This window comes from Symbiopectobacterium purcellii, from assembly GCF_052050035.1.
Classification (GTDB): domain Bacteria; phylum Pseudomonadota; class Gammaproteobacteria; order Enterobacterales; family Enterobacteriaceae; genus Symbiopectobacterium; species Symbiopectobacterium purcellii_A.
This window is the reverse complement of record NZ_CP189880.1, coordinates 1-56,883: the sequence shown is the minus strand read 5'-3', so window position 1 is coordinate 56,883 and position 56,883 is coordinate 1. Positions and strand designations below refer to the sequence as shown.

At 47.1% G+C, this 56,883-nt stretch carries 52 protein-coding genes and 17 pseudogenes (1 of these 69 only partly in view); 52 read left to right on the top strand and 17 right to left on the bottom strand.

Annotation, left to right across the window (positions count from 1 at the left end; all coding sequences use genetic code 11):
• Positions 1-737: the 3' portion of an IS3 family transposase gene (locus ACQGXV_RS00345; RefSeq protein WP_440862590.1), read on the top strand. 49 nt of this gene lie to the left of the window's left edge; 737 of the gene's 786 nt are visible here — the last part of the coding sequence; its start codon lies off the left edge, out of view; the stop codon is at positions 735-737.
• 1 nt (position 738) lies between these two features.
• Here the strand turns inward: ACQGXV_RS00345 and ACQGXV_RS00340 are convergent.
• Positions 739-1,877 (bottom strand): IS3 family transposase gene (locus ACQGXV_RS00340; RefSeq protein WP_440862589.1). Its coding sequence is split into 2 segments (ribosomal slippage): positions 739-1,640 and positions 1,640-1,877, totalling 1,140 coding nucleotides; the frame shifts between segments, so codons are not numbered across the junction.
• Positions 1,878-1,911: 34 nt separating this feature from the next.
• Here ACQGXV_RS00340 and ACQGXV_RS00335 point away from each other — a divergent pair.
• From ACQGXV_RS00335 to ACQGXV_RS00315, 5 genes and pseudogenes are all read left to right on the top strand, one after another.
• Positions 1,912-2,028 (top strand): IS3 family transposase, encoded by a 117-nt coding sequence (locus ACQGXV_RS00335; protein WP_440862603.1) that lies wholly within the window; start codon positions 1,912-1,914, stop codon positions 2,026-2,028.
• 5 nt (positions 2,029-2,033) lie between these two features.
• Positions 2,034-3,113: a hypothetical protein gene (locus tag ACQGXV_RS00330; protein WP_440862588.1), complete on the top strand. Its 1,080-nt coding sequence runs from the start codon at positions 2,034-2,036 to the stop codon at positions 3,111-3,113.
• A pseudogene (locus tag ACQGXV_RS00325) lies at positions 3,055-4,088 on the top strand (IS30 family transposase). Before ACQGXV_RS00330 ends, ACQGXV_RS00325 begins: the two are co-directional and overlap by 59 nt.
• An 86-nt stretch (positions 4,089-4,174) precedes the next feature.
• A pseudogene (locus ACQGXV_RS00320) lies at positions 4,175-4,531 on the top strand (transposase); the annotation flags it as partial.
• Positions 4,532-4,567: 36 nt separating this feature from the next.
• Positions 4,568-4,774 (top strand): annotated as a pseudogene (locus tag ACQGXV_RS00315) (transposase); the annotation flags it as partial.
• A 37-nt stretch (positions 4,775-4,811) separates the two neighbouring features.
• On the opposite strand, the pseudogene ACQGXV_RS00310 reads toward ACQGXV_RS00315, so the two are convergent.
• A pseudogene (locus ACQGXV_RS00310) lies at positions 4,812-5,033 on the bottom strand (transposase); the annotation flags it as partial.
• A 56-nt stretch (positions 5,034-5,089) separates the two neighbouring features.
• Between ACQGXV_RS00310 and ACQGXV_RS00305 the strand changes: the two are divergent.
• From ACQGXV_RS00305 to ACQGXV_RS00250, 12 genes and pseudogenes are all read left to right on the top strand, one after another.
• Positions 5,090-6,166 (top strand): annotated as a pseudogene (locus tag ACQGXV_RS00305) (IS256 family transposase); the annotation flags it as partial.
• Positions 6,167-6,748: 582 nt separating this feature from the next.
• Positions 6,749-8,053 carry a pyridoxal-dependent decarboxylase gene (locus ACQGXV_RS00300; RefSeq protein ID WP_440862587.1) on the top strand — a complete coding sequence of 435 codons (1,305 nt, stop codon included), beginning with the start codon at positions 6,749-6,751 and terminating at the stop codon, positions 8,051-8,053.
• A 54-nt stretch (positions 8,054-8,107) separates the two neighbouring features.
• The gene (locus tag ACQGXV_RS00295) at positions 8,108-8,704 is read left to right on the top strand and encodes a GNAT family N-acetyltransferase (protein ID WP_440862586.1); all 597 of its coding nucleotides are present in this window, start codon (positions 8,108-8,110) and stop codon (positions 8,702-8,704) included.
• A gap of 122 nt (positions 8,705-8,826) precedes the next feature.
• Complete coding sequence (locus ACQGXV_RS00290; RefSeq protein WP_440862585.1) at positions 8,827-9,228, top strand: transposase; 402 nt, start codon at positions 8,827-8,829, stop codon at positions 9,226-9,228.
• A 28-nt stretch (positions 9,229-9,256) separates the two neighbouring features.
• Positions 9,257-9,622, top strand: a complete 366-nt coding sequence (locus tag ACQGXV_RS00285) for an IS630 transposase-related protein (protein WP_440862584.1) — start codon at positions 9,257-9,259, stop codon at positions 9,620-9,622.
• Positions 9,546-10,079 (top strand): IS630 family transposase, encoded by a 534-nt coding sequence (locus ACQGXV_RS00280; protein WP_440862602.1) that lies wholly within the window; start codon positions 9,546-9,548, stop codon positions 10,077-10,079. The genes ACQGXV_RS00285 and ACQGXV_RS00280 overlap by 77 nt, the downstream gene beginning before the upstream one ends.
• 23 nt (positions 10,080-10,102) lie before the next feature.
• Positions 10,103-10,372 (top strand): annotated as a pseudogene (locus ACQGXV_RS00275) (IS30 family transposase); the annotation flags it as partial.
• A gap of 120 nt (positions 10,373-10,492) precedes the next feature.
• Positions 10,493-10,864, top strand: coding sequence for a coiled-coil domain-containing protein (locus tag ACQGXV_RS00270; protein ID WP_440862583.1), 372 nt, complete (start codon positions 10,493-10,495; stop codon positions 10,862-10,864).
• 31 nt (positions 10,865-10,895) lie between these two features.
• Positions 10,896-11,645 carry a DUF481 domain-containing protein gene (locus ACQGXV_RS00265; RefSeq protein WP_440862582.1) on the top strand — a complete coding sequence of 250 codons (750 nt, stop codon included), beginning with the start codon at positions 10,896-10,898 and terminating at the stop codon, positions 11,643-11,645.
• A gap of 180 nt (positions 11,646-11,825) precedes the next feature.
• Positions 11,826-12,053 carry an HU family DNA-binding protein gene (locus ACQGXV_RS00260; protein WP_440862601.1) on the top strand — a complete coding sequence of 76 codons (228 nt, stop codon included), beginning with the start codon at positions 11,826-11,828 and terminating at the stop codon, positions 12,051-12,053.
• A gap of 133 nt (positions 12,054-12,186) precedes the next feature.
• Positions 12,187-12,708 carry a 3'-5' exonuclease gene (locus tag ACQGXV_RS00255; protein ID WP_440862581.1) on the top strand — a complete coding sequence of 174 codons (522 nt, stop codon included), beginning with the start codon at positions 12,187-12,189 and terminating at the stop codon, positions 12,706-12,708.
• 28 nt (positions 12,709-12,736) lie between these two features.
• Positions 12,737-13,414: pseudogene (locus tag ACQGXV_RS00250) on the top strand (IS630 family transposase); the annotation flags it as partial.
• A 38-nt stretch (positions 13,415-13,452) separates the two neighbouring features.
• On the opposite strand, the gene ACQGXV_RS00245 reads toward ACQGXV_RS00250, so the two are convergent.
• Positions 13,453-13,647 (bottom strand): transposase, encoded by a 195-nt coding sequence (locus tag ACQGXV_RS00245; protein ID WP_440862580.1) that lies wholly within the window; start codon positions 13,645-13,647, stop codon positions 13,453-13,455.
• A gap of 201 nt (positions 13,648-13,848) precedes the next feature.
• Positions 13,849-14,472 (bottom strand): IS630 transposase-related protein, encoded by a 624-nt coding sequence (locus ACQGXV_RS00240; protein WP_440862579.1) that lies wholly within the window; start codon positions 14,470-14,472, stop codon positions 13,849-13,851.
• A 36-nt stretch (positions 14,473-14,508) separates the two neighbouring features.
• Between ACQGXV_RS00240 and ACQGXV_RS00235 the strand changes: the two genes are divergently transcribed.
• The 3 genes and pseudogenes from ACQGXV_RS00235 to ACQGXV_RS00225 form a co-directional block, all read left to right on the top strand.
• The gene (locus ACQGXV_RS00235; RefSeq protein ID WP_440862578.1) at positions 14,509-14,655 is read left to right on the top strand and encodes a transposase; all 147 of its coding nucleotides are present in this window, start codon (positions 14,509-14,511) and stop codon (positions 14,653-14,655) included.
• A gap of 57 nt (positions 14,656-14,712) precedes the next feature.
• Positions 14,713-15,297, top strand: a complete 585-nt coding sequence (locus ACQGXV_RS00230; RefSeq protein WP_440862577.1) for an IS30 family transposase — start codon at positions 14,713-14,715, stop codon at positions 15,295-15,297.
• A 165-nt stretch (positions 15,298-15,462) separates the two neighbouring features.
• Positions 15,463-15,885 (top strand): annotated as a pseudogene (locus ACQGXV_RS00225) (IS30 family transposase); the annotation flags it as partial.
• A 636-nt stretch (positions 15,886-16,521) separates the two neighbouring features.
• Here the strand turns inward: ACQGXV_RS00225 and ACQGXV_RS00220 are convergent.
• Positions 16,522-17,088, bottom strand: coding sequence for a recombinase family protein (locus ACQGXV_RS00220; RefSeq protein WP_440862576.1), 567 nt, complete (start codon positions 17,086-17,088; stop codon positions 16,522-16,524).
• 1,155 nt (positions 17,089-18,243) lie between these two features.
• On the opposite strand from ACQGXV_RS00220, the gene ACQGXV_RS00215 reads away from it, so the two are divergent.
• Positions 18,244-19,188 carry a replication initiator protein A gene (locus ACQGXV_RS00215; RefSeq protein ID WP_440862575.1) on the top strand — a complete coding sequence of 315 codons (945 nt, stop codon included), beginning with the start codon at positions 18,244-18,246 and terminating at the stop codon, positions 19,186-19,188.
• 56 nt (positions 19,189-19,244) lie between these two features.
• Here ACQGXV_RS00215 and ACQGXV_RS00210 read toward each other — a convergent pair whose 3' ends face one another.
• A complete protein-coding gene (locus ACQGXV_RS00210) occupies positions 19,245-20,456 on the bottom strand; it encodes an IS256 family transposase (RefSeq protein WP_440862551.1) in 1,212 nt (403 codons plus the stop codon).
• Positions 20,457-20,528: 72 nt separating this feature from the next.
• On the opposite strand from ACQGXV_RS00210, the gene ACQGXV_RS00205 reads away from it, so the two are divergent.
• From ACQGXV_RS00205 to pilM, 9 genes and pseudogenes are all read left to right on the top strand, one after another.
• Positions 20,529-21,443 (top strand): Rpn family recombination-promoting nuclease/putative transposase, encoded by a 915-nt coding sequence (locus tag ACQGXV_RS00205; protein WP_440862574.1) that lies wholly within the window; start codon positions 20,529-20,531, stop codon positions 21,441-21,443.
• 3 nt (positions 21,444-21,446) lie between these two features.
• Positions 21,447-21,959, top strand: coding sequence for a DNA-3-methyladenine glycosylase (locus ACQGXV_RS00200; protein ID WP_440862573.1), 513 nt, complete (start codon positions 21,447-21,449; stop codon positions 21,957-21,959).
• 494 nt (positions 21,960-22,453) lie between these two features.
• Positions 22,454-23,074 carry a helix-turn-helix transcriptional regulator gene (locus ACQGXV_RS00195; RefSeq protein WP_440862572.1) on the top strand — a complete coding sequence of 207 codons (621 nt, stop codon included), beginning with the start codon at positions 22,454-22,456 and terminating at the stop codon, positions 23,072-23,074.
• A gap of 60 nt (positions 23,075-23,134) precedes the next feature.
• Complete coding sequence (locus ACQGXV_RS00190) at positions 23,135-23,398, top strand: helix-turn-helix domain-containing protein (protein ID WP_440862571.1); 264 nt, start codon at positions 23,135-23,137, stop codon at positions 23,396-23,398.
• Between the two features lie 95 nt (positions 23,399-23,493).
• Positions 23,494-24,066: pseudogene (locus ACQGXV_RS00185) on the top strand (IS256 family transposase); the annotation flags it as partial.
• A gap of 198 nt (positions 24,067-24,264) precedes the next feature.
• A pseudogene (locus ACQGXV_RS00180) lies at positions 24,265-24,903 on the top strand (IS256 family transposase); the annotation flags it as partial.
• Positions 24,904-25,157: 254 nt separating this feature from the next.
• Positions 25,158-25,601: pseudogene (locus ACQGXV_RS00175) on the top strand (ATPase, T2SS/T4P/T4SS family); the annotation flags it as partial.
• Positions 25,598-26,560 (top strand): TcpQ domain-containing protein, encoded by a 963-nt coding sequence (locus ACQGXV_RS00170; RefSeq protein WP_440862570.1) that lies wholly within the window; start codon positions 25,598-25,600, stop codon positions 26,558-26,560. The pseudogene ACQGXV_RS00175 and the gene ACQGXV_RS00170, both read left to right, overlap by 4 nt.
• Positions 26,560-27,006 (top strand): type IV pilus biogenesis protein PilM, encoded by a 447-nt coding sequence (gene pilM / locus ACQGXV_RS00165; protein WP_440862569.1) that lies wholly within the window; start codon positions 26,560-26,562, stop codon positions 27,004-27,006. Before ACQGXV_RS00170 ends, pilM begins: the two co-directional genes overlap by 1 nt.
• 33 nt (positions 27,007-27,039) lie before the next feature.
• Here pilM and ACQGXV_RS00160 read toward each other — a convergent pair whose 3' ends face one another.
• The gene (locus ACQGXV_RS00160) at positions 27,040-28,002 is read right to left on the bottom strand and encodes a hypothetical protein (protein WP_440862568.1); all 963 of its coding nucleotides are present in this window, start codon (positions 28,000-28,002) and stop codon (positions 27,040-27,042) included.
• Between the two features lie 202 nt (positions 28,003-28,204).
• Between ACQGXV_RS00160 and ACQGXV_RS00155 the strand changes: the two genes are divergently transcribed.
• The 4 genes and pseudogenes from ACQGXV_RS00155 to ACQGXV_RS00140 all read left to right on the top strand — a co-directional run bounded on the left by ACQGXV_RS00155 (position 28,205) and on the right by ACQGXV_RS00140 (position 33,099).
• On the top strand, positions 28,205-29,842 hold the full coding sequence (locus ACQGXV_RS00155; protein ID WP_440862567.1) for a PilN family type IVB pilus formation outer membrane protein: 1,638 nt from the start codon (positions 28,205-28,207) through the stop codon (positions 29,840-29,842).
• Positions 29,842-31,137: a type 4b pilus protein PilO2 gene (gene pilO2 / locus ACQGXV_RS00150; RefSeq protein ID WP_440862566.1), complete on the top strand. Its 1,296-nt coding sequence runs from the start codon at positions 29,842-29,844 to the stop codon at positions 31,135-31,137. Before ACQGXV_RS00155 ends, pilO2 begins: the two co-directional genes overlap by 1 nt.
• Positions 31,124-31,567 carry a type IV pilus biogenesis protein PilP gene (pilP, locus tag ACQGXV_RS00145; protein ID WP_440862565.1) on the top strand — a complete coding sequence of 148 codons (444 nt, stop codon included), beginning with the start codon at positions 31,124-31,126 and terminating at the stop codon, positions 31,565-31,567. Before pilO2 ends, pilP begins: the two co-directional genes overlap by 14 nt.
• Before the next feature lie 17 nt (positions 31,568-31,584).
• A pseudogene (locus tag ACQGXV_RS00140) lies at positions 31,585-33,099 on the top strand (GspE/PulE family protein).
• A gap of 28 nt (positions 33,100-33,127) precedes the next feature.
• Here ACQGXV_RS00140 and ACQGXV_RS00135 read toward each other — a convergent pair.
• Entirely contained in the window at positions 33,128-33,622 is a 495-nt protein-coding gene (locus tag ACQGXV_RS00135) for an Hsp20 family protein (RefSeq protein WP_440862564.1), read from the bottom strand.
• 95 nt (positions 33,623-33,717) lie between these two features.
• On the opposite strand from ACQGXV_RS00135, the gene ACQGXV_RS00130 reads away from it, so the two are divergent.
• The 6 genes from ACQGXV_RS00130 to pilV (ACQGXV_RS00105) all read left to right on the top strand — a co-directional run bounded on the left by ACQGXV_RS00130 (position 33,718) and on the right by pilV (ACQGXV_RS00105) (position 39,255).
• The gene (locus tag ACQGXV_RS00130; RefSeq protein WP_440862563.1) at positions 33,718-34,833 is read left to right on the top strand and encodes a type II secretion system F family protein; all 1,116 of its coding nucleotides are present in this window, start codon (positions 33,718-33,720) and stop codon (positions 34,831-34,833) included.
• A gap of 48 nt (positions 34,834-34,881) precedes the next feature.
• A complete protein-coding gene (locus ACQGXV_RS00125) occupies positions 34,882-35,460 on the top strand; it encodes a type 4 pilus major pilin (RefSeq protein ID WP_440862562.1) in 579 nt (192 codons plus the stop codon).
• Positions 35,461-35,544: 84 nt separating this feature from the next.
• Positions 35,545-36,015 (top strand): lytic transglycosylase domain-containing protein, encoded by a 471-nt coding sequence (locus ACQGXV_RS00120; RefSeq protein ID WP_440862600.1) that lies wholly within the window; start codon positions 35,545-35,547, stop codon positions 36,013-36,015.
• Entirely contained in the window at positions 36,012-36,692 is a 681-nt protein-coding gene (locus ACQGXV_RS00115) for a prepilin peptidase (RefSeq protein WP_440862561.1), read from the top strand. Before ACQGXV_RS00120 ends, ACQGXV_RS00115 begins: the two co-directional genes overlap by 4 nt.
• A complete protein-coding gene (gene pilV, locus ACQGXV_RS00110; RefSeq protein WP_440862560.1) occupies positions 36,689-37,972 on the top strand; it encodes a shufflon system plasmid conjugative transfer pilus tip adhesin PilV in 1,284 nt (427 codons plus the stop codon). The genes ACQGXV_RS00115 and pilV (ACQGXV_RS00110) overlap by 4 nt, the downstream gene beginning before the upstream one ends.
• Before the next feature lie 68 nt (positions 37,973-38,040).
• Positions 38,041-39,255 (top strand): shufflon system plasmid conjugative transfer pilus tip adhesin PilV, encoded by a 1,215-nt coding sequence (gene pilV, locus ACQGXV_RS00105; protein ID WP_440862559.1) that lies wholly within the window; start codon positions 38,041-38,043, stop codon positions 39,253-39,255.
• Positions 39,256-39,281: 26 nt separating this feature from the next.
• Here the strand turns inward: pilV (ACQGXV_RS00105) and ACQGXV_RS00100 are convergent, their stop codons facing one another.
• Positions 39,282-39,806, bottom strand: a complete 525-nt coding sequence (locus ACQGXV_RS00100) for a lipocalin family protein (RefSeq protein ID WP_440862558.1) — start codon at positions 39,804-39,806, stop codon at positions 39,282-39,284.
• 73 nt (positions 39,807-39,879) lie between these two features.
• Here ACQGXV_RS00100 and ACQGXV_RS00095 point away from each other — a divergent pair, with 73 nt between their 5' ends.
• Positions 39,880-40,191, top strand: coding sequence for a TrbM/KikA/MpfK family conjugal transfer protein (locus ACQGXV_RS00095; RefSeq protein ID WP_440862557.1), 312 nt, complete (start codon positions 39,880-39,882; stop codon positions 40,189-40,191).
• Positions 40,192-40,244: 53 nt separating this feature from the next.
• On the opposite strand, the gene ACQGXV_RS00090 is transcribed toward ACQGXV_RS00095, so the two are convergent.
• Entirely contained in the window at positions 40,245-41,219 is a 975-nt protein-coding gene (locus ACQGXV_RS00090) for an IS30 family transposase (protein ID WP_440862556.1), read from the bottom strand.
• Positions 41,220-41,308: 89 nt separating this feature from the next.
• Between ACQGXV_RS00090 and ACQGXV_RS00085 the strand changes: the two are divergent.
• The 3 genes and pseudogenes from ACQGXV_RS00085 to ACQGXV_RS00075 form a co-directional block, all read left to right on the top strand.
• Positions 41,309-41,512, top strand: a pseudogene (locus tag ACQGXV_RS00085) (H-NS family nucleoid-associated regulatory protein); the annotation flags it as partial.
• 37 nt (positions 41,513-41,549) lie between these two features.
• Positions 41,550-41,984 carry a regulatory protein RecX gene (locus ACQGXV_RS00080; RefSeq protein ID WP_440862555.1) on the top strand — a complete coding sequence of 145 codons (435 nt, stop codon included), beginning with the start codon at positions 41,550-41,552 and terminating at the stop codon, positions 41,982-41,984.
• A gap of 721 nt (positions 41,985-42,705) precedes the next feature.
• A complete protein-coding gene (locus ACQGXV_RS00075) occupies positions 42,706-43,917 on the top strand; it encodes an IS256 family transposase (protein WP_440862551.1) in 1,212 nt (403 codons plus the stop codon).
• A 147-nt stretch (positions 43,918-44,064) separates the two neighbouring features.
• On the opposite strand, the pseudogene ACQGXV_RS00070 reads toward ACQGXV_RS00075, so the two are convergent.
• Positions 44,065-44,382, bottom strand: a pseudogene (locus tag ACQGXV_RS00070) (IS1 family transposase); the annotation flags it as partial.
• A gap of 120 nt (positions 44,383-44,502) precedes the next feature.
• A pseudogene (locus ACQGXV_RS00065) lies at positions 44,503-45,363 on the bottom strand (PD-(D/E)XK nuclease-like domain-containing protein); the annotation flags it as partial.
• 1,325 nt (positions 45,364-46,688) lie between these two features.
• On the opposite strand from ACQGXV_RS00065, the gene ACQGXV_RS00060 reads away from it, so the two are divergent.
• From ACQGXV_RS00060 to ACQGXV_RS00045, 4 genes and pseudogenes are all read left to right on the top strand, one after another.
• Positions 46,689-46,886 (top strand): helix-turn-helix domain-containing protein, encoded by a 198-nt coding sequence (locus ACQGXV_RS00060; RefSeq protein WP_440862554.1) that lies wholly within the window; start codon positions 46,689-46,691, stop codon positions 46,884-46,886.
• Positions 46,887-47,229: 343 nt separating this feature from the next.
• Entirely contained in the window at positions 47,230-48,219 is a 990-nt protein-coding gene (locus tag ACQGXV_RS00055; protein ID WP_440862553.1) for a replication initiation protein, read from the top strand.
• Positions 48,220-48,485: 266 nt separating this feature from the next.
• A protein-coding gene (locus ACQGXV_RS00050) for an IS1 family transposase (RefSeq protein ID WP_440862552.1) occupies positions 48,486-49,183 on the top strand; the annotation gives its coding sequence in 2 pieces (ribosomal slippage) (positions 48,486-48,738 and positions 48,738-49,183; 699 coding nt in all).
• Between the two features lie 134 nt (positions 49,184-49,317).
• A pseudogene (locus ACQGXV_RS00045) lies at positions 49,318-49,996 on the top strand (IS6 family transposase).
• 27 nt (positions 49,997-50,023) lie between these two features.
• Here the strand turns inward: ACQGXV_RS00045 and ACQGXV_RS00040 are convergent.
• The 5 genes from ACQGXV_RS00040 to dinQ form a co-directional block, all read right to left on the bottom strand.
• Positions 50,024-51,235 carry an IS256 family transposase gene (locus ACQGXV_RS00040; RefSeq protein ID WP_440862551.1) on the bottom strand — a complete coding sequence of 404 codons (1,212 nt, stop codon included), beginning with the start codon at positions 51,233-51,235 and terminating at the stop codon, positions 50,024-50,026.
• Positions 51,236-51,737: 502 nt separating this feature from the next.
• Complete coding sequence (locus ACQGXV_RS00035; RefSeq protein WP_440862550.1) at positions 51,738-52,661, bottom strand: IS5 family transposase; 924 nt, start codon at positions 52,659-52,661, stop codon at positions 51,738-51,740.
• Positions 52,662-53,210: 549 nt separating this feature from the next.
• Entirely contained in the window at positions 53,211-53,495 is a 285-nt protein-coding gene (locus tag ACQGXV_RS00030) for a CopG family transcriptional regulator (protein WP_440862549.1), read from the bottom strand.
• Positions 53,496-53,583: 88 nt separating this feature from the next.
• Positions 53,584-54,246: a division plane positioning ATPase MipZ gene (locus ACQGXV_RS00025; protein ID WP_440862599.1), complete on the bottom strand. Its 663-nt coding sequence runs from the start codon at positions 54,244-54,246 to the stop codon at positions 53,584-53,586.
• A gap of 619 nt (positions 54,247-54,865) precedes the next feature.
• A complete protein-coding gene (gene dinQ, locus ACQGXV_RS00020; RefSeq protein WP_440862548.1) occupies positions 54,866-55,126 on the bottom strand; it encodes a damage-inducible type I toxin DinQ in 261 nt (86 codons plus the stop codon).
• Here dinQ and ACQGXV_RS00015 point away from each other — a divergent pair.
• The 3 genes and pseudogenes from ACQGXV_RS00015 (at position 55,125) to ACQGXV_RS00005 (ending at position 56,099) form a co-directional block, all read left to right on the top strand.
• Positions 55,125-55,391, top strand: coding sequence for a helix-turn-helix domain-containing protein (locus ACQGXV_RS00015; RefSeq protein ID WP_440862547.1), 267 nt, complete (start codon positions 55,125-55,127; stop codon positions 55,389-55,391). The two genes, dinQ and ACQGXV_RS00015, sit on opposite strands and share 2 nt — an antisense overlap.
• 15 nt (positions 55,392-55,406) lie before the next feature.
• Positions 55,407-55,913, top strand: a pseudogene (locus ACQGXV_RS00010) (IS30 family transposase); the annotation flags it as partial.
• A 9-nt stretch (positions 55,914-55,922) separates the two neighbouring features.
• Complete coding sequence (locus tag ACQGXV_RS00005) at positions 55,923-56,099, top strand: hypothetical protein (protein WP_440862546.1); 177 nt, start codon at positions 55,923-55,925, stop codon at positions 56,097-56,099.
• Positions 56,100-56,883 lie beyond the last annotated feature (784 nt).

Genomic DNA, 56,883 nt, shown 5'->3' with positions numbered 1-56,883 from the left:
CACTCTGTCGGGTCATGCGTGTGACGGCCTCTGCCTGGTATGCATGGCGAAAAAAGCTCGCCGAACCGCTGCAAAAAGACGTGGAGGTCCGGGTCAGGTTAAAGGCGCTGTTCGCCGCCAGCAGGCAGGGAGCAGGAAGCCGGACGCTGGTCAAAAGGCTTCGTGGAGAAGGCATCATAATCAGCCGCTGGCGGGTGAGGAAACTCATGCAGGAAGAGGGGCTGGTCTGCCGACAGCGCCGGACTTATAAGGTCACGACAAAACCCCGCCCGGGTGCAGAGGTGGCCCCAAACCTGCTGAACCAGAATTTTAACCCGCCGGGGCCAAATCAGGTGTGGGCGAGTGACATCACGTATCTGAAGACCGGTGAAGGCTGGCTGTATCTGGCGGCTATTATGGATTTGTACTCCCGGCAGATAGTGGGCTGGCAGGTGGACAGACGGATGACCTCATCGCTGGTCTGCGGGGCCCTGATGCAGGCATATAACCTGCGAACTCCCCCGCCGGGCCTGGTGGTGCATACGGACAGGGGGGCGCAGTACACGGGACAACGCTTTCAGGCGCTGCTGAGCAGCTACAGGCTGAGGAGCAGTATGGGAGACGTGGGTGCCTGCTGGGATAATGCGATGATGGAGCGCTTCTGGGGCAGTCTGAAACATGAATGGTTGCTGCTGGTACCCCAGCCAACACGGGCTTACATGGAGCAGGATGTGGCGACGTATGCACTGGTCAAGTAAATCAGGACACTTTTTTCTCAGCCATTTGTTCATAACGCACCGGAGACAGATCCCCGTTAGCCGCATGATGCCTGTGTAGGTTGTAGTAGCGGATATACGTCGCCACATCCTGCTCCATGTAAGCCCGTGTTGGCTGGGGTACCAGCAGCAACCATTCATGTTTCAGACTGCCCCAGAAGCGCTCCATCATCGCATTATCCCAGCAGGCACCCACGTCTCCCATACTGCTCCTCAGCCTGTAGCTGCTCAGCAGCGCCTGAAAGCGTTGTCCCGTGTACTGCGCCCCCCTGTCCGTATGCACCACCAGGCCCGGCGGGGGAGTTCGCAGGTTATATGCCTGCATCAGGGCCCCGCAGACCAGCGATGAGGTCATCCGTCTGTCCACCTGCCAGCCCACTATCTGCCGGGAGTACAAATCCATAATAGCCGCCAGATACAGCCAGCCTTCACCGGTCTTCAGATACGTGATGTCACTCGCCCACACCTGATTTGGCCCCGGCGGGTTAAAATTCTGGTTCAGCAGGTTTGGGGCCACCTCTGCACCCGGGCGGGGTTTTGTCGTGACCTTATAAGTCCGGCGCTGTCGGCAGACCAGCCCCTCTTCCTGCATGAGTTTCCTCACCCGCCAGCGGCTGATTATGATGCCTTCTCCACGAAGCCTTTTGACCAGCGTCCGGCTTCCTGCTCCCTGCCTGCTGGCGGCGAACAGCGCCTTTAACCTGACCCGGACCTCCACGTCTTTTTGCAGCGGTTCGGCGGGCTTTTTTCGCCATGCATACCAGGCAGAGGCCGTCACACGCATGACCCGACAGAGTGTACGAACGCTGAAGTCAGTGGCATTGTCGAGAATGAACCGGTCTCTCACGACATATGTTTCGCGAAGAAGGCACTCGCCTTTTTTAGTATCTCCTTCTCTGTACGTAACTCTTTGTTTTCCTTTTGTAACCGTTTTAACTCTGCACGTTCATCATCGCTGAGTACGCCGTTGCTCTGCTCGCGTGCCAGCGAGACCCATGTATGCAGGGTTTTGTTGCTTATGCCCAGCGATGCTGCTGCCCTGGCTATCGTATAGCCCTGCTCTGTTACCAGGGCAACGGCTTCCTTTTTAAACTCAGGGGTAAATTGTCGTTTATGGTTCACTAAACACCTCCGTTTTGGATGTAAGTTTAGTGTCCTGATTATTCAACCACTACAGTATATCCGCTACTACAACCTAGACAGGCATCATGCCGCTAACGGGGATCTGTCTCCGGTGCGTTATGAACAAATGGCTGAGAAAAAAGTGTCCTGATTTACTTGACCAGTGCACCTGTCAACCTCAGCCTGCCTGAGATTCAGGCGCTGGCAGTACAGCTGTACAATGGTGAATGGATTAGTAAAAGCGAAATTCATAATTCGCTAAATAGCGACAATAAAACTAACTTGTCAACAGAAGTTGTGTATAACCAGCCGCATATCCCGGTAGAAGTTGCGGAGGGTGAGACGGTTCAGGTAGTTAACGCAGAGGTCAATATTTCATCAATTACCGATGCCCGGTCACCTGAATTACCCACTAATGATCGGAGGGAATACCCGCACAATCAGGAGTCACTGGAACTTGAGATTGCCTGTGCCCTATGGCCAGGTGATGTTGATGCCTCAGCTGTACCCCGCGAGATACTGGAATGGGCGAAGAAAAAAATTAGCCGCCGTGAAGAAGACCTGATCGGTTGGGTGTGCGCTTTGCGGAAAGTCCCTGATATTTTTTCTTACAGCAGGGCATTCATTTTCGATGTGATACGTGAAGTCGATAACCGGGATATTTACCTCGATGCTGTGGCGATTGGAGCACACATCACCAGTTTTATCACTCAGTACCGAGCGTTGTACACCTCACGAACAGGCGATGATGCACAGGAAAATATTATCGTTAATACGCTAAATAGCGATTTAACACATGATAATACTGAGGATGAATTACCGGGTGCTAATAAGCTAAATAGCGAAATAACGCTGACAGAATCATCATCACGGTCGTTCCTGTCGGACTACCCTCCTGTTAATGGGGTAACTGAATTTGACGAGGATCGCCCCATAGCTAATGGTGCCGCCAATGCGGTAGATATGCTGAACAGCCAACTGTCTGCCATACCCAACGGCGGCAGTCTGGTGATCGTCGATTTGAGCAATGACCTTTACCACGCCTGTGACGGGTATTCGAGTACACAACTACGGATGGTGCAACTCGGGCCCCATTCCCACTCGAAACGCAACAAAGTGACCCACTGGCCAGAGTCGGATAAAATCACCGTTCTGGCCCTACTGGAGATCCCGTTGCATGCAGGGAAAACATCTGACTCACAAAGAACGGTTCTACATCGAAAAGCGGCGTGGTGATGGGGTTAACCAGGCCACCATCGCCCGGGAACTGGAGCTTCCTCGTTCTACCATCAGCAGGGAACTCAGACGCAATACCGACGCCGCTTTCAACGGGGTCTATTCCTGCAGAAGGGCCGAAACGTTGGCCAGAGGGCGGCGGCAGAAAACACGGCCGGACAGCGTGATTAACCAGCTTGAACCGCACATTCAGGACTTTATCAGAACGGCGCTGTCTACCCACACCTCACCTGAGGTCATCAGTGGGCGCCTGGTCCTGGAATTTGGCCTGTCCGTCAGCAAGAACTCGCTCTATCGCTATATCCAGCAGGAGCGCCGGGCCGGCGGTGAGCTGTATCAGCAGCTCCCTCATCGGGGTAAACGGTATAACTATCAGACCGATGAGAACAAACGCGGTCCTATTCCCAACCGTGTTGGCATTGAGCAGCGGCCGGCCGTTGCTGACCTCAAGCAGGAACCCGGGCATTTCGAGATTGACACCATCTTTGGCAAAGATCAGAAATCATTCCTGCTGACGGTGGTCGATAAAGCCGTCAAGCTGGTCATCATTCGCAAACTGCCCAACAAGCGAGCAGAGACAGTGGTAGCGGCCTTCAGGGACATCGTTGCCAATACCTTCTGCGAGTTTAAAACCCTGACTGCTGACAACGGTTCTGAATTTTCCCAGCACGGGGAAATTACAAAAGTCACGGGGGCACCGGTCTACTTTGCCCGGCCATATCATTCCTGGGAACGCGGGTTGAATGAGCATACCAACGGGCTGATATAGCCAAGCGACATTATTTTGATAACAGCCAGCTATGCTTCTTTGCCGCATATCAGGGCATAGGATGTAATCATTTTTAAGTCGGTTGGCTATATGTCACCCATCGCAAGGTTGCAGCACTCGAACACCTGCTCAATACGCGAGGCCGAAAATCGCTGGGTTATCGTTCTCCAAATGAGGTATTTTTAACGCACTTACAGGCGGCATAATGCCCTACCGTTTTGTTGCGTTTCGACTGGGAATGGGTCAGCAGCAACGGCTTTACGCTCTTTCCAGCCGACGTAGCGCAGCGAGTTCCGCAACGCTAGAGGGCGCTGAAGAGGCCCTGGATGCCTTCGCGGCCAAATGGGATGAACAGTTCCCGACGATCAGCCCGTCGTGGAGAAATAATTGGGAACGTCTCATCGTCATTTTTGACTTTCCGCCGGAGATCCGCAAGGTTATCTACACCACCAACGCGATAGAGTCGTTAAATGCTTCATTGCGCAAGATAACGAAAACGCGACGAATATTTCCAACGGATGACTCGGTGATAAAATTACTCTATCTAGCCTTGCATAATATCTCTGCTAAATGGACCTTGCCAATCAGAGACTGGAAACCTGCTATGAGCCAATTCATGTTGATGTATGGAGAACGAATCTCCGGTTAAGCAATGGAGTCATTTACACAAAATTCTTTACAGACTCACACCACCAACGCGATAGAGTCGTTAAATGCTTCATTGCGCAAGATAACGAAAACGCGACGAATATTTCCAACGGATGACTCGGTGCTAAAATTATTCTATCTAGCCTTGCATAATATCTCGGCTAAATGGACCCTACCAATCAGAGACTGGAAACCGGCTATGAGCCAATTCATGTTGATGTATGGAGATCGGATTTCCGGTTAAGCGATGGAGCCATTTACACGAAATTCTTTACAGACTCGCTACGTACGCTCTTGGATGTCTTGCCATTGCGGGAGTTGCCTGAATTATTACCAGCCGGGTCATGCTTAGCATACCCAAGGTGTATATCCATCTCAGCTTGAAGAACCCGTTCCGCCAGTCTTTTAGTCAGCTCCTTGAGTAGGCCTGATTCACCCAAAAGCTCCTGAGGGGAGTGGCAATCCTGAAGCAGTTGGTCAATAAGTTCGTTGCTGATAGGCATTTTTTGTCCTCTGAAGGTTTTCCTCAAAATGCCATTTACACAGATCTTTTTACACTCTCCACCTTGGGTATGCTAAGCATGACCCGGCTGGTAATAATTCAGGCAACTCCCGCAATGGCAAGACATCCAAGAGCGTACGTAGCCAAAATGGGGCGCTCGAGCTCGATATTCCGCGCGACCGCAACAGTACCTTCGAGCCGACACTGATCGGTAAGCACGAAAAGCAGCTTAACGGCTTCGATGACCGCATTATTTCTCTCTATTCCAGAGGGCTATCAACCCGTGATATTCAGGCACACTTTAAAGAAGTCTACGGGGTCGATGTTTCCGCTGGCTTCATTTCTCAAGTGACCAATGCCGTGATGGATGACGTTAAGCGCTGGCAGCAACGGCCGCTGGATGCGTTTTATCCCATTGTTTACCTTGACTGTATTGTGGTCAAAAGCCAGGACGGCGGAGCCGTGGCCAACAAGTCTGTTTACTTGGCTCTAGGCATCAACGGCCAGGGCGAAAAAGAGCTGCTGGGGCTATGGATAGCCAAAACCGAGGGGGCCAAGTTCTGGTTATCTGTAATGACAGAACTGAAAAATCGTGGGCTACAGGACATCTTCATCGCCTGCTGCGATGGCCTGAAGGGCTTTCCTGATGCCATTGAAGCTGTTTACCCGCATACGCGGGTACAGCTCTGCATCGTGCATCAGGTGCGGAACTCGCTGCGCTACGTCGGCTGGAAAGAGCGTAAACCCGTTGCTGCTGACCTCCGCACTATCTATAGTTCCGCAACGCTAGAGGGCGCTGAAGAGGCCCTGGATGCCTTCGCGGCCAAATGGGATGAGCAGTTCCCGACGATCAGCCCATCGTGGAGAAATAATTGGGAACGTCTCATCGTCATTTTTGATTTTCCGCCGCAGATCCGCAAGGTTATCTACACCACCAACGCGATAGAGTCGTTAAATGCTTCATTGCGCAAGATAACGAAAACGCGACGAATATTTCCAACGGATGACTCGGTGCTAAAATTATTCTATCTAGCCTTGCATAATATCTCGGCTAAATGGACCCTACCAATCAGAGACTGGAAACCGGCTATGAGCCAATTCATGTTGATGTATGGAGATCGGATTTCCGGTTAAGCGATGGAGCCATTTACACGAAATTCTTTACAGACTCAAGCCCTTAGTTTAAGCTATTTAGGGCTTTGTTGAATAATTTAACCGTTTGATTTACATCTTCTTTAGTTAGAATGCATTTACAGAGAATGTATTTTGTTAGAACGACAAATCAAATAGTTAGCACAATAAAAAGCATTCCGAGAGGAAAAATTAGTCGTTGAAATTTTATAATGCTTATATAAATCAGTATCTTAAATTATTCAACAAAGCCACTATTTAGTCAAATATCGTTTCATCCAGCAGTTATTTTTGGGGTTTGAGAGCAGGCTCAGCAGGGAAGATAAATACGATTCAAACATAAATCTTTTATTTGAAGTAATTAATTTATATGTCGTATACAATGTAAGTTGTTAAATAGTAAGATTTAACTCCACAATCGCTATTCACTCGGAATATAAAATATTTTTATTGAAATGGGTATAATTTATGAAAGGACTTCAGCTTTCTGACTTGTATAGTGTTCCGCCCTCACATCTTACAGACGATGTTAATTCCCGACTTGAAGAAATATACCTGAGAGTAAAGAGTCGGCAGGAATTCTCTTTGGGATATCCGCTTAATCAGAAATTCGATTATTCTGTGTTAACCCCTTTTTTAAATTTACACCTGAATAATGTCGGCGATCCTTATACTGCCCGCTCAATGCTGTTGCATACGCACGACCTGGAACAGGAAGTCCTCGGCTATTTTGCCAGACTCTGGCATGCCCGCCCCCGAACGTCACTCACACCAGACTCGTTCTGGGGCTATGTTCTAGGGATGGGGGCGACCGAAGGCAATATGTATGCGCTCTGGAGTGCGCGTGAATATTTCCGCACAGGGCCCGGAAAATCGGTAGAACAGCCAGTACTTTACTTCTCGCAGGAGGCTCATTATTCCATTGAAAAATGCGCAAAAATTACCGGGCTTGCGACTTTTCAGGAAATGGGTAACGAGTATTATCCTGGTCAGTGCCCGATTACATCAGATGGCCACTGGCCACAGGGTGTACCGGTGGATAAGCATGGCGCAGTCAATCCTGAAATGCTTTCTGCACTCGTCGGCTTCTTCACAGCAAAAGGGCATCCGTCAGTTATTGTACTCAATCTGGGAAGCACATTTCAGGGAGCATTTGATGACCCGCAGGCCGTTTGGCAAAGCTTATCCCGCGTTCCCCGGGGTGACAATTGCTGTCAGCAGGCAAATGAACTCAGTCGTCAGGACTGCTGGATACATATTGATGGCGCACTTGGGGCCGCTTATTTACCCTACCTGGAAATGGCTTGTGAAAAAGGACTCACCCGGGAAAAAGGGCCCTGCTTTGACTTTCGTCTGCCCTGGGTGAATTCTGTGGTGATGAGCACACATAAATGGTTTGGCGCGCCGTTTGCTTCAGGCATCTATATGAGCAAAGAAAAATACCGTATGAAACCCGCCACGCTGCCTGAATATATAGATTCTCCTGATACCACGTTAGGGGGAAGCCGCAACGGCATATCTGCCTTGTTGCTGTGGTACGCCATCACCGCCATCACTCCCGCCAAACAGGCGCAAACCGCCGCAGAATGTATGAAGCTGGCAGTGTATGCCTGTGAACAGCTGGCAACGGTTAGAGCTATCCACCCTGAGTTTCATATTGCAAAGGGGCCACAATCGCTGATGGTACTGTTTTCCCGCCCAAATAACCGTATATTTAACAGGTTTCAGCTCAGTGGCAGGGGTGAATTAGCGCATATTGTGGTTATGCCGCACGTTACACGCTCAGCGATCGATCATCTTGTCCATTCGTTACATGAATTGGATGCTTTTGACATAACTAAGTCAAAAGGTGATGTCCAAGCTGACCGAATCAGTCATAGTGACGAATAGCAGAACTGTTCCTGACCAATATGTAATAATTAATAAATTCAAAGGGAATTAAAAATGAAAATCAGGCATGCCGAAGATACCGATATGGACAACGTATGTGATGTTCTGGCATCCGAGTTTTTTAACGATCCGGTACTGAAATTTGCATTTGCTGGTCCCGATCCGCGTTCACGTCTGGAAACCATGCGGCGGTTTTTCCGTATTTATGTTAATCTTGCCAAAGATTACGGTGGAACGCTTATTGATGAAAATGATGCCGGTGTATTAGTCTATTTCCGTCCGGAGCTGGCGGATATGACCGATAAAGAAAACGAGGCCCTTGATGCTCAGCTTCGCCAGCAATGCGGCTCGGATTATCCAAGCGTAGCAGCGTTTATGAACGGACTTGACCATTATCATCCCGCTAACCCTCCCCATTACTATGTGTTCCTCGTTGCAGTACAGCATGCGCGACGCGGAACCTGCCTTGTCAACAGATTATTCAGTGAGCTGAATACCATTCTTGACAGGGATAAATACCCATGCTACGCCGAATGTACAAGGCTTAGCACGCGAACACTGGTCAGGCGATTTGGTTATCGCGATGCAGGGCAGCCGCTTTGCATTAAGGGCTTTCCGCCTCTATATCCAATCTGGCGTGAACCACAGTAAACAGCAGGTGATGGATATGGATAAAAAATAATAGCCCCATTCCCACTCGAAACGCAACAAAGTGACCCACTTGCCAGAGTCGGATAAAATCACCGTTCTGGCCATACTGGAGAGCCTGTTGCATGCAGGGAAAACATCTGACTCAGAAAGAACGGTTCTACATCGAAAAGCGGCGTGGTGAAGGTGTCAACCAAGCTACCATCGCCAGAGAGCTTGCTCTGCCTCGCTCGACCATCAGCAGGGAACTCAGACGCAATACCGACCCTACTTTCAATGGTGTCTACTGCTGTAGAAGGGCGGACACTCTGGCCCGGGAACGCCGTCATAAGCCTCTGCCAAACAATGCTTTTTACCCGTTGGAGCCACACATTCAGAACTTCATCAGGCAGGCGCTTTCCACTCACTCTTCACCTGAAATCATCAGTGGCCGTTTGCACCTGGAATTCGGTATATCTGTCAGCAAGAATACGCTATATCGCTATATCCTGCAGGAGAGACAGGCTGGCGGGGAGCTATATAGCTAAACGACTTAATTTTGATTACATTATTTAAATGAGCTATTCAATTGATTTTAGACGTAAAGTGATATCTACACGGAAAAACGAAGGGTTGAGTATCCGAGAAACAGCGAAGCAATTTCGGATTGGCCCTGCCTCTGTATCGCGTTGGATTAATCAAATAGAGTCAAAAGCATCGACCACGCGTCAGCGAAAGATCGATAAATCCGAGTTGATAAAAGATGTTGAACAATATCCAGATGCTTACCAAAAAGAACGTGCAGAGCGTTTTGGCGTTTGTCAGAAGGCCATTTGGCAAGCGCTTAAAAAGCTGGGATTGACCTATAAAAAAAACTCTACGTCATCCGAAAGCCGACGAAAACGCCCGGCAGGGATTTCAACAAAAAAAACAACAGTATGAAAAAGAAGGTAAACCTATTGTTTTTATTGATGAAAGTGGTTTTTCACACGATGCCCCACGGACTCACGGCTATTCCCCAAAAGGTCAACGGTGTTTTGGCCTGAAGAACTGGGGAGCTAGGGGAAGAACAAATGTTATCGGCGCTTTATTAGGCACAACGCTGTTTGCTATCGGATTATTTGATATCAATATTAACAGCGATGTTTTCTATGCCTGGGTCACACAAGTCCTTATCCCAGTACTCCCTAAAAACAGTGTAATCATGATGGAGAATGCCACTTTTCACAAAAAACATAATATTCAACAAGTCATCATCGATGCAGGGTATATGGTGGAGTATTTGCCTACATATTCGCCAGATCTTAACCCAATTGAGCATAAATGGGCACAAGCAAAAAGCAAAAAAAGAGAGATGGGTTGCGATACAGAGAGTTTGTTCTCAGTCCATATGGTGTAATCAAAATTAAGTCGCTTGGCTATAACGGCCCTGAATTCGCTCTGCACGAGCAAATTACTCAAATCACAGGGGCGCAGGTCTACTTTGCCCATCCTTATCATTCCTGGGAGAGGGGCTTGAATGAGCACACCAACGGGCTGATACGACGTTTTTACCCAAAGGGAACAGACTTCAGTCAGGTCAGTCATCGTAAGATTGCCGAACTCGAACACATACTCAATACAAGGGGCAGAAAATCGCTGGGCTATCGTTCCCCCAATGAGGTATTTTTAACGCACTTACTGGTGGCGTAAGCCTCTACCGTTTTGTTGCGTTTCGAGTGGGAATGGGGCTGAGTCTCTCAGGCAGCAAGGCGATCTTTGCCGACGGGGAAGAACTTCAGGTAAACTTACCCAAAACAGGAGAATCCGCCCATGGGCCAAGTCGCATTTGATACACAGGAGTTCGTCGAGACGCTAGAGAACGCCGGGTTGCCAAAAGAGCAGGCGCGGGCGATTTCTATCGCCGTTCGCAAGTCTCACGAGGTGGCGGATGTGGCAACCCGGCGTGACCTTGAGGATGCCAAAAAAGACATCGGGGTCAGATTCGATAAGGTTGACGCGCAAATTGCCGAAGTCCGCAAGGATTTATCGGCTGAGATGAACCTAAAATTCGAGAGAACAGACGCACAGGTCGCGCTACTACGTAAGGATATCGAAAGCCTCACCAACAGGCTCGTCATCAAAATGGCGAGTATCATGGTGGGGCTAATTGGTGTTGCCACTGCTATTATCAAACTCTTATGATTTTATATATCCATATGATTTGGAGATAATCATGGCGAAAAAACTGATTAAATCTTTGGCTTTTATGATTCCTTTAGCAAGTCTCTATTCCTTCGCGGATACAGATATTTTTACTGTGATGGATGACCCTGCTACAGCAAAGAGTGATTTTGAAGGTAATGTTTTGGCCGGATACAATGCTCAGAGTGGAAATACTCGTAAATCCAACCTGTCTAGCAGCACTACGCTAACGTGGTTTCAGAAAACTAACGCGTACAGCATTTGGGGAGAGGCTGACAATAGTTCAGCCGATGATCGTAGAAACTCAGAGAAATATCAAGCCGGTGCCAGATCAAGGAATAATCTAAATGATGATAATTATATTTTTACACAAGGTAATTGGTTAAGCGACAGATATAATGGTTACCATTCTCGCAATACGTTAACTGGAGGATATGGGCGTCAGGTTTTTAAAGGACCAATCCATAACTTGCGGCTGGAAGCTGGTCCCGGTGTTCGCCACGATGAGTATTACGGAGGCGGTAGGTCGACCAGTGCATTGGCTTACGGTGCCGCATTATATGCTTATCAGTTAACTGATAATACAAAATTTATTCAAGGGCTGTCGATATTAGCTACTGGTGACGCAACTATAAGTTCTGAAACAGGATTAAACGTTGATATGAACGACCATTTATCGTTGAAACTTGCATATAACGTTACATGGAATGAAAATCCGCCAAAAAGTGCCCCAAAAAATACTGATACAAAAACATCGTTATCTTTAGTGTATCGTATGTAGTTTGTGTGATGGATAGAAAGTAAACACCGTCCATACCGAGAAAAGGCTCGAAAACCTCGAGTCTACTTCAGGAAATTTACCTGCCTGAAGGAGTGCGATATCCGGGATATCCAATTTAAACTCCTACGAGGAACACTATGAAAAAAAGAACTTATCCGCTCCATCAGCGAGAATGCCGACATTTCCAAAACCAAGGCCGGACTCGTCATTGATGCCATCACCGATGCCGTGACGCAGGCACTGGTGGCGGGGAATGATGTCTCCCTCGTCGGATTCGGCACCTTTGAAGTCAAAAATCGCGCCGAGATAACAGGCCGCAATCCCAAAACCGGCGAGGCCATGACAATTCCGGCATCACGGGTTCCCGCATTCCGCGCTGGGAAAACCTTGAAAGAGGCCGTGAAGTAGAAAAACAGCGCGTTGCCGATGAGGGCGGGTAAATTTCTGGGGGCCGGAACGGTTGAATGTGAAGCTTGGCCTTACCACTGAATTTTAAAGTACCATGTAATCATGTAGCGGATGACCGTTAAATATGCATGTTATGCTTGATCTGGAGACAATGGCGACGAGCAGTCATGCCGCGATTGTTGCTATCGGTGCTGTGCTGTTTGAGCCTGATACCGTTATAATTTCCAGTAATTTCTACCGTATCGTTGATTTGGAAGATGCCGCTAAATTTGGTGAATTGGATGCTGGTACGGTGAAATGGTGGATTTTACAGTCCGAAGCAACACGACAGGTTTTCTCCTCCGATGAGCAGGTTGTATCACTCTCCCGTGCACTGGTCGATTTTTCTGAATGGCTGGAAGAACATCAGCAGCACGAACGGGACACTCCGCAGGTTTGGGGTAACGGCTCGGGATTCGACTGTGTGATACTGCGCAATGCTTTTGAGTCAACAGCCCTTCCGGTGCCGTGGAAATTCTGGCATGAGCGAGACGTTCGCACGGTAGTAGAACTTGGGCGCTCTATTCTGGGGTATGATCCGAAACGTAATATGCCATTTGACGGCGTGGTACATAATGCGCTGGCTGATGCTCAACATCAGGCGAAGTATAGCTAAACGACTTAATTTTGATTACATTATTTAAATGAGCTATTCAATTGATTTTAGACGTAAAGTGATATCTACACGGAAAAACGAAGGGTTGAGTATCCGAGAAACAGCGAAGCAATTTCGGATTGGCCCTGCCTCTGTATCGCGTTGGATTAATCAAATAGAGTCAAAAGCATCGACCACGCGTCAGCGAAAGATCGATAAATCCGAGTTGATAAAAGATGTTGAACAATATCCAGATGCTTACCAAAAAGAACGTGCAGAGCGTTTTGGCGTTTGTCAGAAGGCCATTTGGCAAGCGCTTAAAAAGCTGGGATTGACCTATAAAAAAACTCTACGTCATCCGAAAGCCGACGAAAACGCCCGGCAGGGATTTCAACAAAAAAAACAACAGTATGAAAAAGAAGGTAAACCTATTGTTTTTATTGATGAAAGTGGTTTTTCACACGATGCCCCACGGACTCACGGCTATTCCCCAAAAGGTCAACGGTGTTTTGGCCTGAAGAACTGGGGAGCTAGGGGAAGAACAAATGTTATCGGCGCTTTATTAGGCACAACGCTGTTTGCTATCGGATTATTTGATATCAATATTAACAGCGATGTTTTCTATGCCTGGGTCACACAAGTCCTTATCCCAGTACTCCCTAAAAACAGTGTAATCATGATGGACAATGCCACTTTTCACAAAAAACATAATATTCAACAAGTCATCATCGATGCAGGGTATATAGCCAAGCGACTTAATTTTGATTACACCATATGGACTGAGAACAAACTCTCTGTATCGCAACCCATCTCTCTTTTTTTGCTTTTTGCTTGTGCCCATTTATGCTCAATTGGGTTAAGATCTGGCGAATATGTAGGCAAATACTCCACCATATACCCTGCATCGATGATGACTTGTTGAATATTATGTTTTTTGTGAAAAGTGGCATTGTCCATCATGATTACACTGTTTTTAGGGAGTACTGGGGCTTTGTTGAATAATTTAACATGCTGATTTACATAATTATTATAACACTTCAACAACTAAGTTTTCCAGCCGTAATGCTTTTTATTGTGCTAACTACTTGATTTGTCGTTCTAACAAAATACAGTCTCTGTACATGCATTCTACCTAAAGAAGATGTAAATCAAACGGTTAAATTATTCAACAAAGCCGAGTACTGGGATAAGGACTTGTGTGACCCAGGCATAGAAAACATCGCTGTTAATATTGATATCAAATAATCCGATAGCAAACAGCGTTGTGCCTAATAAAGCGCCGATAACATTTGTTCTTCCCCTAGCTCCCCAGTTCTTCAGGCCAAAACACCGTTGACCTTTTGGGGAATAGCCGTGAGTCCGTGGGGCATCGTGTGAAAAACCACTTTCATCAATAAAAACAATAGGTTTACCTTCTTTTTCATACTGTTGTTTTTTTTGTTGAAATCCCTGCCGGGCGTTTTCGTCGGCTTTCGGATGACGTAGAGTTTTTTTATAGGTCAATCCCAGCTTTTTAAGCGCTTGCCAAATGGCCTTCTGACAAACGCCAAAACGCTCTGCACGTTCTTTTTGGTAAGCATCTGGATATTGTTCAACATCTTTTATCAACTCGGATTTATCGATCTTTCGCTGACGCGTGGTCGATGCTTTTGACTCTATTTGATTAATCCAACGCGATACAGAGGCAGGGCCAATCCGAAATTGCTTCGCTGTTTCTCGGATACTCAACCCTTCGTTTTTCCGTGTAGATATCACTTTACGTCTAAAATCAATTGAATAGCTCATTTAAATAATGTAATCAAAATTAAGTCGTTTAGCTATATGGTGGAGTATTTGCCTACATATTCGCCAGATCTTAACCCAATTGAGCATAAATGGGCACAAGCAAAAAGCAAAAAAAGAGAGATGGGTTGCGATACAGAGAGTTTGTTCTCAGGGCCCATTCCCACTCGAAACGCAACAAAGTGACCCACTTGCCAGAGTCGGATAAAATCACCGTTCTGGCCATACTGGAGAGCCTGTTGCATGCAGGGAAAACCTCTGACTCAGAAAGAACGGTTCTACATCGAAAAGCGGCGTGGTGAAGGTGTCAACCAAGCTACCATTGCCAGAGAGCTTGCTCTGCCTCGCTCGACCATCACCAGGGAACTCAGACGCAATACCGACCCTACTTTCAATGGTGTCTACTGCTGTAGAAGGGCGGACACTCTGGCCCGGGAACGCCGTCATAAGCCTCTGCCAAACAATGCTTTTTACCCGTTGGAGCCACACATTCAGAACTTCATCAGGCAGGCGCTTTCCACTCACTCTTCACCTGAAATTATCAGTGGCCGTTTGCACCTGGAATTCGGTATATCTGTCAGCAAGAATACGCTATATCGCTATATCCTGCAGGAGAGACAGGCTGGCGGGGAGCTATATCAGCAACTTCCTCATCGGGGAAAACGTTACAGGTACAATGTCGAAAACCTCAAATCAGGCCCTATTCCCAACCGTGTTGGTATTGAGTATCGCACAGCTCAAGCCGAGCTTAAACAGGAGCCTGGCCACTTCGAAATTGACACTATTTTTGGCAAAAACCAGAAGTCATTTTTGGGCTTTGTTGAATAATTTAACCGTTTGATTTACATCTTCTTTAGTTAGAATGCATTTACAGAGAATGTATTTTGTTAGAACGACAAATCAAATAGTTAGCACAATAAAAAGCATTCCGAGAGGAAAAATTAGTCGTTGAAATTTTATAATGCTTATATAAATCAGTATCTTAAATTATTCAACAAAGCCTCATTTTTGTTAACCATCGTAGACAACGCATTGAAAACCATCATCATTCGCAAACTGCCTAATAAGCGTGCGGAGACTGTGGTTGCTGCTTTCAGGGACATTGAAGCTAATACCTTTTGCAAGTTTAAGACCCTAACAGCTGATAACGGCCCTGAATTCGCCCTGCACGAGCAAATTACTCAAATCACAGGGGCGCAGGTCTACTTTGCCCGCCCTTATCATTCCTGGGAGAGGGGCTTGAATGAGCACACCAACGGGCTGATACGACGTTTTTACCCAAAGGGAACAGACTTCAGTCAGGTCAGTCATCGTAAGATTGCCGAACTCGAACACATACTCAATACAAGGGGCAGAAAATCGCTGGGCTATCGTTCCCCCAATGAGGTATTTTTAACGCACTTACTGGTGGCATAACCCTCTACCGTTTTGTTGCGTTTCGAGTGGGAATGGGGCGAGTGTTCTTTTCTGACTTGTTTAATACGGTCAGTTGGAAAATGTCGGTAGAAGCAGTGAGGGCTGAAACTCCGTTAAAAACCGGCTTAGCAGCGCGAAGGGCAGTCCGTCGGCATATGGAGCTTCAGAGTTCGCTACGCTCACGTCTCGGCGGATAACTGCTAGTGCACAATGGCTTTGTTGAATAATTTAACCGTTTGATTTACATCTTCTTTAGTTAGAATGCATTTACAGAGAATGTATTTTGTTAGAACGACAAATCAAATAGTTAGCACAATAAAAAGCATTCCGAGAGGAAAAATTAGTCGTTGAAATTTTATAATGCTTATATAAATCAGTATCTTAAATTATTCAACAAAGCCGTGCACAATGCAAGTTCAGTGAGCCGCCTTTCATGCCCTAACGGGCATCTCCGGCCTCCGCGCTTCGCTTTGCAAGGTCAACTACCTCTGAAATTGTTGATATCCCAATATCACTTCGAGATACCTCGCAGGAATCGATTTTAAGGCACCTGTGAGCCTCTCTACGGCGTTTTCTACTTTAAAGCCAGGACTTCTCTACCAAAAATCACTTCTACAGGCTTAACAGCGTAGAAAGTCAGTTATTGGTGATCTCGGTAATGTGTTTTTTCAATCTAAAATAAGTAGCCCTAGATATTCCTGTTTTTTCAGTTACTATCTTAAGTGTTTTTCCCTCGCGGATCATCGTCTGGGCAGAGGTAGTCCCCGAATGAGGTTTCCTGCCAAACTTAACCCCGCATTCCATTGCGGCTATTCTGCCATCATTGGTTCTCTCCAGAATACGTTCGCGCTCAGCTTCTGCTACCGCTGCTAGAATTTGAATAACCATCTTTCCAATCGTACCTTCTGTACTGAGGCTATTCTCTAGGAATCGGATGGCAATCCCCTTTTTGTAGCAACCGTCAACAATACCGATCATGTCAGCGGTGTTACGCCCTAGGCGATCCATTTTTGTGCAGATGATTACGTCGTCTTTCTCTGCCCTGGCCAGCAGCCGCTGTAACCCTTCCCGCTCATCAGTTGCTCCTGTCATCATGTCTGTAAAAATACGATCTTCGCGTACACCTGCATTTTTTAACTCCGTTACCTGATGCGTTAGCTTCTGATGACTGGTTGATACCCGTGCATAGCCCAGTAGTGCCATTTTTAGTCTCATAAATGGTTTTTGATACAGAATTGTATCATAATGCACTAAATACGATTTCTGATACCTATTTTGGCTTTGTTTTTTCGAGTATCAAATATTATAATATTTGATACTCTCATAAGAAAATGTGATTGATAGATCGATTATTTATGATTACGTGGCGCTGGGAATCTGAAAACCGGTGGTATGAGGCTGAGTTATTGTGTGATTTGTTTGGTGACTGGTTGCTTGTTCGGCGTTGGGGGGGGTTGTACAACGACAGGTAAGGTACAAAAACAGAGGTTGTTCCAGACCTTCTATCTGGGGTTGCCCTGCTGTTTGCCATCGATAAAGAGCGTAAAGCCAGAAGAGCACCCTATAAACGATTCTAAAAGCCTCTTTGCGCTGTTAAGCCTACCAATAGGGTTTTTCATACCTCTTTCATCAAAAATTGCCTTTAAGCTGCTACAGCGCGTTTGAAAACCAAAGAAAACCCTCTCCTTAAATCCCACCGCTCGCCGCAGTCTTTGGCTGAGGCGTACCACAGGAGCGGAGCGACGAGGAACGAACAGCCAAAGCGAGGAAGCGGAAGAGCACCAAATGCTGATTGAGCCACGTTCACACTGATGCTTGAGATGGGCACAGGGAATTTTATCAGGAAGGAGCAAAATCTGCCTTTTGGCGGGTTTGCCAGAACTGAAGTTATCCACAGGCTCAATGGGGTGAAACCCGGTTAAAAGATTAGTTATGTATAAGTTAAAAGAAGTTAAAGGAAAAAAAACGGACATAAAGATATAATAAATAAGACTTTTTTTACCTAGATATGTGTAAAACACGATAGTTTATGTGTAAAACACGATAGTTTATGTGTAAAACACGAATTATTTATGTGTAAAACACGAATGTAATTTAAGTTTTCCACAAATTAAAACTTGATTTATGTGTAAAACACGATATATTTATGTGTGTAACACGTTTTTTAAGCCTTCTTTCGTAACTTTAGCTTTAATGCGCATTAAAATTTTGCATTTTTGTCATGTGTAAAACACGAATTGGTTATGTGTAAAAGACGAATTAAAACTTATTAAGTTATTGAATTAACGAGTGTGATCAGTGGTGAAGCACTGATCACACTCTAACCAACAACCCTAGACACTAGATAGGATTGAGGCTATGACCGATCATACTGACAAAGTGAGAGCAAGCAAGTTGAAAACGTTACGTCCCCGTAAACATGAGCTGGAGTTTTTCATTGCTGATGAAGTAGAGCTTTCTAGCTTCCGAGATGAAATGGCGAGTATGGAACATCCATTTTTCGCTTTAAAAGGTGGAGATACTAATATCAGAGAGTATCAAAATGGAAATGTAAAGGTAACGGTCAGACCCGCAGTTGGTATAGGTCTAGCGACTATCTTTGATAAAGATGTATGGATTTATGCAATATCAAAATTACAAGAGTCGTTTAATAAAAATGAACCAATTAGCCGAAAAGTTTGTTTTACTCCATATGATTTTTTTGTCACAACAAATAGAAATAAAAGTGGTAGAGCATATCAAGAATTTGAGAAGTCTTTAGATAGGTTAAAAGGAACAACAATTAAGACAAATATTTTTTATTCAGAAGAAAAACAAGAAAGTATTGGGTTTGGTCTTATTGATAGCTGGCGAATCATTGAAGAAAAAAAAGGCAAGCTTGATATTGGTATGGTTGAGGTAACATTGCCAGAATGGTTGTATCAGGCATTGCATAAGAAAAAAATGCTGAAAATAAGCCCCGATTACTTTCGCATTAGAAAAGCGGTAGATCGACGTATATACGAAATTGTGCGTAAGCACTGTGGTAATCATGGCGAGTTTACGATTTCTCTTGAAAAACTGCATTTGAAAACAGGAAGTACAGCGAATAAGTCAGAGTTTAAGAGAATGTTAAAGAACTTAGCAAAAGTTAACGATCTACCTGATTATAAAATTCGTTATGATGTTGAGCGAGATGTGGTTGTTTTCAATAACCGAAAATTAACACACGAAGAAGAAGGAAAAGAGCAGCAAAGGGAAAAAGGTAAGCGGGAAATTTATAAGTTAAAAAATTCACTGGTAGAAAAAAGGGCTAGAAATTGAGTAAACTATCCCACCACGAGAGTCTGTAAAGAATTTTGTGTAAATGGCTCCATTGCTTAACCGGAGATTCGTTCTCCATACATCAACATGAATTGGCTCATAGCAGGTTTCCAGTCTCTGATTGGCAAGGTCCATTTAGCAGAGATATTATGCAAGGCTAGATAGAGTAATTTTATCACCGAGTCATCCGTTGGAAATATTCGTCGCGTTTTCGTTATCTTGCGCAATGAAGCATTTAACGACTCTATCGCGTTGGTGGTGTAGATAACCTTGCGGATCTCCGGCGGAAAGTCAAAAATGACGATGAGACGTTCCCAATTATTTCTCCACGACGGGCTGATCGTCGGGAACTGTTCATCCCATTTGGCCGCGAAGGCATCCAGGGCCTCTTCAGCGCCCTCTAGCGTTGCGGAACTATAGATGGTGCGCAGGTCAGCAGCAACGGCCTTACGCTCTTTCCAGCCGACGTAGCGCAGCGAGTTCCGCACCTGATGCACAATGCAGAGCTGTACCCGCGTATGCGGGTAAACAGCTTCAATGGCATCAGGAAAGCCTTTCAGGCCATCGCAGCAGGCGACGAAGATGTCCTTTAGCCCACGATTTTTCAGTTCTGTCATCACAGATAACCAGAACTTGGCCCCCTCAGTTTTGGCTATCCATAGCCCCAGCAGCTCTTTTTCGCCCTGGCCGTTGACGCCGAGGGCCAGATAAACAGACTTGTTGGCCACGGCTCCGCCGTCCTGGCTTTTGACAACAATACAGTCAAGGTAAACAATGGGATAAAGCGCATCCAGCGGCCGTTGCTGCCAGCGCTTAACTTCATCCATCACAGCATTGGTCACTTGAGAAATGAAGCCAGCGGAAACATCGACCCCGTAGACTTCTTTAAAGTGTGCCTGAATATCACGGGTTGATAACCCTCTGGAATAGAGAGAAATAATGCGGTCATCGAAGCCGTTAAGCTGTTTTTCGTGCTTACCGATCAGTGTCGGCTCGAAGGTACTGTTGCGGTCGCGCGGAATATCGAGCTCGATCTCCCCATTTTGGCTACGTACGCTCTTGGATGTCTTGCCATTGCGTGAGTTGCCTGAATGATTACCAGCCGGGTCATGCTTAGCATACCCAAGGTGCATCTCCATCTCAGCTTCAAGAACCCGTTCCGCCAGTCTTTTAGTCAGCACCTTGAGTAGGCCTGATTCACCCAGCAGATCCTGAGGGGAGTGACAATCTTGAAGCAGTTGGTCAATAAGTTCGTTGCTGATAGGCATTTTGTTATCCTTTGAAGGTTTTCCTCAAAATGCCATTTACACAGATTATTTTACAGTCTCCACCACGATGCTTTGTTTAAGATATTCCTTGGTGACATCAAGATTGCACAGGATTTTCTGCAAATTCATTTACCGGAAAAAATTCGCCAATTATGTGATTTTAGTACGTTGGCGATGAAATCCGGTAGTTTTATTGAGCCAGACCTTCGTAGCCAGTGCTCTGATATGCTCTATTCGGTGCAGACGACTACGGGAGTTGGGTATATCTATACTCTCATCGAGCACCAGAGCCGCCCGGAAAAGCTGATGGCGTTCAGGCTTCTAAGATATGCGGTTGCCGCCATGCAGCGCCATCTTGAGCAGAGTAACGACACCTTGCCGGTAGTGATACCACTGCTGTTTTATCAGGGTAAAATATCGCCTTATCCATACAGTACTCATTGGCTGGATTGTTTTGCTGATCCGGAACTGGCAACGTCTGTCTATACGCAGGCTTTTCCACTGGTTGATGTCACGACTATCCCCGATGAGGAGATTTTCACGCATCGGCACGTTGCCCTGATGGAGCTGGTGATGAAGCATATCCGTACCCGCGATATGCTAGAGTTAAGTCATGAGATAGCATCCTTGCTCAATCAGTGGGTATTGCAGCCTGAGTTATTTCGCGGATTAATATGTTATATTGTAGAACGAGGAAATACTTCTGATGCAAAGCAATTTTTGCATCAGATTGCGGAGAAAGCAACTGATTATCGGGAGGTGGTGATGACCATTGCAGAGCAGTTACGGCAAGAGGGCGAGAAACAAGGTATAGAAAAAGGCATTCATCTAGGCGAACAGCGGGGCATAGAAAAAGGCATTGAAAAAGGCCGCCATGAAGCCAAAATAGACATGGCAAGGCAGTTCCTGGCCAACGGCGTTGATCGGGCGATTGTCAAGATGTCTACTGGGCTGTCTGATGCTGAGATTAATGCACTGATGGATTAATCGATGTCGAGTAACATTATTTTAGCTCGCTCATTTTATGAGCGTGATACGCTTTGTGTGGCAAAAGATTTGCTGGGAAAAGTTTTAAAGTTTGCAGACTATCATGGGGTTATCAACGAAGTTGAAGCCTATATAGGGCAAGATGATCCGGCCTGCCATGCCGCGAGAGGCTGTACGCCACGAACAGCAATCATGTTTGGTGCTGCCGGGTTTTCCTATGTTTATCTTATCTACGGTATGTATCATTGCCTGAATATTGTGACTGAGCGTGAAGGTTTTCCTGCGGCGGTTTTAATTCGGGGAATCGATTTATACAAACCCACAGTTATTACTTTGGATGGGCCGGGTAAACTCTGCAAAAAATTAAATATAACGAAAAATAATAACCAGATTGATTTGACGCAATGTCATGATTTTTGTGTTTACGATTCGACGGCTAAACCAAAATATATGGCTACGCCAAGAATAGGCATAAAAATTGGTACTGACAAATTATGGCGTTTTAAGTCAATGTAAACACTGTTAAGTGTTACCAGCAATATGCACCCACATTCATTAAGATATCCTTGCCGCTTTTCTGCGCAGCCGCTATAATTGAGATATTAACCCACAATGGTTAATCGGGAGTCGAAACCCGTGTATCTTACTGGCGACAGATGACGCGCCATGCGTCTTTTTTTATGTCGCGAAACGCCTAAGCATACCTGTAAAACAATGGTGGCTCAGGCGGGGCATCCGTAAGGGTGGCCGGTATCAGTAAGGCCGGTTTTCGACCCCCGTCTGGGCTACCACCCATGAGAGTCGAAACTCTGTGGTAGCGAAAACCAGCCACTTACTGAGGTTGCTATCATGGCTACTACCACCCTTAGAACTTGCCCTAAAAATCTGCATCCCATTTTCTGCAAGCGTGTCTATAGCACAAGACCGGCGATAATCGCTAAATTTGCGCGTATTTCACGTCATTTGACGCCGCGTCAACGTGCATCCCTTCTGAAAATAGGGGGTGTCGCATGAACAGCGCCATCAAGCAATTTTGCCAAAGTTTAACGATCCCCTGTGGCTTTACCGATGCCGAATCTCAGGATTATACCAATGCCGCGATGACCGATATTCTGGGGATGACGGTGGAATCTTCTCAGGTGCTGGACGTTTTTCATGCGCACGAGGAGTTTGTTCGCCATAATAAATTGCCATTATCGTTGCTCAGTACGCTGCCCGGTGGTTACAAACAATCGCCCCAACCGTGGCGGTTTGATTTTTTTCCGCGCTTCGATGAGAAAGATGTTTACGAAGGGGCATTTTTTTATGCTCAGCCCTTCCTGTTTTTATCGCTGCTTGAATATATCGAGGGTGAGACCCCTTATACCATTAATTTTATCCATTCAGATAACAGCTTTAGCCAGAGAGAGCGCCAGATTATCTTTTGTACGCTACAGCGATTAAGCAGCAAAGAAGTTGGCAAGAAACTTAATTTGTCCCATCGGACGATAGAAAACAACTTGCAATCAATTTATCAAAAATCGGGTGTGCATAATGGCAGCCAATTTAGAAATTATTGCCGCACCAACGGTATAAATAGATACCTTCCTCCTGACTTTCTGCCTTCTGGTAGTCCGGTCATTAGCGTTTAAGACTCGTCGTCAGAGCGATGTGCTCTGACGGTTACGCTAACTCGACAGGAGATGGAAATAATGAAAAATCTTTTTAATTTTACTCCGTATTATTCATTACTACCGAAACTTTCTAAAAGAGAAATAGAGGTTCTTGTGCTTTCAAGTTTTGGGTTTAGTGTTAATGAAATTGCACTGGAATTAAATATATCTACAGGGACTGTAAATGTGCATTTATGTAATGCAAAGCATAAATATGAAAGAGATACTTATGGTGATTTAAGAGCCTTATTTTATTTTAAGTTTTATAATGCATCACTTGATTTTAGAAATGCCAATAATTAAATAAAAAACTATAGTGTTTTTTCAAACCCCTGTTTGAGACTGTAAAATAATCTGTGTAAATGGCATTTTGAGGAAAACCTTCAAAGGATAACAAAATGCCTATCAGCAACGAACTTATTGACCAACTGCTTCAAGATTGTCACTCCCCTCAGGATCTGCTGGGTGAATCAGGCCTACTCAAGGTGCTGACTAAAAGACTGGCGGAACGGGTTCTTGAAGCTGAGATGGAGATGCACCTTGGGTATGCTAAGCATGACCCGGCTGGTAATCATTCAGGCAACTCACGCAATGGCAAGACATCCAAGAGCGTACGTAGCCAAAATGGGGAGATCGAGCTCGATATTCCGCGCGACCGCAACAGTACCTTCGAGCCGACACTGATCGGTAAGCACGAAAAACAGCTTAACGGCTTCGATGACCGCATTATTTCTCTCTATTCCAGAGGGTTATCAACCCGTGATATTCAGGCACACTTTAAAGAAGTCTACGGGGTCGATGTTTCCGCTGGCTTCATTTCTCAAGTGACCAATGCTGTGATGGATGAAGTTAAGCGCTGGCAGCAACGGCCGCTGGATGCGCTTTATCCCATTGTTTACCTTGACTGTATTGTTGTCAAAAGCCAGGACGGCGGAGCCGTGGCCAACAAGTCTGTTTATCTGGCCCTCGGCGTCAACGGGGCTTTGTTGAATAATTTAACCGTTTGATTTACATCTTCTTTAGGTAGAATGCATGTACAGAGACTGTATTTTGTTAGAACGACAAATCAAGTAGTTAGCACAATAAAAAGCATTACGGCTGGAAAACTTAGTTGTTGAAGTGTTATAATAATTATGTAAATCAGCATGTTAAATTATTCAACAAAGCCCGTCAACGGCCAGGGCGAAAAAGAGCTGCTGGGGCTATGGATAGCCAAAACTGAGGGGGCCAAGTTCTGGTTATCTGTGATGACAGAACTGAAAAATCGTGGGCTAAAGGACATCTTCGTCGCCTGCTGCGATGGCCTGAAAGGCTTTCCTGATGCCATTGAAGCTGTTTACCCGCATACGCGGGTACAGCTCTGCATTGTGCATCAGGTGCGGAACTCGCTGCGCTACGTCGGCTGGAAAGAGCGTAAGGCCGTTGCTGCTGACCTGCGCACCATCTATAGTTCCGCAACGCTAGAGGGCGCTGAAGAGGCCCTGGATGCCTTCGCGGCCAAATGGGATGAACAGTTCCCGACGATCAGCCCGTCGTGGAGAAATAATTGGGAACGTCTCATCGTCATTTTTGACTTTCCGCCGGAGATCCGCAAGGTTATCTACACCACCAACGCGATAGAGTCGTTAAATGCTTCATTGCGCAAGATAACGAAAACGCGACGAATATTTCCAACGGATGACTCGGTGATAAAATTACTCTATCTAGCCTTGCATAATATCTCTGCTAAATGGACCTTGCCAATCAGAGACTGGAAACCTGCTATGAGCCAATTCATGTTGATGTATGGAGAACGAATCTCCGGTTAAGCAATGGAGCCATTTACACAAAATTCTTTACAGACTCCATATCGACGATTGAGGACAACCCGGAGGGCTTTGTTGAATAATTTAACATGCTGATTTACATAATTATTATAACACTTCAACAACTAAGTTTTCCAGCCGTAATGCTTTTTATTGTGCTAACTACTTGATTTGTCGTTCTAACAAAATACAGTCTCTGTACATGCATTCTACCTAAAGAAGATGTAAATCAAACGGTTAAATTATTCAACAAAGCCAACCCGGAGATCACCTTCTTTATCCACAAAAATTACGTTCATTTGTTTTATCCGTCTGAATCATCAGATGAAAAAGGCGGTGCTATCGTGACGCCAGCGAGTCTCCTGCGTTGGAATTACCGTATGAACCCTGACCGCATTCTATTAACGGAAGTTCGTGGCGCGGAAGCGTGGGATTTTTTAAAGATCACTGGCTCTGGACATGAAGGAAGCATGACTTCGATTCACGCGGGTTCAGCAAAGGAAGCTATCGATGGTTTTATTACGCGTTGTTACGAGAATCCACAATGTAGCCAACTCCCCTACACGTTTATGTTGCGTAAGGTTTTAGACAGTCTGGATGTTATTGTCAGTATCGATCTCGATGGAAATATTCGGCGTATGAATGATATTTACTTTCGCCCATTACATCGTAAATCGTATTACGAGGACTTAAAGGTATGATAAAGATTTTATCGACTATTTGTCTTTCTCCGATGTTTTTTTTAACAGGTTGTTCTTCACCACCGCCCCCTCCGCAGGTAAACTGGTCAGGCTCTGCTATTGAAATCAATAGCGTAATGCCTGACTGGAAAGAAAACAATGTGGTCATACCGTCGCCCGTTATCGCGGGTCACTGGGCAAAAGCGATTTATGATTTTGATGGAGAAAAAGGAAACTATCTTCCCGATGATTACTTTGCCGTCACCCATGCCAATCAGATTGTGGTGTTAACTCAAACATCAGCAGGCTATTTTAATGCCAAGCGCTGGCTCAGGACGCATGGCGCAAAAGGGGTGATTGACTATCAGGTCAAGCAGGGATGTCTCGGATGCGGTGAAACCGATATTTATTTCTATCGCATCGATAAACCGGTTGATATTCATCCTCTCCCGGTAAAGAAACAGCCTGAACGCCTGTTGGCAGCGAAAAATATTGCAAATGATAATCAGCCGATGACAAGTAAACCGCTGACGGTGACGAAACCTCCGCAAATTATCAGCGTTAAAAATCACTTGTCACCCACGCAGGGAAATAAATCCCTCATTCAATCGCAAAAAGCGATAGTGCCGCCAAAAACAACGGCGTTGCTTACGGATAAGCCCCTTACATCGATGAAAGTCACGCCGCCCCAAAAACCTGTGCAAACGTGGCAGATAGAAAAAGGCGGAACGTTAAAAGAGGGGGTTATGGCATGGGCAATAAAGGAGTCTTGTGTCGCGCAGGGAGTGAAAAATTGGTCGGTTTTATGGCAAACGTCGGTGAATTATCAGATTGACGCGCCACTAAAATTCAGTGGGGATTTTAAATCCGCACTGAGAAATGTTTTGGAATTATACCAGTCGGCCAAAAAGCCGCTTTATGCTGAAACCAATAGTGCGCAATGCCTGATACGCATCACCGATAAACCACCGGGGGGATAATGGGCTATTTAATCCTTTCTTTTCTACTGGTGTCGTTATCGCTGGCTGGATTTTATCAGCATCAACAGGCGGACAATCTCAATAACACCGAAATGACAACCACCACGACGCAACAGGCGATAGAGACGGTTCACTATATCAACGCAATTAATGATTATCTCTATCTCCACCCTGATGTAACGAAGAATCCCAATGAGATTGTGCTAACAGCGGCGCAAATCGGTATCACGCCGCATTCGCCCATCCAGCATGTCATTGCCAGCCAGCGTGTTTTTGTCTGGCAACCTTTTTCACCGGGATTAATGGCGGAACTCAAAACCCAAACCCGCGATTCTGCGCTATTGGGCAGCGTAAAAAATCACCGCCTTTTTGATAATAGTGGGCGTGATATGCAAATTGTCTTACCGGCACGTATCGCAGATGAGGCGATTGTTTATCTTAATTAGGCAAGGAAATGAAAGTTTTTGTATTTCATATTTTTATTGCTCATTCTCTGATAAAGCGTAATTCAATGGCAACCAATTGATGTCGTGGTTAATTAATTTCAATGCTATCTTTATACCTAGCGGTTCGTTTCCATTACCATGAATCAAAACAATACTTCCTGATTTAGGAAGTTCACCTTTCGCTAACCAAGCATTACTGCCGACAGGGATTAAACCTAGCTTATTCAATTCTTTCACTGTCATTTCATTTGAAACTAACCCTGGAAATCGAAAAAATATTGAAGGAACCTGATTATGTTGCAATAAAAGTTTCTCCGTCATTAACACTTCGTTTTTCATGTCTACCCCCGGAAACAACAAAAAGTTTTCATTAGCTGGTTTACCTTTAAAGTATGGGTGACTAAACGAATGATTCACCCAAGTTATATCTAAAGTTTTTTCATTTTTAATTAGCCAATTAAATTCTTTCTGATGATTACGTATCCATAAACCACTTATGGCGATGGCGATAGGGAATTTTTTATGATGTTCATCAGCAATTGATAACAAGCGCCTAAAGAAATCTCTTTCAAAAAATCTTTTTGATGGGCATAAGTCAACACTAAGAAACATACCATTAATACTATCAGAATGTGTCAACCCATAATTCTGCAAAAGATATGGAGGAAATGAGTAAGTTTTTAACGCTTTAAAATAGTTGGTACTCTCTAATTCTTTAGTGGTGAAGTAACTCGATTGATTATCTTTTAAGGGGTTGTTATGGCTTAAATTTACCGCTTTATCCGTTTCAGTGACAAGCGTTACCGGATCAACTAGCAAATAATTCATATCGTTATTGGAAAAATAACTACGAATCGCTATTTTTAATTCCCCCTTTAAATTATACATGGGAATAAAAATATTTTTATAGTCCTCAATGGCGATTTGAGCATGGCTTTTTGATAAAAACATAATTATCATAATGAATGTAATTAGAATGTTGTTTTTAACGCTCATTGTTAGTCACCAAAAAATCGTATTAACATCTCTACACAACGAAATAATAGAATTCCGCTTCATCGTTCCCCAGCAAGGAAATTCTCGATTTCAGTCTATGGAGGGATCGAGATTGCGCAAATCGCAACATGTGATGTCATCTTATTCCTCCTTATTTTCTTCTTCTCGTAGATAACGCACTCTATTTATCAAAGGATACATCATGCGAGCGATTTTTTCTGCTGCGCCTTTACTGGTGGTGCTGGCATTGTCTGGCTGTACCAGTATTGAGCGCATTAATCAAAACATGAAAAGCAGTGAAGCGACAGACGCAAAGGCTAGGCAGCAGATGCAAACGCTGACCTCGCCATCGCCAGTATTACGCGAAGCGCCCCGGCAGTGGGTGAATCCCACGCCGATGATTGACCGAACGGCGATAAAAAAAGCCACCCCACCTTGTACCATTACCCTTAACCGGCAAGGCTCACTGAGCCTGCATGACGTCTCTGAGCGCATTACCCGTGTGTGCCGCATTCCCGTTTCCGTCACGCCAGATGCATTAACGCTATTGGGCGGCGTCTCTGGCGGCCAGACCCAGCAGATGAAAGGCGATATCCCGCCGCCGGATGTCAATGGCATGGTGCCGCTGGCTGCCATCGGGATGGCCTCATCCTCTGCGCCTGCTGCGGTTAACACCGGCGCGAATCTGAACGGACTTTACTGGAACGGCCCGCTTTCCGGGCTGCTTGACACTATCGCCAGTCGCCTTGGCGTGTCGTGGCGCTATGAATCGGGGCAGATAGTTATCTACGCGCTGGAAACCCGGTCATTTACGCTGAATTTTATGGATTCACAGACCGATTACCAATCCCGTGTGGTCAGCGGCACCACCTCCAAAGCCGGTAACAGCGGCGGGCAAAGCGGCAATGCACTGAGTGGTGATGCCACCACGTCACAATCCACCTCAACCACCATAAAATCCTCCCTGTATGCCGATTTACAGGGGGCGGTAAAATCGATGCTGACGCCGGGGCTGGGGCGTATGTTCCTGTCTGCCGGTAATCTAACCGTCACCGATGTGCCACGGGTGCTGGATACGGTTGAGCGCTTTGTTGACGAGCGCAACCAGACATTAGACAGGCAAGTGGTGCTCAATATTGAAGTGTTGAGCGTGGAAAAACGGCAAAAAGACCAGTTAGGACTGGACTGGAACGCCGTTTTTAACAATGGTCGTTTAGGGTTGTCGCTCAGTCAAGCCTTTGGCGGTGCGGCAGGCAATATCATGAATGGCGGATTCTCGGTGGTAGACGGGCGGCTGGCGGGGTCAAAAGTCTTTCTCAAAGCGCTGGCAGAGCAGGCTAAAGTCAGTGTTGTCACCCAACAGTCGAATACCACCACCAATCTTTCGCCGGTTGCCATGCAGGTCGCTGAACAGGAAGATTATGTGGCACAGGTGACAACGCAATCCACCGCGAATGTCGGCACGGCCACGTCAATTCAGCCCGCTACTATTACTACCGGCTTTTATATCAATCTGCTGCCCAATATCATGCCGGACGGTCAGCACCTGTTGCTGCAATTCGCCATTAATCTCTCTGAACCGCCTACCCGCCGTACCTTTACTTCTGGGGAAAGCTCGGTCGAGTTGCTCAATACCCAACTAAAAACTTTTACCCAGCGCGTGAAAATGAAAACCGGCCAGACACTGGTGTTATCCGGCTTTCAGCAGGCCAGCCGTAAAGGCAGCAAACAGGGCGTCGGCCAACCGGGGTTCTTCGGGTTAGGTGGCGGTCAACAGGCAGAAGACGGTGACCGGATGCTGGTTGTGCTTATTACCCCGGTTCTGTCGCAGGAGGGGTAATGATGACGACAACACCGCTGTTTACCGCGACGCCGATTGTGCGAGGTCGCCGTGTTTTTCTGCTCGGCATAGACTGGCTCCCCGTGACGTTGCGGGCAGGGAAAAACGTCAAAAGCGAAGCGCGACGGCTAGGGGCAGATCGCGTGGTCAGTTACCGCTATCGGGACAGCCAGAAAAACCCGCAGTGGGTGATGGGGCTGGTCAATTGGGCGGCGTTGACGTTGCCCAAAGGCTGCAAGGACGGTTACGCGCTGGCACTGCTCATCGTCCGGCAACTGAAAGGCAGTGGCTACGCCATTATCGCGCTGGATAACGCGCGCTACGGCTTTGTTAGCAGCATCGACGGGGTGCTGATTAACGATGTGGTGGGCGACAAGGCCGCGATAGCACAGGCGCAAAAAAACTTTTGCCAGTTTAACCGCGAGCCGGAAGGCGGCTGGCAGATTTTCGCCCCGGCAGACTGGAACATCGCCGATAGCCAACCGTTTGATATGGAAGGCTTGCTGGCAGGGCTTCGTTTTCCAGCCAGTGCCCGCTTTCAGGTGACATCGCGCACGCGGCGATTGTTAGGCCTGTTCACCCTGGGCGGCCTGATGTTGGCCGGTTACGTCGGCTGGAACGGGGTTCAAACCCATCAGGAAACGTTACGTCAGGCCGCAATACGGGCGGCATGGCTGGCACAGCAACAGGTGCAAACCTCCCCGGCTCTGCGCTCGCCGTGGCATGACACACCGCGATTGATGCCGTTTATCAGCGCTTGTGCCGAACGCTGGCAAAAAATCCCGCTGTCGCTGGCAGGCTGGCGCTTTAAAGAGGCGCAGTGCGCACAGGAAGGGACACTACGACTGGCGTACAGCAAACCCGTTGGGGCCACCGTGGGCGATTTCGCTTACCGGGTGAAGCAGGTTTACGCCGGGCAAACGATGCCGTATTTCAATTTACCCGGTCAGGGTGATACCGGCGGGTTTAGCCAACCCGTGACCTTCACCCCCTCGCCGGATACGCGCGCCCTGCCGGAGGCGGATAACCAGATACAGCGATTAACCACCTTTGCGCAACGGATGCGCTTGCCGATTAACCTACAGGAAGAGGATAACCGTCAGGTGAGCGCTAACGGCGAAGAGCGGATTTTGCCGTGGCGCAGTTTTAGTTTTTCACTGGAAACCACCATCCCCCCAACCCTGCTGTTTGATGAACTGGACGATCTGGGTTTACGCCTTCACGTCATCACGATCACGCTCAATCAGGGGCGTTTAAGTTACCGGATGGAAGGAAAATTATATGCAAAATCATAAACGTGCTCTGTTTATTGCGGCGTGGGTAAGCACAGCAGCTTATGCCGAAACACCGCCGGTAATGGAAGAATACACCCTGCAACGGCTAGAGCAGATACAGGCCGAAACCGTCCTGCTGGAAGCCAAAGCCGCCCGCGCCCGCATTCAGCGCGAACTGGAAGAGAGCGGTATTGATGCCCGGACAGCGAATTTACCGCTTACTGGCCGGGAGTTGGCCATTTTGCCCCGCGCCGGAGGCTTACCGTCAGTAGAAGAAATTTACGGCAGTGGCAAGCAGCTTATGGCGCGTCTGGTGCTTTCCGATGGCAAGCGGGCCGAACTACGGCAAGGCGAGCAGATCCCCGGCACCCGTTTTTGGGTTGAGGCGATTAGCGCCCGCGAAGTGCGTGTTGCTGACGGCAACGACAAACGCACACTGGCATTTTATTAATGAGGAGAAAAAGAGTGATGTTAAATACCCTTCCGCAGCCCGATGCCGATATCGCCCGCTTTGTGCGGGTGACACAGGCCGAGGACGGCATGATTGATATTTTTATCGCGGACAATTACCGCGAGGATTTTAAAGTTCAACATTTTGTCAGCCGGGTACAAAAAGCCTTTCCGGGTCTTACCCGCTGGGCCAGCCTGTCGCTGGATGAAATCGCCAACGTAGCCCTCCCCCTGTCGAGCGACGCTCCGGCCCACAGCGTTAACCAGCAGCGGGTATTAAGCTACTTCCGCAAGGCCATTGCACTCTCGGCCTCTGATCTACATTTCACTATCGGGCGCGATGGCAGCGAATTTTGCTATGTTGAAGTGCGGGTGCACGGTGAGTTGCAGAGTCTGGACTGCATCGACAAGGACGAAGGAATGGCGCTGGCGTCCACCATTATCCTGTCGATGTGTGATGTCACCGAGAAACAGTTTTACCCCAATCTTCATCAGGATGGCCGCATTGCCGAACGGTTTTTAAAACCGTTAGGGATATTTGGCGCACGTTATGCCCATATGTCATCTGTCGGCGGGCTATATGTGGTGATGCGTTTAATTAAGGATGATGGCGATGCCGTACCGGATTTTGAAAAACTGGGCTTTTTGCCTGAGCAAATCCGGGTACTGAAACGCCTGTTGCGTCGTCCCGAAGGGATGATGATTTTATCCGGGCCAACCGGCTCAGGGAAATCCACCACACTACGCACAGCGTCTGCCGCCTATCTTGCGCTGTGGGGCTATATCAACAAATTACCGGTACGACGACTGTTAACCATTGAAGATCCGCCCGAAGGCCGTATTTACGGTGCAATCCAGACGCCGATCATTGCTGATAAGAAAAACACCGAAGAAATCAAACGCGCATGGCTGCTATCGATGGCCTATGCCTTGCGTTGTGATCCGGATGCGATTTTAAACGGCGAAATCCGCGATTTGGAATCCGCCATCACCGCCCTGAAAGCGGCCATGACCGGGCATCTGCTGATGACCACACTTCACGCCAATGATGGCCTGAATATCCTTGAACGACTGGAAATAGAAGGGATATCCGCAAGACTACTGGCCGATCCGCAGTTGTTGATTGGGTTGATAAGCCAACGGCTGGTTCAGCGCTTATGTCCTCACTGCAAAGTCCCTTATCACCGGGTAGCAGAGCGGCTTGAGGAGGATGATCGCTTACTGATTGAACAGTATTGCCAGCCTGAAAAGGTGTTTATGCGCCATGTTGAAGGCTGCGAACACTGTTTCCATGGCATTGTCGGGCGGATCGTGGTGGCCGAAGTGATCGCCCCGGATGCGCAGTTCTTTGAACTGTACCGGACAAAAAGCAAGGCGGCAGCGAAAACCTACTGGCATCGAAAACTGGGCGGCATTACCCGTAATTAGCACGTGTTGCACTACATCCATGCCGGAGAAGTTGATCCACTGGCCACGCACTTCATTTGCCCGATTGATGAAGACAGTTATACGTTATTGCAGCTGGAAAATTAAAGCGCCCCAAATCGTCGGGGCGCTATGGTTACGCGGCGTTGTGCTCAAGCACACACCCGGATTTATTTTGCACACCAATGGCAATCTTCTGCGGTTTTTCCTGTTCAGGAATATCGTAGGTAAATTGTAGTGTTAATAATCCCTTATCCAGATTCGCCTGCTGGATGGTTATCCGATGCTCAAGGTTGAAACTTAAGGAAAACGCACTTTTTCTAATCCCTTTATGCAACCATTTGATGCCCTCTTTTTCTTCGTTAACCTCTGTTTCCTCAACCTTCGGTTTACCGCTCAGGGTTAACTGGTTATTCAGCACTGAAATATCGAGTTCATCCTGCGTATAGCCGGGTACGCTCACCGTCATTTCATAATGCTCTTTATCTTTTTGCAGCAGATTATAGGCGGGCGTATCCGCCACCGGGCTTTCACCGGTCAAACGGCTAAACAGATTATCTATCTGGTTAAAACGGTCAGACAGCAGATGATTGCTGAGTGCGGGAATGAGAGAGAAAGAACGATAGGCCATAGTATCCTCCTTTAACAGGTATTGAGTGAAATTTTACGTTCACATTCTTCATATTAGGGACAGTTGATACGTTTTCAAGTGGTTCCCCCATCAACATGAGAGAAAAACCAATGTTGCCCTCATTAACGTCAACCTTTGTTGCCGTCAAACCTCGCATTGACGCAACACTGAGATGGATTTACCAAAAAACCTTTTCCGCCAAAGACCGCATTGCCTTCTACGACATGCTGGCCTTTTTGCTGGATAACAATAAATCGTTGCAGCAAGCCTTTCTGGATATGCGCAATGTCGCCACCGATTTTGGTCGTAATCATCACCCCTACGCCGTGCTGTTGACCGATTGCCTGTCTGCGCTGGATGAGGGGCAAGGGGCGTTTGAAAAAGTACTACTGGAATGGGTGCCGGTTCAGGAAGCCACCCTGATTGGCTCTGGTCTCCTGTCCGGCAAGCTCTCTGATGCCCTACGCCGTGCCAGCCAGATTGTGGAAGGCAAGAAAACCATGGTCTCCGCCCTGTTTAGCGCACTGGCCTACCCCTGCTTTCTGCTCGGGATCGTGGTGCTGATGATGCACATGGTATGTAACAAATTTATCCCCAAGCTGGACAGGCTGATACCGCGCGAAAAATGGGAGGGCGCGCTTAGCCTGCTCACCGGCATTTCTGAATTTATGGTTCATTTCGAGTGGTTACTGCTGTTGGTGTTACTGGCGCTCAGTGCGCTTATCGTCTGGTCTATGGGTAATTGGGCAAACCGGAAAATCGCCGACCACCTGCCGCCATGGTCAGTGTATCGCGCGGTGCAGGGGGTTTACTTTTTGCTGAATATTGCCGCTTTGCTGCGGGTCAATATCCCAGTCATGCAGGCGGTGAATATGCTCGGTGAAACCGCCAGTCCGTGGCTGGAAAGGCGCATTAATGAAACCCTGCATTATATGCGACAGGGCGAACATCTGGGGCTGGCCTTAAAAAGTACCGGCTATCACTTTCCCTCACGGGAGTGTGTCAATCAGATGATGCTGTTAACCGAAGGCGCAGGAGCCGAAAACAGCCTTGAACGCTATGCCGACCGCTGGTTGCAGATCACCATTTCGCAGGTCAAGAAAACATCACGCTATTTAACGGCTTTCTGCTTCTTGTTGGTATTCGGCTACATGTTGCTGCTGCTATTAGCCAGCAGCGATTTAAATACCATGGTCAATCAAATGGGGTAAGGAATGAAAGATAATATGTCGTTTTATTCACAAACAAAAGAGGACGTTATGAAAAACAAGGCAACGTTGCACCGGGTTTTTTTAAGTCTGGAAGCGATGGGGGTATTGGCGATTATCGCGGTCGCCATTGTGCTGGCTGTCAGCGCCGTCTCTATCCTGTTTAATAAAAGCACCCTTAACGATGAAATGTCCAATGTGCAGGCCTTGGTGACGCAAGCCCGTGGCATGTTAAAAACGCAGGGTGAATACCCGTTTAGCAGTGGAGCGAAGATGACCGGTACACTGGTGCAGTTTGGCGGCGTACCGGGTAGCATGACCATTAACGGTGACAAGGCGAGCGGCGCGGCCAAGATTGCCAACGGCTGGGGCGGTGATGTGATTATTGCCCCGGAAAAAATTCAGGGGTCAGCCAATAACAAAGGTTTTTCCGTGACCTATAAGAATGTGCCGCAAGACGCCTGTGTCATCATGGCAACCAAACTGAGCGGCAGCGCGATGATACACGAGGTCTCTATTTCCGGTACCAACAATGTGGGGGCCGTCACCGCAGAAAAGGCCGGGACGCAATGTAAAGCGAATAATGGCTCGGTCGGCGTGAATACCCTCATCTTTAAATCCAATACCTGATCTTCCCTTTCTTTTTTAATTTTTCTCATCCTTTCCATGCAGGAAAGGCGGGTGTTGCTTTTTCTGCATTTAAGGCGCGCTAACATGAAAATTATCCCCTTTTGGCTTGCCATGAGCATGACCACGGCGGCACAGGCATTTTGTTTTAATGAAGCGGGGGCGATATACCAGATTGACCCGAAACTGCTCAAAGCCATCGCCCAGCAGGAAAGCAGCCTCTCTGCGAGAGCGGTCAATATCAATCGGGATAAACAGGGGCGGGTGTTGAGTACCGATTATGGGCTGATGCAGATCAATTCGACGCACATCCCTAAACTCAAAAAAATGGGGGTCATTCGCGATCAGCAGGATTTGCTCAATCAGCCTTGCCTTAACGTCAAAATCGGCGCGTGGATACTGGCGCAACATCTGCGTGAGTGTGGCGTTAACTGGGCTTGTCTAGGGTCGTATAACGCGGGCTTTCATCCGCGCAATAAACAGAAACGCTTACGCTATGCCCAACAGATTTATGCGCGCTACTGGCCGGTTATCAGCGGTGACAGGAGGAAGCCGTGAGCGCGGTGAGTCTGGTGTTGCTGGGACTGTGCGCTGTCATCGTGCAAAGCGGCGTGGTCATTGTCGCAAGGCATTTTCTCGATGTTCATCAGGAGCGTCCGCTGTCAGCCATCGGTCGGATGATTACGTTAACATGCGTGATTTTTACCGGATTAACCTTTCTATCGACAATATTAGCGCCCTCGCCGCTACAGGGACTGTTTTCTCTGCTTTTCCTCGCGTTTTTAGCCTTGTTTATCTATCTGGATGCAGCCAGTCGGTGCTTACCGCGCTGTTTTACGCTGGCGTTTGGTCTCACAGGAGCCGTCTGGCGTTTTATCTTGTCTCCGGAAAGCGGATTAACCGCCCTGCTCACCGCGTTAAGTGTCTTTGGCGTGCTTTGGGGACTGCGAACCCTCGCTTATCGTCGCGATGACCGCGCGCAATTTGGTTTGGGTGATGTGTACCTAATGGCGGGATTGGGCCTGTGGTTTTCCTTCCCCGCGGTACTTTGGGTTATCAGTGGTGCGGCTATTGCAGGGGGTCTTTTTTTGCTGGCAAGAAGATCACGCCATCCAATTCAGTGGCAAGAAAACGTCAATCATCGTTCAGCACCGTTTGCGCCGTTTTTGTGTGGCGTGGCGGCAATTGACCACCTTTGGCTGATGGGGAGTTATGTTAAGGAGATCATACGTTGAAAAAAATAACACAAAAAAATAAACACGATATCCATCGCGGATTTGTCTCGCTGGAAATCATGGGGGCATTGGTGGTTGTGGCATTAGCGGCTTTATGGGGTGCAGAGAAATACAGCGACTATCTGGATGAACAGGAGTGGGCCGTCTCTGCCCGTCATGTCAGTCAGTTTAATGAGGCTGCAAAGCAATATATTGCTGACCATCGTGATGAGCTACTCAATCAGCCGCTCCCCAAACGTATTACCCCTTCCTCGCTGATAAATAAGGGATATTTACAACGTGGCTTCGCGGAGAAAAATGGTTTTGGTCAGCAGTATGTGACCGGCATCGTCAAAAATAGTGCCAAAGGCCAGCCAGCATTACAGGCGCTCACCTGTAGCGTACAGGGTAGCATCCTGTCAGAAAAAGGAATGCGCCGGATTGCTGCCATGATTAACGGGATGGGCGGTTATGTCAATGAGAAAAATATCGCTACCGGCTCTTATGGCGGCTGGACAAGCCAGCCAAGGGATTTTGGCCTCGATTGCCGTCACGGGCATATTGCCATTGCGTTATCGTCAGAAATCCTTGGTAGCGTGTTGCAGGAAAGCGACCGACTGTATCGCTTTCAGGTGAAGCATCGGCCAGAACTAAACCGGATGCACACCGCTATCGATATGGGCGATAACGACATAACCCGCGCGAATGTGATTAATGCACACTATTTTTACCCCAGTTCACAGGTTATCGCCGGTGCTACCTGTTATCCCGATGGCACCGTCTCCCGAATAGAGACCGGAGAATCCGTTTCCTGTGTCAAGGGAAAATGGGCGAGGAGTTCAGGCGTCCCCATCGGAACCATTGTTATGTGGGGGAGTTCAGTTTTACCCACGGACTGGCTTGAATTAAACGGGCAATCTTTTAATAAACGCCAATATCCCGATCTTTCCTTGCTGTATCCCTCATTAAAACTGCCTGATTTTCGCGGGCGTTTTGTTCGTGCACTCGATCATGGCGCGGGCATTGATTCGGAACCGTCCCGATCACTCTTAAGCCAGCAGCATGATGCGATGCAGAATATCACCGGAAAATTCCCCTCCATGACATGGTCTCAGGATTTGGCCGGTGATGCGTCTTTTGGCGGTGCCTTCAGGAATGATCGCTTCATTGGCCCGGGTGACTCTGGCACGCACGAAACCGCGACATTTCAGGTTGGCTTTGATGCTTCCAGAGTGGTGAGAACCACCAATGAAACGCGCCCCAAAAATATTGCCGTGATATTTATTATCAAGGCTGGATAAGTTATCTGAAAATTTTGTGAACGGAGTCAACATCAGCAGATAAAAAACATTCATTCATTAAATTTCAAATGGAAATTAACGTGAAAAATCATGTAAACACAAACAGGGCGGCGCTCCATCGCGGTTTTGTCTCACTGGAGGTGTTAGGCGCACTGGTGATTGTAGCAATGGCAGGATTGTTTGGCGCAGAAAAATACAGTGACTATCTGGATGAGCAAGAGTGGGTTGTCGCCGCCCGTCATGCCAGCCAGTTTAATGAAGCGGCAAAACAGTACATTGCTGACCATCGTGATGAATTATTCAATCAAGCTCTACCCTACCGTATTACACCGTCGTTACTGATTAAAAACGGTTATCTGCAACAGGGTTTCGCCGAGAAAAACGGCTTGGGTCAGCAATACGTAACCGGCGTCGTGAAAAATAGCGCCAAAGGCCAGCCCGCGCTACAGGCGCTCACCTGTAGCGTACAGGGTGACGCTTTGTCAGAAAAAGGGATGCGCCGAATCGCCGCCCAGATCACCGGCATGGGTGGATTTGTCGATGAGAAAAATATCGCTACCGGCGCTTATGGCGGCTGGACAAGCCAGCCAAGGGATTTTGGCCTCGACTGCCGCCACGGGCATATTGCCATTGCCTTATCGCCAGAAATATTGGGTAGCGTATTGCAGGAAAGCGACAGGCTGTATCGCTTTCAGGTGAAGCATAAGCCTGAGTTAAACCGTATGCACACCCATATCGATATGGGCGGTTACAATCTTAATAACGCCAATACCGTGAATGCGAAAAAGGGGATTTATTCGGAGGAAATCAATGCAGGGGGCAATATCAAAACGCAAGGCGGCTGGCTGATAACGCAGCACGGAAAAGGCTGGTTAAATGAAGCGCACGGCGGCGGCTTCTACATGAACGATAACGACTGGATACGCTCAGTCAACAACAAGGGGATTTATACCGGCGGTCAACTGAAAGGCGGCACGGTCAGGGCCGATGGCCGCCTGTCTGTCGGCGAATTTTTACAACTGGATGGCACGGCACAACCCGGTTGGGGATGCAGCCCTAACGGGTTGGTAGGCCGAACCCCCGAAGGTGCTTTACTGTCGTGTCAGAATGGACGCTGGACGTCAGGAGCCTCGCTGCAACAACGCGAATGCAAACAGATGGGGAACTGGGGTGGCCGCGATTTCAGAGAATATCGTTGCCCCGTCGGTTGGTATGCCGCTGGTCTCAAATTTGTGGGTCATCAACGCGAAGAGTCGGCCTACGTTATTACATGCTGTAAATAATTGATTGATATAAAAATAAATTATTTTCATCCCTGATTAACCCATATCAATTTATCTACTGGAAAATTTAGCTCTCTGGCGATTTTTAGCAAAGACGTCGTTTCCTCGTTCTCGAGCTTGGTCGTGCGTGAAAGCAGCCATAGATAATTTCGACTCGGCCCTGCAACCAGTGCATAACGATATTCTGGATCCAGAGCTATCACATGATAGCCACCATAAAACGGCCAAAAAAATGAAACTTTAAGCGCTGCTCGGTTAGGTGAATCAATAAATTTCGCTTTACCGATGCTTCTTCGCCATTGTTGTTGAGTGGCCGAAAACCCTTGATTAATCACTTTTACGCTACCATCTGGATTACGGACGTAAGTGGCGGTAATGTGTTCGAGTCCACGCTCAAAGCGATTATCCAGTCTGGCAATTTCGTACCAAGTCCCTAGATAGCGATCGAGGGAAAAGTTTTCTACTGCCTGTACCCCTTGTGGCGGGGATACGCTGCAAGACAGAGAGAGCAGTGAAGATATCAATAAATAGATGTTTCTCCATAATTTCATGTTGATTCAACCTTGTGAACATTCTCAATGAATAAATCAGCGTAATGAAAAATAATCCAACAGGAAATCTATCATGAACAAAATAACCTTCACAGTAGTATGTCTATTACTTGCTGCCAGTTTCCCTCTTCTTGCGGATAAAAAAGTTGACTCAGGAGACCCGTGTACCGTGGTGCTGTGCATGTACGGAAAATTGCAGGGCAATAATCAAAGCGAATGCAGCGGCGCAGTGCGTCAATTTTTCTCACTCAGCAAATTTGGCAGACACGGTTTTGACCCGTGGAAAACATTTGTGAAACGACGTGATTTTCTGGCCGGTTGCCCTTCGGCAGATCCGGCAATCGTCAGCGACATCATGAAACAATTTGGGAAAATGAGAGGATGAGAAAAAAATACAAGGCCCCATTCCCAGTCGAAACGCAACAAAACGGTAGGGCATTATGCCGCCTGTAAGTGCGTTAAAAATACCTCATTTGGAGAACGATAACCCAGCGATTTTCGGCCTCGCGTATTGAGCAGGTGTTCGAGTGCTGCAACCTTGCGATGGGTGACATAATTGAAGTCCGTTCCCTTCGCGTAAAAACGCCGTATCAGCCCGTTGGTATGCTCATTCAACCCGCGTTCCCAGGAATGATATGGCCGGGCAAAGTAGACCGGTGCCCCCGTGACTTTTGTAATTTCCCCGTGCTGGGAAAATTCAGAACCGTTGTCAGCAGTCAGGGTTTTAAACTCGCAGAAGGTATTGGCAACGATGTCCCTGAAGGCCGCTACCACTGTCTCTGCTCGCTTGTTGGGCAGTTTGCGAATGATGACCAGCTTGACGGCTTTATCGACCACCGTCAGCAGGAATGATTTCTGATCTTTGCCAAAGATGGTGTCAATCTCGAAATGCCCGGGTTCCTGCTTGAGGTCAGCAACGGCCGGCCGCTGCTCAATGCCAACACGGTTGGGAATAGGACCGCGTTTGTTCTCATCGGTCTGATAGTTATACCGTTTACCCCGATGAGGGAGCTGCTGATACAGCTCACCGCCGGCCCGGCGCTCCTGCTGGATATAGCGATAGAGCGAGTTCTTGCTGACGGACAGGCCAAATTCCAGGACCAGGCGCCCACTGATGACCTCAGGTGAGGTGTGGGTAGACAGCGCCGTTCTGATAAAGTCCTGAATGTGCGGTTCAAGCTGGTTAATCACGCTGTCCGGCCGTGTTTTCTGCCGCCGCCCTCTGGCCAACGTTTCGGCCCTTCTGCAGGAATAGACCCCGTTGAAAGCGGCGTCGGTATTGCGTCTGAGTTCCCTGCTGATGGTAGAACGAGGAAGCTCCAGTTCCCGGGCGATGGTGGCCTGGTTAACCCCATCACCACGCCGCTTTTCGATGTAGAACCGTTCTTTGTGAGTCAGATGTTTTCCCTGCATGCAACGGGATCTCCAGTAGGGCCAGAACGGTGATTTTATCCGACTCTGGCCAGTGGGTCACTTTGTTGCATTTCGACTGGGAATGGGGCATTGAAGGAGAAGGCTTCACTGCTGAAGAACTGTTAGGTGACGGTGTTAACATTAGCAAGACCCGCAGAAAAGCCCCAGCAAAATATGAATTTGTCGAAAATGGCGAAACCAAAACATGGACAGGAAAAGGGCGTAAACCGAAACCCATTGCCGAAGCCCTGAGCGCTGGACGTAGCCTTGACGAGTTTTTGATTAAAAAATAAAATGAATAAATAAAAAATAGACTGCTGGATTTTAACCATGAGTGAAAACGAATTATATGATTACGCTATAACGCTGTTAGCTAAAAAAGACTATTCTTCGGGTAGCTTACATCGCCTACTCAGTAAATTGACAGAAAAAGAAGAAGACGTTGACCGTGTTGTTCGGCGGTTAAGTGATAACCACTATCTCAACGATACACAGTTAATTAATAACCTTATAGATAAACACATTAAAAAATTCCATGGCCCAACGAGAATAAAGCAGGAAATCAGGCAAAAAGGCTTTCCGCAAGAATTGATTGAACAAAAAATAGAGGCGTCCGGCATAGACTGGTATTCGCTGGCTAAAGAAGCAAGGATAAAAAAATTTTCTGATACACCGTCATCAGAGCAAAAAGAGAAAGCAAAACAGATCCGCTACCTTCAGTACAAAGGATTTTCTATGGACATGATTTTTGAATCTTTTAGCTAAAATAAGTAAAGCATTTTATTTCAGAAAAATGTTCAGAAAAAATCCTGATCTAAACGCGAGGGTTTTAGGCTTCTTATTTTAAGCTTCAATTTCGCAGAAATTGTTAAGCGTTAAAATAAGAAGTGAGGCGATGCCGGAAGGTTCAATTTCGGAGAAATTGTTAAGCTTCCGTATCCATCGCCGCACTGCAAACATTTTCACGGAGTGAAAATTGCAGCAGCCGGGGGGAGCCGCAAGGGAAAACGTGCCCACACGTTTTAGCGCGTCCTAGCGCGTCCCGCAGTGGGGGGCAAAGCCCCGCACACCGTCGAGGCTAAGTCGATTTATCGACGTGGCGCGACCACCCTCTTTGTAGCCAGTTTTCCGATTTTTCGAGCTTGCGAAGAAAAAGAGGTTAAAACGGCGTATCAGGGCATAGGATGTAATCATTTTTAAGTCGGTTGGCTATACTCAATACAAGGGGGGCTTTGTTGAATAATTTAACCGTTTGATTTACATCTTCTTTAGTTAGAATGCATTTACAGAGAATGTATTTTGTTAGAACGACAAATCAAATAGTTAGCACAATAAAAAGCATTCCGAGAGGAAAAATTAGTCGTTGAAATTTTATAATGCTTATATAAATCAGTATCTTAAATTATTCAACAAAGCCTACAAGGGGGGGACTGTAAAATAATCTGTGTAAATGGCATTTTGAGGAAAACCTTCAAAGGATAACAAAATGCCTATCAGCAACGAACTTATTGACCAACTGCTTCAAGATTGTCACTCCCCTCAGGATCTGCTGGGTGAATCAGGCCTACTCAAGGTGCTGACTAAAAGACTGGCGGAACGGGTTCTTGAAGCTGAGATGGAGATGCACCTTGGGTATGCTAAGCATGACCCGGCTGGTAATCATTCAGGCAACTCACGCAATGGCAAGACATCCAAGAGCGTACGTAGCCAAAATGGGGAGATCGAGCTCGATATTCCGCGCGACCGCAACAGTACCTTCGAGCCGACACTGATCGGTAAGCACGAAAAACAGCTTAACGGCTTCGATGACCGCATTATTTCTCTCTATTCCAGAGGGTTATCAACCCGTGATATTCAGGCACACTTTAAAGAAGTCTACGGGGTCGATGTTTCCGCTGGCTTCATTTCTCAAGTGACCAATGCTGTGATGGATGAAGTTAAGCGCTGGCAGCAACGGCCGCTGGATGCGCTTTATCCCATTGTTTACCTTGACTGTATTGTTGTCAAAAGCCAGGACGGCGGAGCCGTGGCCAACAAGTCTGTTTATCTGGCCCTCGGCGTCAACGGCCAGGGCGAAAAAGAGCTGCTGGGGCTATGGATAGCCAAAACTGAGGGGGCCAAGTTCTGGTTATCTGTGATGACAGAACTGAAAAATCGTGGGCTAAAGGACATCTTCGTCGCCTGCTGCGATGGCCTGAAAGGCTTTCCTGATGCCATTGAAGCTGTTTACCCGCATACGCGGGTACAGCTCTGCATTGTGCATCAGGTGCGGAACTCGCTGCGCTACGTCGGCTGGAAAGAGCGTAAGGCCGTTGCTGCTGACCTGCGCACCATCTATAGTTCCGCAACGCTAGAGGGCGCTGAAGAGGCCCTGGATGCCTTCGCGGCCAAATGGGATGAACAGTTCCCGACGATCAGCCCGTCGTGGAGAAATAATTGGGAACGTCTCATCGTCATTTTTGACTTTCCGCCGGAGATCCGCAAGGTTATCTACACCACCAACGCGATAGAGTCGTTAAATGCTTCATTGCGCAAGATAACGAAAACGCGACGAATATTTCCAACGGATGACTCGGTGATAAAATTACTCTATCTAGCCTTGCATAATATCTCTGCTAAATGGACCTTGCCAATCAGAGACTGGAAACCTGCTATGAGCCAATTCATGTTGATGTATGGAGAACGAATCTCCGGTTAAGCAATGGAGCCATTTACACAAAATTCTTTACAGACTCACAAGGGGCAGAAAATCGCTGGGCTATCGTTCTCCCAATGAGGTATTTTTAACGCACTTACTGGTGGCATAAGCCTCTACCGTTTTGTTGCGTTTCGAGTGGGAATGGGGCCGTTTCAATCGGTTACGCAGCGTCAGATTTTCACGCTCAATACGCTGTGTATACAGCTTACCAACAATGTGCTTTGCTTTTGGAAGTGCGTCGTTGTAAGCCCTGTAGCCATCAGTGCACCAAAACGCCACTCTGAACCTCGAGAGCAGTTTCAGCAACTTATGCAGCTTTTTCTTGCTTCGAGAGCCAAATGCATGAGCCATAATCCGCTTCAAACGCGGCTCCCATGCATACCACAGCCAGCGCTGTCGTTTTCTGTCCGCCTGTTTCGCCCACCACGGGCGGGAGAGCGTTGCCAGTACCTGAACCGGGGTGTTTGCGCCTTTGACCATGATGGCGAGGGTGGTGTTAACCTGAAACGCCGCTTCAGCTTCGTCCTCTTCGTCCAGCATGCCCAGTAATACCGGATAGCGACCACAGTCCGGGCGCTTGCCCACCGCACAGAAAGCAAAATCCACGGCAACACCGAACACCTTCTCAACCACGAGACGATAGAAAGCCGCCTGCATGTGATAGCCAAACTTCTCCACCGACTGGCCAAAATCCAGCACATCATCGGTGGTCTTGATATCCAGCAGGAACGGCGCGCCCGCGAATTCACCCAGCCAGTCCGGGCGCACCTTGAGCAGCAGACCGTTTTCCATGCGCCAGAACAGCGACAGCTCGGCGACGCCGTTTTCCAGCAACGCCGCCACCGTCGGATAGGCCAGCGCTGAATCACGCATCAGGCAGACGGTATCGAAATCGTCGCGCTTTATCGGCGTCATGCCATGTTCAGCACACCCGGCTTCAAACGCCGCCAGTGTCTGCTTGCCCTCATTGGTGCGCAGATTGACCGACGGCGCACAGGCGTATTGCGTCGCAAAACGTTCCGGCTCCAGAATGGCCGTGTGCAACGCAGTACCCAGAAGCAATGCAGGACTCCCCTCTGACTTACGAGGTGCGTTTTTGTACCAGTCCAGTGCCGCGATACCGCCACGATGGGCCAGTCGGAGATGGGTACTGGAATAACCGTCAACCGCATGATAGAGCGCGTTGCTGAGACCCCACAGCACCAGTGAGCCACCCACCGGGATATCCGCCAACCGCGCATTCAGTGGATTCTCAGAGGTAAACGGTCTGCCGTCTTCCACCGAACCGTTAACCAACGGGAGGTCGCGCAGGAATTCAGGCACCTCCGTTTCAGGTGAGGGGGGAATATCAGATTCAGCAACGACGGCTGGCTCATCTTCAGCTGCGTCTGCTATCGTGGTTTCGGGGTCAGCATCAGGAAAAGCCTCCGCCCCTTCCCCAGGCATCATCGGCGCTGCGGCAACGTAGTCCTCGTAGTCAGGCAGCCGCGGTACGTCTTTTTCATCATCGAACCCCAGTGATTCCACCAGGTACGCATCTATCTCTTCAGAAGTCATGGTGAGCTTTTGATGACCGGCAGCGAAAATCAACGCAAAAAGAGCGGGACGGGAACCGGCGAGAATATCGGGGAAGCGTTGCAATGCCTGATACCAGCGTGTTATTTCGCTATCGCCACGAGCGAGTCGGTGCTGGGAAATCTCCAGAAGGTGAGCCGGAATGTCATTGAAATCCACCTCTACCGGCAACAAGGCACAGGCGATATCCAGTTCAAGGTCAGCACAGTCTCGCGCGTTGGCCTCGTCGGATTCCGATGACCAGGCATCAATATCTGGAGAATTTATGACCGATATCTCACTCTCAGTCACCGCAACGGTTTCGGCTGACTCACCCTCCCTTTCCACAGAATTTTCCACAACTTCAGGGGGTAACTCGTTATTATTATTTGCAATCAGCGAGATAGACGCTGATTTATGCACAACATCCCCCGCACGATATACCCGTAATGCGACTGCCCTGATATCGTCCAGATGGGCATCTTTTGGCATGACCGCCCTGTATTCGCTAACCTTTTGCTGTAATGCTGAATAGCGGGCGTAGATTTCAGGCTCGTCATCAGGGCAGGCCAGAAAGTCATCCGCATCCCGCACCTCGTCCTCGTCGTAACACTCCTGCTCACCGAACAGGGCCAGTAACGCGCAGTAGCGCTGTACGGCCATATCATCCACGATGTCGAGCTGCTGTTCCGTCTTGCTGAGGTAAACCTCTTCACTGATTTCATTCAGACGCGGTACCTTGTACATCATGCAGCAGTCAGGGTCTTTTTCGGACAGCACCTCAAGGGCTTTGAGTTTGGCGGCGTGTTTGGTCTCGGCAGACAGAAACTCAGTGAAGGTCTTGTAACCCTCCGGGTGCAGCGTCTTCTGGGATATGTAGGTCACGGTGAAGTATTTCATGCCGCACCTCCGCTTAAGAGGTACGCACGCTGGCGTGGGGTAAGGTGGCTGGACATGAGCACGAAGCTCGCGAATTGCTCATTTGAAATGCCGCACGCTTTCAACAGCCGTGCAATATGCGTACTATTCCGCATAGCTCAACTCCTAGATCAGTTAGGTTTTGGGTTAGCTGGCTGCGTGAGGTAATGACTCTCGTGGCTAGCGCTTTCTTTACTCAAAAAAACACATAATTTATGCTCAGACGATAAAATGTCGTTTGACAAACGTCAACCTAAAAATTAGTTTACTCCATAAATAAAAACGACGAAGGGCACATTATGAATTGGAAAAACTCCATTCTTCATCTTAAAGCTAGAGCTGGCATGCAAACAGACAAGGATCTTTACGCTAGAGCCAAGATTAACCCCAGTGCATTCGCAGCGATTAAGCGTGGCACTGCTACATTCAAAACGGTTGAAAAACTATGCTCGGCCTGGGGCGTTAAGGTCAGTGAATTTATCTCATGGGGAGAGTAATTTGTTGTTTTTATTAAAAATAAAAATATTAGTTACCGCTTTTTGGTCGTCATATCCGAGATATGATCAGCACTCTAGGAGTATGAAAGTTGTACTTATTCAACGATTTTTCTGTTTTTTGCAAAAAAATAGACCTGCATATGCTGATAATCACCTGAAAAGTTATACACCGCTTTTTGGTCGTCGCAATACCGCTTTTTAGTCGTCTAAATACCGCTTTTTGGTCGCTTGAGTTAAATATAATTCATTGTTTTATTTGGATAATAACACAAAGCAAAGAAGTAAAGATCTCAAAGCTAAAGAATAACAGAGTCGGAGACTCTGATGTTACAAAGGACAACCAATGTCACATCGCCCCTTAGCGTTACATGAAAAAGAGAGCAAACAGCAGGTTATTGTCCAGCACAATGATCTTATAACTGCAAGATACATTCTTGGTATCGATGGTCTACGCTTGTTATTGCTTTTGTTATCAAAAGTGAACCAACGAGGGGATAATCCTGGCCTAATAAAAATTACCATACGTGAATTTCAAGAAGTTTTCGGCATACCAAACAAAAATGTTTATCGCTGTATAAACAATGCCATAAGCGCCCTATGGGAAGGAAGTATTGAAATTTACGTACAGAAAGAACGTATGAAGGCATTAAGAATCTCACGCTGGATTACAGATCAGACTTACATAAAAGAAGATGGAAAACATATTGTTATAGAAATTACACTTAACCCTAAACTAGATCCTTTTCTTTTTAATATGGCTACAAACTTTACGTGGACAAATTTTGAATTTATTCAAAATATTCGTTCAGTCACTAGCTTTAGACTATACATGTACTTAATTAGCTGCAAAAATCATCCTTTATGTAAGCGGAATGTTTTTTTTGAAGTGTCAATTTTAATTGATGATTTCAAAAATCTATTTTCCACAAACTGTGCCAGATTTTTTGATTTAAAGAAAAAATCCATTGATCCTGCAATACAAGATATCAACACTTATTCTAATCTTTCAGTACATTGCAAAACAGTAAAAGAAGGACGTTCAGTAGTAGCACTTCGCTTCGGATGTGTTGAAGAAAAAGCATCTATCAATAAACCAAAGCGTCCTCGTCTAGCCAAACGCCCACACGTAAAAACAGGATCACACGCTGAGGGTGAATGGATGCAGAAGAATACAGAGATACTTTACCAGTATGAAAAGGCGCTGAAAGAGTACGATCCTGCGTTACATCTGGAGATGCCAGATTTACGACGAGCAGTCGAGTATTCGCGTTTATTCAAACCAAACTGGCATCAAGAGAAGAAGCAAGAACTAGAAAAAAGAGCGGCTAAATAACGCTGCTGGTTCGGTAAGACATGCAAGCCCCGTTTCTCACGCGGGCAGCTTTAGCCGCCAGACGCAGCCGGGCTTCACAAACGTGCGCACGGTGTGCCGTCCAGTCGATATTATCTTTCAAAAGCGCCAGCTCATTGGCCTGACGCCAGAGATTTTCTGCACCTTATTTTAAGTTAACGTTCGGGATATTGTTAACTGACTGAGTTGGTCGTGTATTCAATCTGTTGATTGTAGTGTAAAATCTCCGGTTTTGGATGTGGAATACAGTGGCTAAAGTTGATGTAAGATGCCCGTTTTGTGAACAGACAGACCCTGTGAAAAAACACGGTTATGGCAAAAGTGGCCATCAGCGTTACCGTTGTCAGTCATGCAAACGAACCTTCCAGATTGATTATGCCTATCGTGCCTGCCAACCGGGAATGTCACACCAAATCATTGACTTGGCAATGAATAATGCGGGTATTCGTGACACTGCGCGGGCACTACATATTAGTATCAATGCCGTCGTGCGCACTTTACAAAACTCTCGCCGAGGAATGTAACAACATTGCCACTGGATAACCTGCAAATTCAACTGATTTGCGAGGTGGATGAGATGTGGTCATTTGTTGGCAACAAAAAACGACAGCGCTGGCTGTGGTATGCATGGGAGCCGCGTTTGAAGCGGATTATGGCTCATGCATTTGGCTCTCGAAGCAAGAAAACGCTGCATAAGTTGCTGAAACTGCTCTCGAGGTTCAGAGTGGCGTTTTGGTGCACTGATGGCTACAGGACTGACAACGACGCACTTCCAAAAGCAGTGCACATTGTTGGCAAGCGGTATACACAGCGTATTGAGCGTGAAAATCTGACGCTGCGTAACCGATTGAAACGGCTCAATCGCAAGACGCTGGGATATTCAAAATCATCCGAAATGCACGATAGGATCATCGGCACTTACATCGAACGCGAGTATTACGCTTGATGCTAAATCAACTCATTGAATACATGACCGGAAATTCTGGATATTTATATTCCTTATTCCCATGAGAATCGGCTCTGTTGCAAAAATTGCTTCGCGGATAGACTTTGCTTCCATTTTCACGAGTACTGTTGCTTATGAACGTATTTAAAGGTCGGCATTTTCAGCAAGACATCATCCTCGGGGCAGTACGCTGGTACTGCAAATACGGCATCAGCTATCCTGAGCTGCAGGAGATGCTGGCCGAACGCGGCGTGAATGTCGATCACACCACTGTTTATCGCTGGGTCCAGCACTACGCACCTGAAATGGAGAAAAGACTGCGATGGTACTGGCGTCAGCCTTCCGGCTTCTGTTCATGGCATATCGATGAAACTTATATCAGAGTTAATGGCAGATGGGCTTACCTGTACCGGACTGTTGACAGCAAAGGCCTAACCATCGATTTTTATCTCTCTCCACGCCGTAACAGCAAAGCAGCATATCGGTTTCTGGGAAAGATTTTGAACAACGTGAAAGGCTGGCAGGTCCCCCGCCTCATCAACACAGACAAGGCTCCCACTTATGGCCGTGCGCTGGCGTTGCTGAAACGGGAGGGCCGGTGTCCGCCCGATGTTGAGCACCGGCAAATTAAGTACCTGAATAACGTCATTGAATGCGATCACGGTAAGCTGAAAAGAATAATAGAAGACAGCCTACGCCACAATCAAAGGCATCGAGGTGATGCGTGCGCTACGGAAAGGTCAGGCCGAATCATTTTATTTTGGGCATCCTCTGGGTGAGATGCGTCTGGTGAGCAGAGTCTTGAGTCTGTAAAGAATTTTGTGTAAATGGCTCCATTGCTTAACCGGAGATTCGTTCTCCATACATCAACATGAATTGGCTCATAGCAGGTTTCCAGTCTCTGATTGGCAAGGTCCATTTAGCAGAGATATTATGCAAGGCTAGATAGAGTAATTTTATCACCGAGTCATCCGTTGGAAATATTCGTCGCGTTTTCGTTATCTTGCGCAATGAAGCATTTAACGACTCTATCGCGTTGGTGGTGTAGATAACCTTGCGGATCTCCGGCGGAAAGTCAAAAATGACGATGAGACGTTCCCAATTATTTCTCCACGACGGGCTGATCGTCGGGAACTGTTCATCCCATTTGGCCGCGAAGGCATCCAGGGCCTCTTCAGCGCCCTCTAGCGTTGCGGAACTATAGATGGTGCGCAGGTCAGCAGCAACGGCCTTACGCTCTTTCCAGCCGACGTAGCGCAGCGAGTTCCGCACCTGATGCACAATGCAGAGCTGTACCCGCGTATGCGGGTAAACAGCTTCAATGGCATCAGGAAAGCCTTTCAGGCCATCGCAGCAGGCGACGAAGATGTCCTTTAGCCCACGATTTTTCAGTTCTGTCATCACAGATAACCAGAACTTGGCCCCCTCAGTTTTGGCTATCCATAGCCCCAGCAGCTCTTTTTCGCCCTGGCCGTTGACGCCGAGGGCCAGATAAACAGACTTGTTGGCCACGGCTCCGCCGTCCTGGCTTTTGACAACAATACAGTCAAGGTAAACAATGGGATAAAGCGCATCCAGCGGCCGTTGCTGCCAGCGCTTAACTTCATCCATCACAGCATTGGTCACTTGAGAAATGAAGCCAGCGGAAACATCGACCCCGTAGACTTCTTTAAAGTGTGCCTGAATATCACGGGTTGATAACCCTCTGGAATAGAGAGAAATAATGCGGTCATCGAAGCCGTTAAGCTGTTTTTCGTGCTTACCGATCAGTGTCGGCTCGAAGGTACTGTTGCGGTCGCGCGGAATATCGAGCTCGATCTCCCCATTTTGGCTACGTACGCTCTTGGATGTCTTGCCATTGCGTGAGTTGCCTGAATGATTACCAGCCGGGTCATGCTTAGCATACCCAAGGTGCATCTCCATCTCAGCTTCAAGAACCCGTTCCGCCAGTCTTTTAGTCAGCACCTTGAGTAGGCCTGATTCACCCAGCAGATCCTGAGGGGAGTGACAATCTTGAAGCAGTTGGTCAATAAGTTCGTTGCTGATAGGCATTTTGTTATCCTTTGAAGGTTTTCCTCAAAATGCCATTTACACAGATTATTTTACAGTCTCAGAGTCTTTGAAATGTAAGTCCTTTCAATAACACTAAAGGCTGCCTCATCACAAACTTTGCAACAGTGCCATTTTAAAACAATTACATCCTTTTTCTGTTAAATGATAAAATATTATTTCCCCTCCAATATATATTCTTTCATGTACTGGTTTTTTTGATTCTAGGTATCTCTGCTCATTCATCATTGTTGGTATTATGTCAACTAAGTTACCTTCAAGTATTGTGCAATCTGGTTTTACTCCTGTCCCATATTCTAATGATTCAGATTTAAAATCGTTAGTTGAACGATATGCATACGATACGGTTTTACCAGTTTCTTCACAAATACCAAATTGATAGACTGTTGTTGTAAATTAATCAGGCAGAGAAAATTCTTGTTTATAGTGGCTTTGTTGAATAAATCAGAATTAGCCGACAGGATGACTCCCTCTGCTACACCTGTTATCCTATCCTGACGCTGTCCGGCATACCCAACAACGTCATACGGTTCAGCGCTTTGACCATCGCCATGGCTTCACCTACTTGAGCCTCATAGTCACGCAGGCTCAGATGGCCACCCAGCAAAGTTTTTATGCGGAACATCGCTGTTTCTGCCACTGAACGCCGGTGATAACCCACTTTCTTTTTCCAGATATCATTACTCCCGCTCAGACGCTGATTCGCCACCGCATGGTTACGTTCATGGTACTTGTCCGGCCAGTATTTGGCTCCGCTTCGCGGCGGGATAAGGGGCCTGATTTTCTTTCTCAGCAACGCATCGTGGCAGTAACGGGCGTCATAAGCACCGTCTGCTGACACTTCCCTGATTTTCCGGTGGGTTTGGTTAATCAGGCCCGGCAGTGCCTGCGCATCTGTCGTTCCGCTGAGCGATAAGCCGGCACAGATAATCTCATGCGTCGCACTGTCTGCTGCCAGATGAAGCTTGCGCCACACTCTTCGTCTGTCAGCCCCATGCTGCCTGACTTTCCATTCACCTTCGCCAAAGACCTTCAGACCGGTACTATCGATGACCAGATGCGAGATTTCACCACGCGTTGGCGTTTTTATGCTGATACTGACGGTTTTTGCCCGCCGACTGACCAGCGAGTAGTGCGGGCAGCGCAGTGGCAGGCTCATCAGTGTAAAAACCGAGTCGACAAAGCCCTGTAATGCCCGGAGCGACAGGTTAAACACGCGCTTTATCATCAAAACCGTGGTAACAGCCATATCGGTGTAGTAAAGCGGCCGACCACGACCTTCAGGCGAAGAACTGTCAGTCCATGCAGCGATGGCCGACTCATCAAGCCAGACCGTCAGGGAGCCGCGTTGTCTGAGTGCTTTGTTGTAGGTGGGCCAGTTGGTGATTTTAAACTTTTGCTTTGCCATGGGGAGCTGCTATCGGGAGCGATGATAGTGCTCTGATCCGGCGATCCCCTGAAAGTTCGATTTATTCAACAAAGCCGTTTATAGTCTAACCAAAGTCTATTAAGTGCTTTTGGAGTGTGAAAATCCAAATTTTGGATGCCCCGCACAACCATCCTTGTTGATGCTTCAAGTAACCACTTATTTGCAAAGCCACCTGCTCCAGTGCCAGCTACGATGGTTTTTAAGTGAGGTATAAAGCCAGACTTACTAGGCTGTGTCCCTTAATTGCCTAGTAGATGAAAAATCGTACAACACAGGCAGTTTTTGATTGTAAAAACACACGGGTTAGTCCAAAAAACGAACAGAGTTGATGTGTATTTCTTATTTTCAATCAGTGAAAATGAATTAAGGGACACAGCCTAAAAAAAACAATAGGCTTCCCATTATCAACAGCAAGAGTATCTGTCGCTACTACCGATTGTATTTCGTCGGTATAAAATATTAATGATGACATTTAATTCCCTCTATCAATTAATTATGCTCTGTAATCAACCACCCATAATATCCAAATCACCCTATTTTAGCTGATTCTAATAACCAGTGATTTCGTTGGTTTTCATCCATGTTGTCCCATGCTGCAAGTGCAGCTTTCAACACGGTTGTTTTACTTTGCCCTGTCCTCATTGCCTCGGATTTGAGTATACCTTCGAAATTTTCATTCAAGCGGAAATTAAGCAGCTTGGCTTTAGCTGTTACTGGATTTTTACTGGCTCCGGCAATGAAACGCGCAGTTTCTGCGTTAGTCGCTGGTTCGTTTGATTCAGGAAGTTTTGGGGTATTCAGTTTTAAAGCCATTTTTTGATCTCTTTAATCAGGACACTATAACGAATGTCTTTATAGTGTATTTACAATGTAAATATTTATTGTTAATTTACTGAATTTATTAAACAATTCCTAATTCCATACCAACTAATTCGAGCTGTGCTTTTGCATTGTTAAGGCTGGAAGCACGAGCTACATCATGCACCCCTGCCCCTTCGTTACATGCGTTTTCGAATACATCCAACTCGGCTATTCTTGTCTTTAATGGTTGAATCCAGATGCTGTCTGAACGGAGTATTTTGTCTAGTTCTATGGCTTTCTGTGTGTGACGTGGTTTGCTTGGATTAATGCGCGTCATTAATACCCACGGTTGAAGATTTCCATTAGTCTTTTGAGCTATTCTGACTTTTTCCGTTACGCTTGTTAGGGTTTCACTTTCAAAGTCAGATGAAGGTTTTACCAGTGTAACCATGATGTCTGATACGGTCAGAGCGCTACGGAACTCATGGCTATCATGCCCTGGACAATCCACGATCAGTACTTCACAGAGTTTGCTTAGGCGGCTTATCTCCTTGGTTACATTCCCGTATGCCTCATGCACAGGGACGGGTAACAGGCCATTTGCCTGACGCTTTTCACTCCAACTGAACATGTCTTTGTTTTTGTCTGTTTTCAGAACGATAACCGACTTGCCTTTGTTTACAAGCATAGAGGCCGTATTAGCTACGTAGGTGCTTTTCCCAACACCGCCTTTGTCTGATACTACCAGTAAAATTTTACCCATTTGAGGCCTCATATTATTTACGTTGTAAAGATGGTATAAAGATATATCTGTCTTTACAGCATCTTTATACACCGAGCGCTTTACTATGTAAAGACGTTATAAAGACTTTATAGTATTTACATAGTAAAGCAATAGTAAATCACGAAATGTCTTTACGTGTGATTTACAATGTAATGATTGATGTGTCTTTACAATGTTAATTGTATGTCTTTATGATGTTTATCGGTTACAACGTAACAAAAAATGGGAAACTGGCGAAAATGGAGCTTAGGACATAAATTCAAGGCGAAAACAGGTGTGTTGCAAATATGTTAATGGTTGGTCGGTTAAGCTAAAATTTGATGATCAGTTATGTATGCCAAAAAAGAATGAAATCGCCGGATTGAGCTTGGTTTTTGAAGGTTTCGTAGTAGATATATGGTTTGGCTGCTATAAAATTATCAAAAGTCGGCAATTTAACATATTGTATCTTACCCGTACCGATTTCTGAGGGCTTGTCAGCAACTCTTTGGCTGAGGTGGTGGCTGATAAAACATTTATATGAATGTTGTAACTAAAGTATGTTTTGTTAAAAGCCGAAGGTGGTTAGCCTCCGGCTTTAGCTACGTTTCCGTCACCATCAGAAGAAGATGCGGATCAGTTCTAAAAGTGCGATTAACACTTTTAGAACCATGATTGCTTTATCGATAAAAGCGCCCATGCGTTTCTCCATAAATGGAGAGAGAACACCGCTGCTCGCTCTTACACTGCCTGTTACAACGGTTTCTACACGGTCAGTTATAGGTAGTTGCCCCATTCCCAGTCGAAACGCAACAAAGTGACCCACTGGCCAGACCCGGGTAAAATCACCGTTCTGGCCATACTGGAGAGCCTGTTGCATGCAGGGAAAACATCTGACTCAGAAAGAACGGTTCTACATCGAAAAGCGGCGTGGTGAAGGTGTCAACCAGGCTACCATCGCCAGAGAGCTTGCTCTGCCTCCCTCGACCATCAGTAGGGAACTCAGACGCAATACCGACACCACTTTCAATGGTGTCTACTGCTGTAGAAGGGAGGACACTCTGGCCCGGAGACGCCGTCATAAGCCTCTGCCAGAAAATGCTTTTCACCAGCTGGAGCCACACATTCAGGACTTCATTAGGTAGAAGCTTTCCACTCACTCTTCACCTGAAATCATCAGTGGCCGTTTGCCCCTAGAATTCGGTATATCTGTCAGAAAAAATACGCTCTATCGCTATATCCTGCAGGAGAGACAGGCTGGCGGGGAGCTATATCAGCAACTTCCTCATCGGGGAAAACGTTACAGGTACCATACCGAAAACCTCAAACCAGGCTCTATTCACAACCGTGTTGGCATTGAGCATCGCCCAGCTCAAGCCGAGCTTAAACAGGAGCCTGGCCACTTCGAAATTGACACTATTTTTGGCAAAGACCAGAAGTCATTCCTGTTAACCATCGTAGATAAAGCATTGAAAAACTTCATCATTCGCAAACTGCCTAATAAGCGCGCGGAAACTGTGGTTGCTGCTTTCAGGGACATTGAAGCCAATACCTTTTGCAAGTTTAAGACCCTAACAGCTGATAACGGCCCTGAATTCGCTCTGCACGAGCAAATGACTCAAATCACAGGGGCGCAGGTCTACTTTGCCCGTCCTTATCATTCCTAGGAGAGGGGCTTGAATGAGCACACCAACGGGCTGATACGACGTTTTTACCCAAAGGGAACAGACTTCAGTCAGGTCAGCCATCGTAAGATGGCCGAACTCGAACACATACTCAATACAAGGGGCAGAAAATCGCTGGGCTATCATTCCCCCAATGAGGTATTTTTAACGCACTTACTGGTGGCATAAGCCCCTACCGTTTTGTTGCGTTTCGACTGGGAATGGGGCCATATGCTGCATATACTGGAAAGCGACTGATGCAGGCTTACCCGTTGCGGCACCGTCGCCGACGGGTCTGATGACGCTGTGCGCGCAGGCACCTTGTCTGCCATGTGGTCACCCTAATTGTGTCTACCAATATTGTTTAATTATAGCGGAATGTGAAACTTAACTGAATGTAATATAAGGTTTTTTACATTTCATTCAGGCGCGCGAGCAGTGCGCAGCGTGACTTCAGATGCGTCGCTAGCGACGCATGCCGGCGGAAAGAATGTCACATAGGATGTTGTAGCCACTCCCGCCGGAACGCCCGGCGTAGCCGGTTACGGCTTGATAGAAATCACCTATCGATACCTTCGCCCTGCAAAGCTAAATTTGTTTACTATTACTATAAGGTTTATGTGCGCGGCCGGAGTGGTCACGGCAAGGCCTTTGGCCGTAGCCGGGGCGTATCTCCGCGTTATGCGCCGTAGGCGCTTACGAGCGTGTACTCGAGTCTTCCCGCTATAGATTTCAGAAGCCACGCTGAAGGTAGTTACAACATCCATTATAAAAGCGGCACCGTTCCCCGGCCTTTGGCCGGGGGGCGGCGCGGCTTTTGCAGTGGTGGGGTTTGGCGCTGAGGTTCCAGAAGCGGTGTTTCATCGGTTGCACTTTTATGTATGTTGTAACTAATACTTAATGCCCGCCGTTTTATGGCGGGAGGTGCTTCTGTTTTTACGAAGCTTCACCTGACGTTTGGGTTTATCTGGTG

Coding starts and splice junctions, on each gene's coding strand:
- ACQGXV_RS00295 (WP_440862586.1), top strand. CDS start 8,108: ATGAAAATCAGGCATGCCGAAGATACCGATATGGACAACGTATGTGAT.
- ACQGXV_RS00290 (WP_440862585.1), top strand. CDS start 8,827: ATGCAGGGAAAACATCTGACTCAGAAAGAACGGTTCTACATCGAAAAG.
- ACQGXV_RS00285 (WP_440862584.1), top strand. CDS start 9,257: ATGAGCTATTCAATTGATTTTAGACGTAAAGTGATATCTACACGGAAA.
- ACQGXV_RS00270 (WP_440862583.1), top strand. CDS start 10,493: ATGGGCCAAGTCGCATTTGATACACAGGAGTTCGTCGAGACGCTAGAG.
- ACQGXV_RS00265 (WP_440862582.1), top strand. CDS start 10,896: ATGGCGAAAAAACTGATTAAATCTTTGGCTTTTATGATTCCTTTAGCA.
- ACQGXV_RS00255 (WP_440862581.1), top strand. CDS start 12,187: ATGCTTGATCTGGAGACAATGGCGACGAGCAGTCATGCCGCGATTGTT.
- ACQGXV_RS00245 (WP_440862580.1), bottom strand. CDS start 13,647: ATGATGGACAATGCCACTTTTCACAAAAAACATAATATTCAACAAGTC.
- ACQGXV_RS00240 (WP_440862579.1), bottom strand. CDS start 14,472: ATGAGCTATTCAATTGATTTTAGACGTAAAGTGATATCTACACGGAAA.
- ACQGXV_RS00235 (WP_440862578.1), top strand. CDS start 14,509: ATGGTGGAGTATTTGCCTACATATTCGCCAGATCTTAACCCAATTGAG.
- ACQGXV_RS00230 (WP_440862577.1), top strand. CDS start 14,713: ATGCAGGGAAAACCTCTGACTCAGAAAGAACGGTTCTACATCGAAAAG.
- ACQGXV_RS00220 (WP_440862576.1), bottom strand. CDS start 17,088: ATGGCACTACTGGGCTATGCACGGGTATCAACCAGTCATCAGAAGCTA.
- ACQGXV_RS00215 (WP_440862575.1), top strand. CDS start 18,244: ATGACCGATCATACTGACAAAGTGAGAGCAAGCAAGTTGAAAACGTTA.
- ACQGXV_RS00210 (WP_440862551.1), bottom strand. CDS start 20,456: ATGCCTATCAGCAACGAACTTATTGACCAACTGCTTCAAGATTGTCAC.
- ACQGXV_RS00200 (WP_440862573.1), top strand. CDS start 21,447: ATGTCGAGTAACATTATTTTAGCTCGCTCATTTTATGAGCGTGATACG.
- ACQGXV_RS00195 (WP_440862572.1), top strand. CDS start 22,454: ATGAACAGCGCCATCAAGCAATTTTGCCAAAGTTTAACGATCCCCTGT.
- ACQGXV_RS00190 (WP_440862571.1), top strand. CDS start 23,135: ATGAAAAATCTTTTTAATTTTACTCCGTATTATTCATTACTACCGAAA.
- ACQGXV_RS00170 (WP_440862570.1), top strand. CDS start 25,598: ATGATAAAGATTTTATCGACTATTTGTCTTTCTCCGATGTTTTTTTTA.
- pilM (WP_440862569.1), top strand. CDS start 26,560: ATGGGCTATTTAATCCTTTCTTTTCTACTGGTGTCGTTATCGCTGGCT.
- ACQGXV_RS00160 (WP_440862568.1), bottom strand. CDS start 28,002: ATGAGCGTTAAAAACAACATTCTAATTACATTCATTATGATAATTATG.
- ACQGXV_RS00155 (WP_440862567.1), top strand. CDS start 28,205: ATGCGAGCGATTTTTTCTGCTGCGCCTTTACTGGTGGTGCTGGCATTG.
- pilO2 (WP_440862566.1), top strand. CDS start 29,842: ATGATGACGACAACACCGCTGTTTACCGCGACGCCGATTGTGCGAGGT.
- pilP (WP_440862565.1), top strand. CDS start 31,124: ATGCAAAATCATAAACGTGCTCTGTTTATTGCGGCGTGGGTAAGCACA.
- ACQGXV_RS00135 (WP_440862564.1), bottom strand. CDS start 33,622: ATGGCCTATCGTTCTTTCTCTCTCATTCCCGCACTCAGCAATCATCTG.
- ACQGXV_RS00130 (WP_440862563.1), top strand. CDS start 33,718: ATGAGAGAAAAACCAATGTTGCCCTCATTAACGTCAACCTTTGTTGCC.
- ACQGXV_RS00125 (WP_440862562.1), top strand. CDS start 34,882: ATGAAAAACAAGGCAACGTTGCACCGGGTTTTTTTAAGTCTGGAAGCG.
- ACQGXV_RS00120 (WP_440862600.1), top strand. CDS start 35,545: ATGAAAATTATCCCCTTTTGGCTTGCCATGAGCATGACCACGGCGGCA.
- pilV (WP_440862559.1), top strand. CDS start 38,041: ATGGAAATTAACGTGAAAAATCATGTAAACACAAACAGGGCGGCGCTC.
- ACQGXV_RS00100 (WP_440862558.1), bottom strand. CDS start 39,806: ATGAAATTATGGAGAAACATCTATTTATTGATATCTTCACTGCTCTCT.
- ACQGXV_RS00095 (WP_440862557.1), top strand. CDS start 39,880: ATGAACAAAATAACCTTCACAGTAGTATGTCTATTACTTGCTGCCAGT.
- ACQGXV_RS00090 (WP_440862556.1), bottom strand. CDS start 41,219: ATGCAGGGAAAACATCTGACTCACAAAGAACGGTTCTACATCGAAAAG.
- ACQGXV_RS00080 (WP_440862555.1), top strand. CDS start 41,550: ATGAGTGAAAACGAATTATATGATTACGCTATAACGCTGTTAGCTAAA.
- ACQGXV_RS00075 (WP_440862551.1), top strand. CDS start 42,706: ATGCCTATCAGCAACGAACTTATTGACCAACTGCTTCAAGATTGTCAC.
- ACQGXV_RS00060 (WP_440862554.1), top strand. CDS start 46,689: ATGAATTGGAAAAACTCCATTCTTCATCTTAAAGCTAGAGCTGGCATG.
- ACQGXV_RS00055 (WP_440862553.1), top strand. CDS start 47,230: ATGTCACATCGCCCCTTAGCGTTACATGAAAAAGAGAGCAAACAGCAG.
- ACQGXV_RS00040 (WP_440862551.1), bottom strand. CDS start 51,235: ATGCCTATCAGCAACGAACTTATTGACCAACTGCTTCAAGATTGTCAC.
- ACQGXV_RS00035 (WP_440862550.1), bottom strand. CDS start 52,661: ATGGCAAAGCAAAAGTTTAAAATCACCAACTGGCCCACCTACAACAAA.
- ACQGXV_RS00030 (WP_440862549.1), bottom strand. CDS start 53,495: ATGGCTTTAAAACTGAATACCCCAAAACTTCCTGAATCAAACGAACCA.
- ACQGXV_RS00025 (WP_440862599.1), bottom strand. CDS start 54,246: ATGGGTAAAATTTTACTGGTAGTATCAGACAAAGGCGGTGTTGGGAAA.
- ACQGXV_RS00015 (WP_440862547.1), top strand. CDS start 55,125: ATGCAGGGAAAACATCTGACTCAGAAAGAACGGTTCTACATCGAAAAG.
- dinQ (WP_440862548.1), bottom strand. CDS start 55,126: ATGCAACAGGCTCTCCAGTATGGCCAGAACGGTGATTTTACCCGGGTC.